50 protein-coding genes, 1 tRNA gene and 2 pseudogenes (2 of these 53 cut by a window edge) are annotated in these 56,582 nt (G+C 70.2%); 13 read left to right on the top strand and 40 right to left on the bottom strand.

The features are described from left to right. The 3 genes from ABGB12_RS16680 to ABGB12_RS16670 all read right to left on the bottom strand — a co-directional run. Nucleotides 1–346: the start of an ABC transporter ATP-binding protein gene (locus ABGB12_RS16680; RefSeq protein ID WP_347678796.1), read on the bottom strand. Its footprint begins 401 nt before the window's first position; only the first 346 of its 747 coding nucleotides appear in the window; its start codon is at nt 344–346; its stop codon lies beyond the left edge, outside the window. Continuing rightward, nucleotides 343–1,464, bottom strand: coding sequence for an HlyD family efflux transporter periplasmic adaptor subunit (locus ABGB12_RS16675; protein WP_347678794.1), 1,122 nt, complete (start codon nt 1,462–1,464; stop codon nt 343–345). Before ABGB12_RS16675 ends, ABGB12_RS16680 begins: the two co-directional genes overlap by 4 nt. A gap of 112 nt (nt 1,465–1,576) precedes the next feature. Next, nucleotides 1,577–1,966, bottom strand: a complete 390-nt coding sequence (locus ABGB12_RS16670; RefSeq protein ID WP_347679191.1) for a hotdog fold thioesterase — start codon at nt 1,964–1,966, stop codon at nt 1,577–1,579. 104 nt (nt 1,967–2,070) lie between these two features. Here ABGB12_RS16670 and polA point away from each other — a divergent pair, with 104 nt between their 5' ends. Next, nucleotides 2,071–4,770 (top strand): DNA polymerase I, encoded by a 2,700-nt coding sequence (gene polA / locus ABGB12_RS16665; RefSeq protein ID WP_347678792.1) that lies wholly within the window; start codon nt 2,071–2,073, stop codon nt 4,768–4,770. A gap of 266 nt (nt 4,771–5,036) precedes the next feature. Further along, nucleotides 5,037–5,624 (top strand): DUF4352 domain-containing protein, encoded by a 588-nt coding sequence (locus ABGB12_RS16660; protein ID WP_347678790.1) that lies wholly within the window; start codon nt 5,037–5,039, stop codon nt 5,622–5,624. 46 nt (nt 5,625–5,670) lie between these two features. Here the strand turns inward: ABGB12_RS16660 and ABGB12_RS16655 are convergent, their stop codons facing one another. The 9 genes from ABGB12_RS16655 to ABGB12_RS16615 form a co-directional block, all read right to left on the bottom strand. After that, on the bottom strand, nt 5,671–6,471 hold the full coding sequence (locus ABGB12_RS16655; protein ID WP_347678788.1) for an amino acid ABC transporter ATP-binding protein: 801 nt from the start codon (nt 6,469–6,471) through the stop codon (nt 5,671–5,673). After that, complete coding sequence (locus ABGB12_RS16650; RefSeq protein ID WP_347678786.1) at nt 6,471–7,418, bottom strand: amino acid ABC transporter permease; 948 nt, start codon at nt 7,416–7,418, stop codon at nt 6,471–6,473. Before ABGB12_RS16650 ends, ABGB12_RS16655 begins: the two co-directional genes overlap by 1 nt. Continuing rightward, a complete protein-coding gene (locus ABGB12_RS16645) occupies nt 7,418–8,323 on the bottom strand; it encodes an ABC transporter substrate-binding protein (protein ID WP_347678784.1) in 906 nt (301 codons plus the stop codon). The genes ABGB12_RS16650 and ABGB12_RS16645 overlap by 1 nt, the downstream gene beginning before the upstream one ends. Before the next feature lie 88 nt (nt 8,324–8,411). Further along, nucleotides 8,412–9,173 (bottom strand): ABC transporter ATP-binding protein, encoded by a 762-nt coding sequence (locus ABGB12_RS16640; RefSeq protein WP_347678782.1) that lies wholly within the window; start codon nt 9,171–9,173, stop codon nt 8,412–8,414. Next, nucleotides 9,163–9,903 (bottom strand): ABC transporter ATP-binding protein, encoded by a 741-nt coding sequence (locus ABGB12_RS16635; protein ID WP_347679189.1) that lies wholly within the window; start codon nt 9,901–9,903, stop codon nt 9,163–9,165. Before ABGB12_RS16635 ends, ABGB12_RS16640 begins: the two co-directional genes overlap by 11 nt. An 80-nt stretch (nt 9,904–9,983) precedes the next feature. Then, entirely contained in the window at nt 9,984–11,177 is a 1,194-nt protein-coding gene (locus ABGB12_RS16630; RefSeq protein ID WP_347678780.1) for a branched-chain amino acid ABC transporter permease, read from the bottom strand. Next, nucleotides 11,174–12,139 carry a branched-chain amino acid ABC transporter permease gene (locus ABGB12_RS16625; RefSeq protein WP_347678778.1) on the bottom strand — a complete coding sequence of 322 codons (966 nt, stop codon included), beginning with the start codon at nt 12,137–12,139 and terminating at the stop codon, nt 11,174–11,176. The genes ABGB12_RS16630 and ABGB12_RS16625 overlap by 4 nt, the downstream gene beginning before the upstream one ends. A 96-nt stretch (nt 12,140–12,235) precedes the next feature. After that, nucleotides 12,236–13,408, bottom strand: coding sequence for a branched-chain amino acid ABC transporter substrate-binding protein (locus ABGB12_RS16620; protein WP_347678776.1), 1,173 nt, complete (start codon nt 13,406–13,408; stop codon nt 12,236–12,238). Between the two features lie 192 nt (nt 13,409–13,600). Beyond that, nucleotides 13,601–14,215 (bottom strand): response regulator, encoded by a 615-nt coding sequence (locus tag ABGB12_RS16615; protein WP_347678774.1) that lies wholly within the window; start codon nt 14,213–14,215, stop codon nt 13,601–13,603. 80 nt (nt 14,216–14,295) lie between these two features. Here ABGB12_RS16615 and ABGB12_RS16610 point away from each other — a divergent pair. Then, a tRNA-Leu gene (locus tag ABGB12_RS16610) sits at nt 14,296–14,369 on the top strand. Nucleotides 14,370–14,422: 53 nt separating this feature from the next. Here ABGB12_RS16610 and pyk read toward each other — a convergent pair. Both pyk and ABGB12_RS16600 read right to left on the bottom strand, forming a co-directional pair. Next, on the bottom strand, nt 14,423–15,850 hold the full coding sequence (gene pyk, locus ABGB12_RS16605) for a pyruvate kinase (protein WP_347678772.1): 1,428 nt from the start codon (nt 15,848–15,850) through the stop codon (nt 14,423–14,425). A gap of 87 nt (nt 15,851–15,937) precedes the next feature. Further along, nucleotides 15,938–17,158 (bottom strand): MFS transporter, encoded by a 1,221-nt coding sequence (locus ABGB12_RS16600; protein WP_347678770.1) that lies wholly within the window; start codon nt 17,156–17,158, stop codon nt 15,938–15,940. 161 nt (nt 17,159–17,319) lie between these two features. Here ABGB12_RS16600 and ABGB12_RS16595 point away from each other — a divergent pair, with 161 nt between their 5' ends. Next, nucleotides 17,320–18,099: an alpha/beta fold hydrolase gene (locus tag ABGB12_RS16595; RefSeq protein WP_347678768.1), complete on the top strand. Its 780-nt coding sequence runs from the start codon at nt 17,320–17,322 to the stop codon at nt 18,097–18,099. A gap of 22 nt (nt 18,100–18,121) precedes the next feature. On the opposite strand, the gene ABGB12_RS16590 is transcribed toward ABGB12_RS16595, so the two are convergent. The 13 genes from ABGB12_RS16590 to ABGB12_RS16530 all read right to left on the bottom strand — a co-directional run bounded on the left by ABGB12_RS16590 (nt 18,122) and on the right by ABGB12_RS16530 (nt 31,610). Further along, nucleotides 18,122–18,772, bottom strand: a complete 651-nt coding sequence (locus tag ABGB12_RS16590) for an SDR family NAD(P)-dependent oxidoreductase (protein WP_347678766.1) — start codon at nt 18,770–18,772, stop codon at nt 18,122–18,124. Between the two features lie 13 nt (nt 18,773–18,785). Further along, nucleotides 18,786–19,229, bottom strand: a complete 444-nt coding sequence (locus tag ABGB12_RS16585; RefSeq protein ID WP_347678764.1) for an aromatase/cyclase — start codon at nt 19,227–19,229, stop codon at nt 18,786–18,788. Next, nucleotides 19,229–19,735: a hypothetical protein gene (locus ABGB12_RS16580; RefSeq protein WP_347678762.1), complete on the bottom strand. Its 507-nt coding sequence runs from the start codon at nt 19,733–19,735 to the stop codon at nt 19,229–19,231. Before ABGB12_RS16580 ends, ABGB12_RS16585 begins: the two co-directional genes overlap by 1 nt. Next, nucleotides 19,732–20,739 carry a hypothetical protein gene (locus ABGB12_RS16575; RefSeq protein WP_347678760.1) on the bottom strand — a complete coding sequence of 336 codons (1,008 nt, stop codon included), beginning with the start codon at nt 20,737–20,739 and terminating at the stop codon, nt 19,732–19,734. Before ABGB12_RS16575 ends, ABGB12_RS16580 begins: the two co-directional genes overlap by 4 nt. Next, a complete protein-coding gene (locus tag ABGB12_RS16570) occupies nt 20,736–23,345 on the bottom strand; it encodes a phosphoenolpyruvate synthase (RefSeq protein WP_347678758.1) in 2,610 nt (869 codons plus the stop codon). Before ABGB12_RS16570 ends, ABGB12_RS16575 begins: the two co-directional genes overlap by 4 nt. Then, nucleotides 23,342–25,171, bottom strand: coding sequence for an AfsA-related hotdog domain-containing protein (locus ABGB12_RS16565; RefSeq protein WP_347678756.1), 1,830 nt, complete (start codon nt 25,169–25,171; stop codon nt 23,342–23,344). The genes ABGB12_RS16570 and ABGB12_RS16565 overlap by 4 nt, the downstream gene beginning before the upstream one ends. Further along, complete coding sequence (locus ABGB12_RS16560; protein ID WP_347678754.1) at nt 25,168–26,769, bottom strand: fatty acyl-AMP ligase; 1,602 nt, start codon at nt 26,767–26,769, stop codon at nt 25,168–25,170. The genes ABGB12_RS16565 and ABGB12_RS16560 overlap by 4 nt, the downstream gene beginning before the upstream one ends. After that, on the bottom strand, nt 26,766–27,011 hold the full coding sequence (locus ABGB12_RS16555) for an acyl carrier protein (protein ID WP_347678752.1): 246 nt from the start codon (nt 27,009–27,011) through the stop codon (nt 26,766–26,768). The genes ABGB12_RS16560 and ABGB12_RS16555 overlap by 4 nt, the downstream gene beginning before the upstream one ends. 11 nt (nt 27,012–27,022) lie before the next feature. Further along, nucleotides 27,023–28,021 (bottom strand): SDR family oxidoreductase, encoded by a 999-nt coding sequence (locus ABGB12_RS16550; protein WP_347678750.1) that lies wholly within the window; start codon nt 28,019–28,021, stop codon nt 27,023–27,025. Beyond that, the gene (locus ABGB12_RS16545) at nt 28,018–28,704 is read right to left on the bottom strand and encodes a hypothetical protein (RefSeq protein ID WP_347678748.1); all 687 of its coding nucleotides are present in this window, start codon (nt 28,702–28,704) and stop codon (nt 28,018–28,020) included. The genes ABGB12_RS16550 and ABGB12_RS16545 overlap by 4 nt, the downstream gene beginning before the upstream one ends. Beyond that, entirely contained in the window at nt 28,701–29,942 is a 1,242-nt protein-coding gene (locus ABGB12_RS16540; RefSeq protein ID WP_347678746.1) for an aspartate aminotransferase family protein, read from the bottom strand. The genes ABGB12_RS16545 and ABGB12_RS16540 overlap by 4 nt, the downstream gene beginning before the upstream one ends. Before the next feature lie 350 nt (nt 29,943–30,292). Further along, nucleotides 30,293–31,189: a helix-turn-helix transcriptional regulator gene (locus ABGB12_RS16535; RefSeq protein WP_347678744.1), complete on the bottom strand. Its 897-nt coding sequence runs from the start codon at nt 31,187–31,189 to the stop codon at nt 30,293–30,295. A 187-nt stretch (nt 31,190–31,376) separates the two neighbouring features. After that, nucleotides 31,377–31,610: a DUF397 domain-containing protein gene (locus ABGB12_RS16530; protein ID WP_347678742.1), complete on the bottom strand. Its 234-nt coding sequence runs from the start codon at nt 31,608–31,610 to the stop codon at nt 31,377–31,379. Nucleotides 31,611–31,748: 138 nt separating this feature from the next. Here ABGB12_RS16530 and ABGB12_RS16525 point away from each other — a divergent pair, with 138 nt between their 5' ends. The 4 genes from ABGB12_RS16525 (at nt 31,749) to ABGB12_RS16510 (ending at nt 36,810) form a co-directional block, all read left to right on the top strand. Then, the gene (locus ABGB12_RS16525) at nt 31,749–32,273 is read left to right on the top strand and encodes an ATP-binding protein (RefSeq protein WP_347678740.1); all 525 of its coding nucleotides are present in this window, start codon (nt 31,749–31,751) and stop codon (nt 32,271–32,273) included. Between the two features lie 399 nt (nt 32,274–32,672). Next, nucleotides 32,673–33,545: a hypothetical protein gene (locus ABGB12_RS16520; protein ID WP_347678738.1), complete on the top strand. Its 873-nt coding sequence runs from the start codon at nt 32,673–32,675 to the stop codon at nt 33,543–33,545. Nucleotides 33,546–33,649: 104 nt separating this feature from the next. Next, the gene (gene pta, locus ABGB12_RS16515; protein WP_347678736.1) at nt 33,650–35,692 is read left to right on the top strand and encodes a phosphate acetyltransferase; all 2,043 of its coding nucleotides are present in this window, start codon (nt 33,650–33,652) and stop codon (nt 35,690–35,692) included. Then, nucleotides 35,692–36,810 (top strand): acetate kinase, encoded by a 1,119-nt coding sequence (locus ABGB12_RS16510; protein ID WP_347678734.1) that lies wholly within the window; start codon nt 35,692–35,694, stop codon nt 36,808–36,810. The genes pta and ABGB12_RS16510 overlap by 1 nt, the downstream gene beginning before the upstream one ends. A 56-nt stretch (nt 36,811–36,866) precedes the next feature. Here ABGB12_RS16510 and ABGB12_RS16505 read toward each other — a convergent pair whose 3' ends face one another. From ABGB12_RS16505 to ABGB12_RS16475, 7 genes are all read right to left on the bottom strand, one after another. Continuing rightward, a complete protein-coding gene (locus ABGB12_RS16505) occupies nt 36,867–37,541 on the bottom strand; it encodes a hypothetical protein (protein WP_347678733.1) in 675 nt (224 codons plus the stop codon). Between the two features lie 230 nt (nt 37,542–37,771). Beyond that, nucleotides 37,772–39,406 carry a cation acetate symporter gene (locus ABGB12_RS16500; protein WP_347678732.1) on the bottom strand — a complete coding sequence of 545 codons (1,635 nt, stop codon included), beginning with the start codon at nt 39,404–39,406 and terminating at the stop codon, nt 37,772–37,774. Further along, nucleotides 39,403–39,732 carry a DUF485 domain-containing protein gene (locus tag ABGB12_RS16495; RefSeq protein WP_347678731.1) on the bottom strand — a complete coding sequence of 110 codons (330 nt, stop codon included), beginning with the start codon at nt 39,730–39,732 and terminating at the stop codon, nt 39,403–39,405. The genes ABGB12_RS16500 and ABGB12_RS16495 overlap by 4 nt, the downstream gene beginning before the upstream one ends. Nucleotides 39,733–39,928: 196 nt before the next feature. Beyond that, nucleotides 39,929–41,410, bottom strand: coding sequence for a cation acetate symporter (locus tag ABGB12_RS16490; RefSeq protein WP_347678729.1), 1,482 nt, complete (start codon nt 41,408–41,410; stop codon nt 39,929–39,931). 22 nt (nt 41,411–41,432) lie between these two features. Beyond that, nucleotides 41,433–41,798, bottom strand: a complete 366-nt coding sequence (locus ABGB12_RS16485) for a hypothetical protein (RefSeq protein WP_347678727.1) — start codon at nt 41,796–41,798, stop codon at nt 41,433–41,435. Between the two features lie 97 nt (nt 41,799–41,895). Continuing rightward, nucleotides 41,896–42,618: a LytTR family DNA-binding domain-containing protein gene (locus ABGB12_RS16480; RefSeq protein ID WP_347678725.1), complete on the bottom strand. Its 723-nt coding sequence runs from the start codon at nt 42,616–42,618 to the stop codon at nt 41,896–41,898. 31 nt (nt 42,619–42,649) lie between these two features. Next, complete coding sequence (locus tag ABGB12_RS16475) at nt 42,650–43,783, bottom strand: histidine kinase (protein ID WP_347678723.1); 1,134 nt, start codon at nt 43,781–43,783, stop codon at nt 42,650–42,652. A gap of 53 nt (nt 43,784–43,836) precedes the next feature. Here ABGB12_RS16475 and ABGB12_RS16470 point away from each other — a divergent pair, with 53 nt between their 5' ends. Next, nucleotides 43,837–44,745 carry a formylglycine-generating enzyme family protein gene (locus ABGB12_RS16470; protein WP_347678721.1) on the top strand — a complete coding sequence of 303 codons (909 nt, stop codon included), beginning with the start codon at nt 43,837–43,839 and terminating at the stop codon, nt 44,743–44,745. Nucleotides 44,746–44,876: 131 nt separating this feature from the next. Here the strand turns inward: ABGB12_RS16470 and ABGB12_RS16465 are convergent, their stop codons facing one another. Further along, nucleotides 44,877–46,148: a cytochrome P450 gene (locus tag ABGB12_RS16465; protein ID WP_347678719.1), complete on the bottom strand. Its 1,272-nt coding sequence runs from the start codon at nt 46,146–46,148 to the stop codon at nt 44,877–44,879. Nucleotides 46,149–46,358: 210 nt separating this feature from the next. Next, nucleotides 46,359–46,559, bottom strand: coding sequence for a hypothetical protein (locus ABGB12_RS16460; RefSeq protein WP_347678717.1), 201 nt, complete (start codon nt 46,557–46,559; stop codon nt 46,359–46,361). Here ABGB12_RS16460 and ABGB12_RS16455 point away from each other — a divergent pair. Together ABGB12_RS16455 and ABGB12_RS16450 are read left to right on the top strand one after the other, a co-directional pair. After that, a pseudogene (locus ABGB12_RS16455) lies at nt 46,548–47,102 on the top strand (response regulator transcription factor); the annotation flags it as partial. The gene ABGB12_RS16460 and the pseudogene ABGB12_RS16455 overlap by 12 nt on opposite strands. Before the next feature lie 42 nt (nt 47,103–47,144). Continuing rightward, entirely contained in the window at nt 47,145–48,662 is a 1,518-nt protein-coding gene (locus ABGB12_RS16450; RefSeq protein ID WP_347678715.1) for an ATP-binding protein, read from the top strand. Nucleotides 48,663–49,063: 401 nt separating this feature from the next. Here the strand turns inward: ABGB12_RS16450 and ABGB12_RS16445 are convergent, their stop codons facing one another. Next, nucleotides 49,064–49,897: an IS5 family transposase gene (locus ABGB12_RS16445; RefSeq protein WP_347678713.1), complete on the bottom strand. Its 834-nt coding sequence runs from the start codon at nt 49,895–49,897 to the stop codon at nt 49,064–49,066. 244 nt (nt 49,898–50,141) lie between these two features. On the opposite strand from ABGB12_RS16445, the gene ABGB12_RS16440 reads away from it, so the two are divergent. Continuing rightward, entirely contained in the window at nt 50,142–50,975 is an 834-nt protein-coding gene (locus tag ABGB12_RS16440; RefSeq protein ID WP_347678711.1) for a transposase family protein, read from the top strand. 188 nt (nt 50,976–51,163) lie between these two features. Further along, nucleotides 51,164–51,493: pseudogene (locus tag ABGB12_RS16435) on the top strand (transposase); the annotation flags it as partial. Nucleotides 51,494–51,540: 47 nt separating this feature from the next. On the opposite strand, the gene ABGB12_RS16430 reads toward ABGB12_RS16435, so the two are convergent. The 3 genes from ABGB12_RS16430 to ABGB12_RS16420 all read right to left on the bottom strand — a co-directional run. After that, a complete protein-coding gene (locus ABGB12_RS16430; protein ID WP_347678709.1) occupies nt 51,541–51,852 on the bottom strand; it encodes a hypothetical protein in 312 nt (103 codons plus the stop codon). A 221-nt stretch (nt 51,853–52,073) separates the two neighbouring features. Further along, nucleotides 52,074–53,018 carry a hypothetical protein gene (locus ABGB12_RS16425; RefSeq protein ID WP_347678707.1) on the bottom strand — a complete coding sequence of 315 codons (945 nt, stop codon included), beginning with the start codon at nt 53,016–53,018 and terminating at the stop codon, nt 52,074–52,076. 511 nt (nt 53,019–53,529) lie between these two features. After that, nucleotides 53,530–56,582: the final stretch of a LamG-like jellyroll fold domain-containing protein gene (locus tag ABGB12_RS16420; protein ID WP_347678705.1), read on the bottom strand. Its footprint extends 3,331 nt past the window's final position; only the last 3,053 of its 6,384 coding nucleotides appear in the window; its start codon lies off the right edge, out of view — the gene reads right to left on this strand; the stop codon is at nt 53,530–53,532.

The raw sequence follows: 56,582 nt of genomic DNA, 5'->3' as shown, positions 1-56,582 counted from the left end.
CCAGCGGGAGCTCGACGTTGGCCAGGGCGCTCATCCTGGGGATGAGGTTGAAGGACTGGAAGATGAAACCGATCTTGCGGTTGCGCAGGATCGACAGTTGATGCTCCTGGAGGGAGCCCACGTCGGTGCCGTCGAGCAGGTAGCGGCCGGCGGTGGGCACGTCCAGGCAGCCGAGGATGTTCATCAGGGTCGACTTGCCGGAACCGGACCGGCCCATGATCGCCACGTAGTCCCCGCGCTCGACCCTCAGGGTGATGCCGCGCAGGGCGTGGACGGTCGTCTCTCCCTGGCCGTAGATCTTCGTGACGCCGCGGATGTCCAGGACGGCGGGCGCGCTCGGGGTCATCGGCCGCCTCCGGGGGGGCCGCCCATGTTGCCGCCGCCACCGCCGAGCCCGCCGCCCAGTCCTCCGCCGGGCATGTTCCCGCCGGTGCCGAAGGTGGAGGTCGAGGTGGTCAGCTGGACCTGGTCGCCCTCCTCGAGCCCGGACTTGATCTCGATCCCGGTGGTGCCGGTGACCCCGGTGGTGACGGTCTTGACGACCGGCTTGCCGTTCTCCAGGACGGTCACGGTGCTCTGCCCGCCCGCGGTGCTGACCGCCGCCGCCGGCACGTAGAGGACGTCGGAGGCCTCTGAGACCGTCACGGTGGCCGTCGCGGTCTGGCCGATCCTCACCTTGGCGGGCTTGGTGGTCAGCGTGATGGTCACGCCGAAGGAGACCACGTTGTTGGTCGTGGTCGGCTGGGTGTCGATCTGCGTGACCTTGCCGGCGGCGGTGACCCCGCTGAGCGCGCTGAAGCTGATCGTGGCGCTCTGGCCGACCTCCAGCTTGGTGGTGTCGGCCTCGGTGAAGGTCCCCTCGATCTTCATCTTGGAGGGGTTGGCGATCTCGATGAACCCGCTGGAGGAGCTGGAGGACGACGTGTTCGCGCCGTTGCCCCCGCCCGAGGAGCCGGAGGCCGAGCCGCCCACCGTCCCGTTGACCGCGGTGATCGTGCCGGCGAAGGGCGCGTGGATGACGGTCCCGTCCAGTGCCCGCTGTGCGCTCTTGACGGCATTCTGCGCCTGCACGTAACTGGCATAGCCCTGCGTGGTGCCGGTGTCCCCCTCTTCGGCCACCGCCAGCTTCGCCTTCGCGGCGTTCAGATTCTCCAGTGCCTCGGTCCGGTCGAGGACCGCCAGTTCGGCCCCCTTCTCGACCTTGTCCCCGACCTCGACGTAGATCTTCTTCACGGTGCCGGAGCCGCTGAAGCCCAGCGAACTGGTCTTGGCGCTCTCCACCGAGCCGGAGGCCGAGACGGACTCCGTGAGGTTCCCCTTGGAGACGGTGACGGTCCGGGAGGAGGAGGCGGGTTCGCCCCCGTCGGCCCCAAGGGAGGAGTAGGCGACGCCGATGCCTCCGACCAGCAACACGCCCAGCGTGCCGTTGACCACGACGGCCCGGCGTTCGAGGAGGGATTTCATGAGCCCTGAGGCTGGACCGGGCGTCTGGGGAGAGGGTGATGCGAGTCTGAGAGCCGGATGAGATTAAGGGGCCCGGCGGAGGTCCGCCGGGCCCCTTTTGGCACGTTCCCTGTTACTGCGGGGCGTCGCGCAGCATGCAGGTCAGCCGGGCGGTGCAGACCCGACGGTCCTGGTCGTCGGAGATGACGATCTCGTAGGTCGCCAGCGTGCGCCCTCCGTGGACGCGGGTGGCCACTCCGGTCACGAAGCCCTCGGTCGCCGACCGGTGGTGGGTGGCGTTGATCTCCACGCCGACGGCGATCCGCCCCTCCCCCGCGTGCAGCGCCGACCCGACGGATCCGAGGGTCTCGGCCAGCACGCAGGAGGCCCCTCCGTGCAGCAGCCCGTACGGCTGGGTGTTGCCCTTCACCGGCATCCGCCCCACGACCCGCTCGGGCGCGGCCTCCAGGAACTCGATCCCCATGGTCGACCCGAGATCCCCCATGGGGTCCCCCGCCGCCATCTGCTCCAAGGCCGCCTTCTGTTCGCTCTCCACGCCACCCAACTCCTGGCAATCGGTCCGGCCACACGCCGGAAACTGTCCGGGCTCGAGACTAGGCTCTGAGGGTGGCTACTTCGGAACCGACCCCTCAGACCCTGCTTCTGCTCGACGGGCACTCGCTGGCCTACCGGGCGTTCTATGCCCTGCCGGTGGAGAACTTCTCCACCACCACGGGGCAGCACACCAACGCCGTGTTCGGCTTCACCTCGATGCTGGTGAACGTGCTGCGGGACGAGAAGCCCAGCCATGTGGCCGTCTGCTTCGACAGGTCCGAGCCCACCTTCCGGCACACCGCCTACAGCGAGTACAAGGCGGGGCGGGTCAAGACGCCCGACGAGTTCCGCAGCCAGGTCCAGTTGATCTGCGAGATGCTCGACGCGTTGAAGATCACGCACCTGTCGGTGTCGGGGTTCGAGGCCGACGACCTCATCGCCACCCTGGCCACGCGGGCCTCGGCGCAGGACATGCGCACCCTGATCGTCACCGGGGACCGCGACGCCTTCCAGCTCGTCGACGAGAACGTCACCGTGCTCTACCCGGTCAAGGGCGTCTCGGTGCTGGCCAGGATGGACCCCGAGGCCGTCACCGCCAAGTACGGGGTGCCGCCCGCGCGCTACCGCGAACTGGCGGCGCTGGTGGGCGAGACCAGCGACAACCTGCCCGGGGTCCCGGGGGTGGGCCCCAAGACCGCCGCCAAATGGCTGCTGGCCCACGACGGCCTGGACAACCTCGTCGCCCAGGTCGACAAGATCAAGGGCAAGGCCGGGGACAACCTGCGCGAGCACCTCGGCCAGGTGCTGCGCAACCAGCAGATCAACAAGCTGGACTGCGACGTGCCGCTGGAGGCCGACCCGGCCGCGCTGAACATCGGCGAGTGGGACCGGCAGGAGATCCAGTCCCTGCTCGACACCCTGGAGTTCCGGGGCGAGCTGCGCGAGCGCCTGTTCAACACGCTCTCCGAGCACGCCGGGGACGAAGCCGCCGAGTCCGGTGAGGGCTTCACCGTCGAGCTGACCCGGATCACCGAGGGCGGGCTCTCCGCCTGGCTGGACGCCCACGGCCGCGAGGGCCGCACCGGCGTCGCGGTCTCCGGACGCTGGGGCCGGGGCACCGGCGAGCTGACGGCGGTGGCGCTGGCCTCCCCCGCAGGCGCCGCCGTGCACTTCGACCCGGCGCTGCTGTCGCCCGAGGACGAGCGGGCCTTCACCGGCTGGCTGGCCGACCCCTCGGCCCCCAAGGCGATGCACGACGCCAAGGGCCCGACGCTGGCGCTGGCCGCGCGGGGCCTGACCCTGGCCGGGCTCACCAGCGACACCGCCCTGGCCTGCTATCTGGTCGCGCCCGACCAGCGCTCCTACGAGCTGGGCGAGCAGGTGCTGCGCTTCCTGCACAAGGAGCTGCGCGAGGAGGCCGAGCAGACCGGCCAGCTCACCCTGGACGGCGCCGACGAGGACACCGCCGCCCAGGACCTGGCGGTCCGCGCCCGGGCCGTGGTGGACCTTGCCGCGGAGCTCGACGCCGAGCTGGAGCGGCGCGGCGCCGACCGGCTGCTGCACGAGCTGGAGCTGCCGCTGATCGACATCCTGTCCCGGATGGAGCGGGCCGGCATCGCCATCGACCACGACCACCTGGCGGGCCTTTCGGCGTCCCTGGGCGGCCAGGCCAAGGAGGTCGAGCAGGGCGCCTTCGACGCCGTCGGCCACGAGTTCAACCTGGGCTCGCCCAAGCAGGTGCAGCAGGTGCTCTTCGACGAGCTGGGCCTGCCCAAGACCAAGCGCACCAAGACCGGCTACACCACCGACTCCGAGGCGCTCACCGGCCTGCTGGAGAAGAGCGCCCACCCGGTGCTGGAGCGCATCCTGCGCTGGCGGGAGGTCGCCAAGCTCAAGTCGATGGTGGACTCGCTGATCCCGCTGGCCGACGAGACCGGCCGGATCCACACCACCTTCAACCAGACAGTCGCGGCCACCGGGCGGCTGTCGTCCACCGACCCGAACGTGCAGAACATCCCGGCCCGCACCGAGGAGGGCCGCCAGATCCGTGCCGCGTTCACCGTCGGGGAGGGCTACGACTGCCTCCTCACCGCCGACTACAGCCAGATCGAGCTGCGGATCATGGCGCACCTGTCCGGCGACGAGGCGCTGATCGAGGCGTTCGTGTCCGGCGCGGACTTCCACACGATCACCGCGGCCAAGGTCTTCGGCCTGGAGCCCGAGCAGATCACGCACGAGCTGCGCAGCAAGATCAAGGCGATGAACTACGGCCTGGCCTACGGCCTGTCGGAGTACGGCCTGTCCCAGCAGCTGCGCATCACCCCGGCCGAGGCCCGCGCCCTGAAGGAGGGCTACTTCGAGGTGTTCGGCGGGGTGCGCGACTACCTGGCCTCGGTGGTGGCCGAGGCCCGCGGCGACGGCTACACCTCCACCATCCTGGGCCGCCGCCGCTACCTGCCGGACCTCAACTCCGACAACCGGCAGCGCCGCGAGATGGCCGAGCGCATGGCGCTCAACGCCCCCATCCAGGGGTCGGCGGCCGACATCATCAAGGTCGCCATGATCAGGATCGACTCCGCCCTCCGCGAGGCCGGCCTGAAGTCCCGCATGCTGCTCCAGGTGCACGACGAGCTGATCTTCGAGGTCTGCTCGGAGGAGCTCGAGGTCCTCAAGGAGCTGGTCCGCACCGAGATGGACGGCGCCTACCGGCTCCGCGCCCCCCTGGCCGTCGCCATGGGAACCGGCCGCACCTGGTACGACGCGGCCCACTGACCCGCTGCGCGGGCGAGTGCGAGCACATCGGAGCCGATTCGTCGACCCGCTGTTTCAGGTCTCCCCCTCATGGAAAGATCTTGATTCAGCGTGAAGTACCAAGGGTTCCCGCCGATCGGGTCTCGGCTGTTCCCCTGGCTTTGCGCGAGGCGGTCGCGGGTCGCTAACGTGGCCGTATCGGGGTCTGGAAGCGCTGAGTAGATAACGCGCACCTTCGGGGAAGAGGTGTGCGGCCCCAAAGGCGCTTCCAGGCCCTTGTCCGGTTCATGGCCCCCACCGACCAGATCGGCCCCCGCATGCGCCGTCCTCCCGGGTCCCCGCCGCTTCGTCTGCTCGCCGCCGTCGCGCTGTGCGCCGGTGTGCTGTCCGGCTGCGCCGAAGAGGGGAAGAGCCCCCCGGGGCCCGCGGTCTACGAGCAGACCGCACGGCCCGTCCGTGACGGGGAGCGGGCGGTGCGCGCCCCTGCGGAGAACAGCGGCGAGCTGCTCTTCCGGGTGCTGGGGGTGACCGACGGGCTGGCGCGGACGACCGGCAGCCACGCCGAGGTGGACGCCAGGCACGGCCAGTACGTGCGGGTCCGGCTGCTGGTGGAGAACCTGGGCCGCACCAGCAGCGAGCTGGACCTCGGCGAGCAGCGGCTGGTGACCGCCGGCGGCGGGTCCTTCTCCCCCGATGGGCCGACCATGACGCTCAAACGCCAGCCGCTCCGCCCGGAGCTGGGCGCGGGCGTCCGGCTGGAGTTCGACCTGTGGTACGACGTCCCGGCCGGTCTCCGGCCGGGCGGGATGGTGCTGCTGGGCAGCACGCCCTACACGACGAGCCCGCCCCCCGCCGCCGAGATCCCCCTGGACTGAAGGAGGTCTCGGCGGCGGGGGGCGGAGACCGCTCCTCGCGTGGCGCTCACAGGACCTTGGAGAAGAACTCCCGGGTCCGGGGGTGCTGCGGGTCGGCCAGGACCTCGGCCGGAGCCCCCTCCTCCACGACGACGCCGCCGTCCATGAAGACCAGGGAGTCGCCGACCTCGCGGGCGAAGCCCATCTCGTGGGTGACGACCACCATGGTCATGCCGTCGGCCGCCAGCTGCTGCATGACGCCCAGGACCTCGCCGACCAGCTCCGGGTCGAGGGCCGAGGTCGGCTCGTCGAAGAGCATCAGGGCCGGCTCCATCGCCAGGGCGCGGGCGATGGCCACCCGCTGCTGCTGGCCGCCCGACAGCTGGGACGGGTAGTTGCCGGTCTTGCCGCCCAGGCCGACCTGCTCCAGCAGGCTCTCGGCCTGCGCGCGGGCCTCCGCCCTGGAGCGCCGCTTCACCCGCAGCGGCGCCTCCATGACGTTCTCCAGCGCGGTCATGTGGGGGAACAGGTTGAACCGCTGGAACACCATGCCGATCTCGCGGCGCTGCGCGGCGACCTCGCGGTCCTTCAGCTCGTACAGCCTGCCGTTCTTCTCCCGGTAGCCGATGAGCTTGCCGTTCACCCACAGCCGACCGCCGTTGATCTTCTCCAGGTGGTTGATGCAGCGCAGGAAGGTGGACTTGCCCGAGCCGGACGGCCCGACGATGCACATCACCTCGCCGGGCCTGACCTGGAGGTCGATGCCCTTGAGCACCTCGACCCTGCCGAAGCTCTTGTGGACGTTCTCCGCCTTCACCATGAACTCGGCGGGGACCTCAGGCGCGAGCTTTCCCGCGGGCTCGGTCATCAGTGATCGCCTTTCATGATCCGCAACCGGAGCTTCGCCTGCCCCGAGGGGCCCGCGCCGCGGGAGAAGCGCCGTTCCAGGAAGTACTGCCCGACGAGCAGCACGCTGGTGAGCGCCAGGTACCACAGGCAGGCCGCGACCAGCATGGGGAACGTCTGGAACTCGCGGTTGCCGATCGCCTGGAGCTGGAAGAACAGCTCGTTGGTGACCGGGACGTAGGCCACCAGCGAGGTGTCCTTGAGCATCGCGATCGTCTCGTTGCCGGTGGGCGGCAGGATGACCCGCATCGCCTGGGGCAGCACGATCCGCCGGGTGATCTGGAGCTTGGACATGCCCAGCGCGGCGGCGGCCTCGGTCTGGCCCGGGTCGACCGACAGGATCCCCGCCCGGACGATCTCCGCCATGTAGGCGGCCTCCGACAGGGCCAGCGCCAGCAGGCCGGCCATGAACCCGGTGAGCAGGGTCCGCGCGTCCACCGAGAACAGGGTGCCGTTGAGGTCGACGCCCAGGAGGTCGGCGAACTGCTCGGTGAAGGGCAGCCCGAAGCTGAACCTCGCGTACAGGATGCCCATGTTGCCGAACAGGATGGCCAGCACCAGCCGGGGCACGGCCCGGAAGAACCAGGTGTACAGCCAGGCCACGCCGCGCAGGATCGGGTTGTCCGACAGCCGCATGACCGCCAGGACGACGCCCAGCACGACGCCGATGACCATGGCCAGGACCGTCAGCAGGAGCGAGGTCCGGACGCCTTCGATGACCGGGGGCCGGAAGGCGTTGTCCACGATGTAGGACCATTGGAAGGCCGGGTTCGTGACGAGCATGTGCACGAACTGGGCGGCCAGCACGAGCAGCACCGCGGCCAGGACCCAGCGGCCGGGGTGCCGAACGGGCACGGCCTTGATGGTCTCAGGCCGTGCCCGCTCCGCGGGTTCTTGCTGCGAGGTCATCAGGAGGCCGGGTCGGCCGTCGGGTCGGCGATCCCGCCTGCCTCGACGCCCCACTTCTCCAGGACCTTCTTGTAGGTGCCGTCGGCGATGAGGGCCTTGAGGGCGTCGGCGTACACCTGGCCCAGGGGCGAGTCCTTCTTCACCACGTAGCCGTAGGGCGCGGCGTCGTAGATCTCACCGATGAGCTGCAGGCCGGTCGCCTTCTTGACCGCGTAGGCGGCGATCGGCGAGTCGGCCAGGCTGGCGTCCTCCTTGCCGGAGACCACCGCGGAGGTGGCCTGGTCCTGGCCCTGGTACTGGCTGATCTGGATCGCCGGCTTGCCGGCGTCCGTGCAGGCCTTGGAGCGCTTCTCGATGTCCTCGACCTGGACGGTCGCTTTCTGCACGGCGACCTTCTTGCCGCAGGCGTCGTCCGGGTCGATCGTCGCGCCGGCCTTGGCGAACCACTGGGTGCCGGCGTTGAAGTAGCTCACCATCGTCGCCTGCTTGAGGCGCTCGGGGTTGATGGTGAAGGAGGAGACACCCGTCTCGTACTTGCCGGAGGTGGTGACGCCGGGGACGATGTCGTCGAAGTTGCTGGTCACCCACTCGGTCTTCAGGCCGAGCTTGGCGGCCACCGCGTCGAACAGCTCCACGTCCCAGCCGACCACGGTCTTGCCGTCGGTGTCGAGGTACTCGTTGGGGGCGTAGCTGGAGTCGACGCCGATCTTGATGACGCCGTCGGCCTTGATGTCGGCGGGGACCTTGGCGGCCAGCGCGTCGTCGACGGCGACCTTCGAGGTGTCACCGGCCGGGGGGGTCGTGCTGTCCTTCTCCTTCTCACCGCAGGCGGTGAGACCGAGGGCGCTCACCAGCAGCGCGGCACCCACGGTGAGGGTGCGGCGGCGGGCACTAGCGGAAATCACGGTGTTTTCCTCCATACTTATCGGATCTCCGGGGATCCGAGGCTCGAACACAATATCCGGGGGTTTTGGACCGGTCGAACCACAGGTATTACGCCTGTGTTTCTTCTTCGTCCGCTGTCGTTTCCCCGGTGGTCTCCTCGACCAGATCTCCCCCCAGATAGGCGGCTCGCACCTGGGGGTCGTCCAGCAGGTCTCCGGCCGGAGCGCTCTTCACCACCTCGCCGGTCTCCAGGACATAGGCACGGTGGGCGAGTTGCAGGGCCTGCTGCGCGTTCTGCTCGACCAGCAGCACCGTCGTGCCCCGCCGGTTGATCTCCTCGATGATCGAGAAGATCTGCTGCACCAGCTTGGGGGCCAGGCCCATGGACGGCTCGTCCAGCAGCAGCACCTTCGGCTGGGACATCAGCGCCCTGCCGATCGCCACCATCTGCTGCTCGCCGCCGGACATGGTGCCGCCCATCTGGTGCCTGCGCTCGGCGAGCCGTTCGAACAGGCCGTACACCTCGGCCAGGTCCTTGGCGACTCCGCCGCCCCTGCGGGTGTAGGCGCCCATGAGCAGGTTGTCCTCGACGGTCATGCCGGGGAAGACCCCGCGGCCTTCGGGCGACTGCCCGATCCCCGCCATCACGCGCTTGTGGCCCGGCATCTTGGAGATGTCCCTGCCGTCGAAGCGGATGCGGCCGGAGGTCAGCCTGCGCAGACCGGAGATCGTCTTGAGCGTGGTCGTCTTGCCCGCGCCGTTGCCGCCGATGAGCGTGACGATCTCGCCCTCGTCGACGGTCAGGGAGATCCCCTTGAGCGCCTCGACCTTGCCGTAGTGGACGCGGATGTCCTCGATCTCAAGAAGCATCGGCCGGAGCCCCCAAATACGCCTCGATGACCCGCGGGTTGTTCTGCACCTCGCGGGGCTGCCCTTCAGCGATCTTCTGGCCGAAGTCCAGGACCGCCAACCGGTCGCTGATGCCCATGACCAGGCGCATGTCGTGCTCGATGAGCAGCACGGTCACCCCCGAGTCGCGGATCTTGCGGATGAGTCCCTGCAGGGACTCCTTCTCCGCCGGGTTCATGCCCGCGGCGGGTTCGTCGAGCAGCAGCAGCTTCGGCCTGGTCGCCAGTGCCCGCGCGATCTCCAGCCTGCGCTGGTCGCCGTACGGGAGGTTCTTGGCGGCCTCGTCCCCGCGGTGGGAGACGCCGACGAACTCCAGGAGCTGCCGGGCGAGTTCCCGCCCGTGCTTCTCCTCCTGGCGGTGCCGGGAAAGCCCGAGGCCGGCGCTGACGAACCCGGTCTTGTGGTGGGCGTCGGCGCCGACCATGACGTTCTCGACCGCTGACATGTTGTGGAACAGGCGGATGTTCTGGAACGTCCGCGCGATCCCGGCCTTGGTGACCTGGTAGCGCTTGGTGCCGTCCAGCCTCTTGCCGTCGAACAGGACGCCCCCGCTCGTCGGCTGGTAGACGCCGGTGACCACGTTGAACACCGTGGTCTTCCCCGCGCCGTTCGGGCCGATGACGGCGAAGATCTCACCTGGGTTGACGGTCAGGTCGAGCCCGTTGATCGCGGTGACGCCGCCGAAACGCATGACGACCTGGTGCAGTTCCAGCAGGCCGCCGCGGGCGGTCAGGGACTCGCCCTTGGCCTTGCCGGGCTTGTTCAGACCCTTCACTTGGACACCTCGACTTCCACCTCGGCCCCGCCGGGGCCGCCGACCTCGGCGCCCAGCGAGCCCATGCCGCCGGTGCCCTCCTTGAGTTCGGCCTTGCGCTGCCGGGACGGCAGCAGGCCCTCCGGCCGCAGCGCCATCATGATCACCAGGGCCGCGCCGAACACCAGGATGCGGTACTCCCCGACGCCGCGGACCCGCTCGGGGATCCAGGCGATGAGGAACGCGCCGATCATCACGCCCGGGATGTTGCCGGACCCTCCGAGCACCACCGCGGCCAGGATGGTGGCCGAGAGGATGAACGGGAAGTCCTCGGGGATGATCGAGGTCGCCTGGGAGCCGTAGACGACACCGGACAGACCGCCGAACGCCGCCCCGATCGCGAACGCCGCGAGCTTGAACTTGAAGGTCGGGACGCCCATCAGTTCGGCGGCGTCCTCGTCCTCGCGGATCGCGGCCCAGGCCCGGCCGACCCGGCTGTGCTCCAGCCGCTTGGCGAAGATGATCGTGCCGATGATGGCCACGAGCATCAGGTAGTAGTAGGGCCGGGTGTCGAGCGCGCCGTAGGTGAACGGCTTCAGGCCCTCCAGGTCCAGAGCCTGGAAGAAGGCGTTGTCGGGGAACTCCCACTCGGTCAGGTTCGGCGGGTGCGGGATGCCCGCGATGCCGTTCGGGCCGCCGATGGAGTCGGTGTTCCTGGCGGCGAGACGGATGATCTCACCGAAGCCCAGGGTCACGATCGCCAGGTAGTCGCCGCGCAGCCGCAGGGTCGGGGCGCCCAGCAGGATGCCCGACAGCGCGGCCAGCAGCACGCCGACGGCGATGATCTCCCAGAAGCCCCAGCCGAACTGCTTGCCCAGGATCGCCATGGTGTAGCCGCCGACGGCGAAGAACGCGACGTAGCCCAGGTCGAGCAGTCCGGCCTGGCCGACCACCACGTTCAGGCCGATGGCCAGCAGGATGTAGCCGCCGATGGGGTAGAAGAGGATGCCCTGCCAGTCGGAGTAGGGCGACATGAAGGAACCGATGCCCTCGTGCGGCAGCAGGAACGCTCCCACGATGAGGGCCAGGTAGACGGTCCAGCGGACGGGTCCGGCCTGGATCGCCCACCAGTCCCGGAGCGCGTCCATGCCGGAGCCGACGGGTGAGGTGATCTTTCGTACGGGCTTCTTGGCCCACTCGATGCTGCTCATACTCGCGCCTGCTGAAGGGATTCACCGAGGATGCCGGTGGGTCGGAACATGAGGACCAGGACCAGGACCGTGAAGGCCACCACGTGCTGCCACTCGGTGCCGAACAGCACCGAGCCGTACATCTCGATCAGGCCGAGCACCAGGCCGCCGACCAGCGCGCCGCGCAGGTTGCCGATGCCGCCCAGCACCGCGGCGGTGAAGGCCTTGATGCCCAGCAGGAAGCCCACGAAGTAGTCGGTCTCCTCGAACCGCATCATGTAGAGCGCCGCGGCCACGCCGGCCATGGCGCCGCCGATCGCGAAGGTCGCGGTGACGATCCGGTCGATGTTGACGCCCATGAGGACCGAGGTCTCGGGGTCCTGGGCCGTGGCCCTGATGCCGCGGCCCAGCTTGGTGCGGCTCACGAACTGGTCCAGGGCGATCATCATGATGATGGCGCCGAGGAAGACGATGAGCTTGTCGTTGCGGACGACGAAGTCGCCGATGGCGAAGAGGTCCTGGCGTTCGACGAAGTGCCCCTGCAGCGGAAGCGCGCCCTTCTCCTTGGGCACGTCGAACCACCAGGGGATGAGGATGCGCGCGAAGAGCTGCTGCAGGAACAGCGAGGCGCCGATCGCGGAGATCAGCGCGGCCAGCCGGGAGGCCCCCTTACGGCGCAGCGGCCGGTAGGCCAGGAACTCCAGCGCGACGGCGCTGGCCCCCGAGGCCAGCCCGCCGACCACCGCCAGCAGGAGCACCACTCCCACCAGCGCGAAGCCGCCGACCGAGGAGAAGCCGAGGGTGTTCACCACGGCGAGCGCGGCGAAGGTGCCGATCATGAAGATCTCGGAGTGCGCGAAGTTGATCAGACGCAGCACGCCGTAGACCATCGTGTATCCGAGCGCGATCAGCGCGTAGATCGCTCCGAGTGAGAGCCCGTCCACCGTCGCGGGCCAGAACTGGTTCAAGAGGTCGTTGAACAAGGCGTGTCACTTTCACGAAGAAGGGCGGGAACCCGGGTGATACGTGCCATCACGTGGTTCCCGTGTTCCCGCCCTGACCCTGAGTGCGGCTGGACGTTACGGCTTGGCCGTCTTGGCGTTGCCCAGCAGCGGGAGGGACTCGCCCGTGACCTTGTAGATGTAGACGTCGCCGCCCGACACCTCACCGTTGGCCTCGAACTTGATCTGCTTGCTCACACCCGCGAAGTCGGCCGTGCCGATGAACTTCTGGATGTCCTCCGGCGTGGTGGCTCCGGACTGGACCGCCTTGATGAAGACGGTGGCCGCGTCGTAGGCCTCGGCGGCGTAGATCGCGGTCGGTGCGTTGAACTTGGCCTTGTAGGCCTCGGCGAACTTCTTGCTCGCGTCGCCGGCCGAGCCCTCGGGGTCGATCAGGCAGGGGCAGCCGATGAGCGAGCCCTCGGCGTTGTCGCCGCCGGCGCCCTTGGCCAGGCCCGGGTCGAGCGAACCGTCGGCGGACAGGAAGGTCGCCTTGACGCCGCCCTCACGCAGCTGCTTGATCAGCTTGCCGCCCTCGGCGTAGTAGCCGCCGAAGAAGATGGCGTCGGGAGCGAAGGCCTTGGCCTTGTTGACGGTCGAGGAGAAGTCCGAGCCGCTCGGGTCGATCGAGTCGGTCTGGGTGGTGGCCCCGCCCTTCTCGGCGGCGGCCTTCACCGTGGCGGCCAGCGGCTGGCCGTAGGTGGACTTGTCGTCGATGACGAAGACCTTCTTGGCCGCGACGCCCTTGGCGATGAACTCGCCGATGCCCGCGCCCTGCACGTCGTCGTCGGAGATGACGCGGTGCCAGTACTTCCAGCCGCTCTCGGCCAGGGTGGCGTTGGTGGCCGAGGCCGAGACGCTGGGGATCTTGGCCTCTTCGAGCACCGGGCCGACCTGGGCGGACTCGCCGGAGAAGGCCGGGCCGATCAGGCCGACGATCTTGTCCTGCTTGATCGCGTTCTTCGCCAGCGAGACCGCCTGCTCCGGCTTGGCCTGGCTGTCGTAGGGGATCAGCTTGATCTTGACCTTGGGGCTGGTGGCGTTGTACTCGTCGACCGCGAGCTGCGCCGCGTTCTTGATGGGGAGCACGATGCCCGCGTTCTCACCGGTCAGGTCACCCATGAGGCCGATGCTGACCTCGGAGACGTCACCTCCGGAGCCAGAGTCCGAGCCGTCACCGCAAGCGGCCAACGCCAGGCTGGCCGCTCCGAGCACTGCGAGCAGCCGCATCCTGGGGGGTACACGTTTCATGCCGGGTCTCCTTCTCGAACCGCAGCTTCAACACTGGCGGTCACATGGGAACGATTGGCCGAAACGTACTCAACGGTGCACTGGAACACCAGGCCAGAGTGGTTCCCCTGACATCGTGATGCAGACTCGTGACCTTGCCGCAATCAAAGAAAAATCTCCGAAATGAGCATTTAACACCAGAAAAAGCACACCCTATTCGGGCTTGATGTCCGGATTGATGTTGGATGCTGCGGTTTCCAGAACCGCTTCGGCGACCTTCCGCATTGTCAGGCGCCGATCCATCGACGTCTTCTGGATCCAGCGGAACGCCTCCGGCTCGCTCCAGCCGTGCCGCTCCTGCAGATGGCCCTTGGCGCGGTCCACCACCTTGCGGGTCTCCAGCCGGTCCTTCAGCGAGGTGACCTCCGACTCCAGCTGCCGGATCTCCTCATAGCGCGAGACGGCCATCTCGATGGCCGGCACCAGATCGGCCTTGGTGAACGGCTTGACCAGATAGGACATGGCGCCCGCGGCCCGGGCCCGCTCCACCAGCTCCCGCTGGGAGAAGGCGGTGAGCATGATCACAGGGGCGATGCGCTCCCCCGCGATGCGCTCGGCCGCCGAGATGCCGTCCAGGATCGGCATCTTCACGTCCAGGATCACCAGATCGGGGCGCAGCTCCGTGGCGAGCTTGACCGCGGTCTCCCCGTCCCCGGCCTCTCCGACGACCAGATAACCGTCCTCCTCCAGCATCTCCTTGAGATCGAGTCGAATCAAGGCTTCGTCTTCCGCGATGACAACTCGCTTGGCGCTCTCACTCACGCACATGAGACTACAAGGAACCGGTACCCTGGTGCCTGCCCGTGGCCCCTCCGCGGATCGCGGGCGGTCGCGGCGCCCGCCGCGGCGCCCCAATACTCCAACCGGCAGAGAGGGCGGTCTCAAACACCGCACAGTGTGGGTTCGAATCCCACTTGGGGCACCGAACGACAGAGCCGCTCACCCCGGGGTGAGCGGCTCTTGGAGTCGCGGGGCTCAGGAGACGCTGATCGCGTCCCCCAGCCGGTGCACGCGAAGCGAGTTGGTGGAGCCGACCGTCCCGGGCGGCATGCCCGCCACGATCACGATGAGGTCGCCCTTCTGGCAGCGGCCGATCTCCAGCAGGGACTGCTCGACCTGGGCGACCATCTCGTCGGTGTGGTCGACGTGCGGCACCAGGAAGGACTCCACGCCCCAGGTCAGGGAGAGCTGGCTGCGGGTGCGCTCGACCTCGGTGAAGGCCAGCAGCGGGATGGGGCTGCGGTAGCGGGCCAGCCGGCGGGCGGTCTCCCCCGACATGGTGAAGGCGATGAGCGCCTTGGCCTCCACGATCGCGCCGACCTCGGCGGCGGCCCGGGCGATCGCGCCGCCCACCGTCTCGGGCACCCGGTCCAGGGTGGCGTCGGCGTGGAGGGTGGCCTCCTCGGCGGCGGCGGCGATCCGCGACATCGTCTGGACCGCCTCGATCGGGTACTGGCCGACCGCGGTCTCGCCCGAGAGCATCACCGCGTCCGCGCCGTCGAAGATCGCGTTGGCCACGTCGCTGGCCTCGGCCCTCGTCGGCCGGGCGGCACTGATCATCGACTCCAGCATCTGGGTGGCCACGATCACCGGGTGCGCCTTCTCCCGGCACAGCTCGATGGCGCGCTTCTGCACGATCGGGACCTGCTCCAGCGGCAGCTCCACGCCCAGGTCGCCGCGGGCGACCATGACGCTGTCGAAGGCGTCGACGACCTCGGGGAGGGACTGGACCGCCTGCGGCTTCTCGATCTTGGCGATCAGCGGGACGCGGACGCCCTCCTCCTCCATGATGCGGTAGCACTCCTGGGCGTCGGCGGCGTCGCGCACGAACGACAGGGCCACCATGTCGACGCCGATGCGCAGCGCCCAGCGCAGGTCCGCCTCGTCCTTCTCGGTGAGGGCCGGGACGCTGACCGCCACGCCGGGCAGGTTCAGCCCCTTGTTGTCGGAGACCATGCCGCCGACGACCACCCGGGTGAGCACCCGCGGCCCGTCGACCGCGGCGACCTCCAGGGAGACCTTGCCGTCGTCGATGAGGACGGTGTCACCGGGGGCGACGTCGCCGGGCAGGCCCTTGTAGGTCGTGGAGACCTCCCTGCGGCTGCCGGGGACGTCCTCGGTGGTGATGGTGAACTCGTCGCCCACGTTGAGCCGTACCGGGCCGTCGGGGAAGCGGCCCAGCCGGATCTTGGGGCCCTGCAGGTCGGCCAGCACGCCGATGGCCCTGCCGGTGTCCTCCCCCGCCTCGCGCAGGTAGCGGTAGACCTGCTCGTGCTGCTCGTGCGACCCATGGCTCATGTTCAGCCTCGCCACGTCGATCCCGGCCTCCACGAGGGCCTTGATCTGCTCGCGGCTGGAACACGCCGGTCCGATGGTGCTGACTATCTTCGCTCGACGACTCACGGTCCCACCCTAGGTAGTTACCCGTCGGTACGTGCGTCTTCCCAGCCAGGCATCACCGTCTGTTCACCGGAAACTTCCCTCAGTGGTCTAGACCAGGGCTTTCGACCTGCCCGGATCCCGCACCCCGTCGCCGGCCTCCGGGAGGAGGCTCGCGCCGCGCAGCCCCACCGCCAGCGCGGCCAGGGCGACGGCGACCGGCGGGACGAGGAAGGCCGGGGCGGCGCCCAGCCGGTCCACCAGCTGGCCCGACAGCGCGGCGCCCAGCGCGATGCCCAGGGCGATGGCGCCGTTCAGCCAGGTGTAGGCCTCGGTCTTCACCTCGGCGGGCACCAGCGCGTCCAGCAGGGTGTAACCGGTGATGACGCAAGGGGCGATGACCAGCCCCGCCACGGCGCCGGCGCCGTACATCAGGCCCAGGGAGCCCACCAGCGCCGGCCCGGTCAGGGCCGCGGCCAGCAGAGCCAGCAGCAGTGCCAGCCGGGACGGCCGGCCCGCCGCCGAGCGGAGCCCGCCGTAGACCAGCCCGCCGACGAGGCTGCCCGCGGAGAAGGTGCCGAAGACCGCCCCGGCCGCGGACGGGTCGCCGAGTTCGGCGGAGAGAGCGGTGATGCCGACCTGGAGGCTGCCGAAGACCGTCCCGACCCCCAGCATCGCGCCCGTCAGCAGGGACACCCCCCGGCGACCCCGCACACCCGCGGACGTCCGGTCGGAAGACGGCGCGGGGGCGGGCGCGCCGTGCCGTACGGAGGCGAAGAGCAGGGTTCCCGCCAGCACCATCACCAGGGCCAGGGCCAGCCCCCAGACGGGGCTGTAGGCGGTGGCGATCGGCAGGAGCAGGAGGGGCGCGAGGGTGAAGGTCAGCTCGTCGGTGACCGACTCCAGGGCGAAGGCGGTGCCGACCCGGCGCGGCGGCAGGACGTTGGCCCAGCGGGCCCGGACCATCGAGCCGACCTGCGGCACCGTCGCGCCCGCCAGGCAGCCCACGGCCACCAGGACGAACGGTTCCGCCCGGTTCTGCGCCAGCGCCAGCAGCCCGCCCAGCAGAGCGGCGTGCGTCAGCGTCTGGGGCACCAGCACCCTGGCCTGGCCCCACCGGTCGACCAGCCGCCCGGTCCAGGGGCCCAGGAGCGCCTGGGCCACCGCGGCGGCGGCCGAGGCCACGCCGCCCCAGCCGTAGGAGCCGGTCGCCCACTGCACCAGCAGCAGGATGCCGATCTGCAGCATCGCGAAGGGGAGGCGGGCGCACAGGGCGGGCAGCAGGAAGCGCCAGGCGCCGGGGGTCGTCAGCACCGCGAGGTAAGACTTCAAGATCCGGGTTCTCCGTCGTCGATTACGTGACGGATCCCGGTTCCCCCGGTCCGCCATGGCTCAGCGTCGGACCGGGGTAGATACCGCCCCTCTCCGGAGGCGGCCGCCATGCGGTCGAAGTGCGATTTTATACCGTTTGGCAGGGTGCCGATAATGGGAGGGTGACCGTCACTCCCGTCACCCTCACCGCTTCCGACGGCGTCCGCATCGCCGCCCGGCACCACGACGCCGCCTCCCCAGGCGCGGATCCGGAGGTGTGCCTGGTGGTCGGCCACGGCTTCACCTGCCACCAGGAGATGCGGGAACTCCGATCCATCGCCGGGACCCTGAACCGCACCGCCGCGGTCTGCACCCTCGACTACCGGGGGCACGGCCGCTCCGGCGGGCTCTCGACCGTCGGCGACCGCGAGGTCCACGACCTCGAGGCCGCGGTCCGCTACGCCCGGGAGCGCCACGCCAAGGTGGTCACCGTCGGCTTCTCCATGGGCGCCTCGATCGCGTTGCGACACGCCGCGCTGATGGGCGGCGTCGACGCCGTGGTGTCGGTCAGCTCGCCCGCCCGCTGGTTCTACCGGGACACCGTGCCGATGCGCCGGGTGCACTGGGCCGTCGAACGCCGGCTGGGCCGCGCCGCCCTCCGGGTGGCCAAACGCACCCGGATCGCCGCCAAAGGCTGGAACCCGGTCCCCGAGGCCCCGTTCGAGGTGGTCGGCGGCATCGCCTGCCCCCTGCTGATCGTCCACGGCGGGCGTGACGCGTTCTTCCCGCCCGACCACGGCGAACTGCTCTACGAGCGGGCCGCCGATCCCAAGGAGCTGTGGTTCGAGCCCGAGATGGGCCACGCCGAGATCGCCACCACCGAGGCGCTGAGCCTCCGCATCGGCGCATGGGCGGCTCAGGCGATCTCCGGACCCTGCGCCCCGGCTCCGGAGGCCGCCTGAGCCGGATGACGGCGCCGCGGGCTCAGCGGAGGTGGACCTCGGGGAGGGAACGGTGCGAGCGGGGCTCGGCCAGATGGGCGACCGTGGCGGCGATCTCCTCCCGCTCCCCCGGGCTCTCGACCGCCCCGTGGACCACCAGGAGGCAAGGGTGCACGGGCTCGTCGCGCAACTCCTCGTGAGCGGCCAGGACCAGCGCCCTGGCCGCCGCGCAGCCCGCCGACCAGGCGCCGCGCCCGGCGGCCGGGCTGACGGCCGAGCCGCCCGTCAGCTGGACGAGGGTGCCGCCGCCGGCCGCGCGCAGAGCCCGGATGCCGGTGTTCAGGAAGACGTAGGCCTGCTCGGCGACGGCCGTGCCCCAGCCCTGGAAGTCGGCCGGGTCCATGGTCTCCAGGGGCCCGCCCCACTGCGGGGAGCCCTGCGGCGGGCGCTGGGGGTGGACGGCGTTCACGATGAGGTCGAGGCCTCCGTGCTCCTCCACCGCGATCTCCAGCGCCGCCGACAACGTCCGGGGCTTGGCCGCGTCGGCCTTCAGGGCCAGCGCGCCCTGCTCGGCGACGGCCGTGAGCGTCTCGTCCGACCGGGCCACGGCCGCCACCCGCCAGCCGTCCTTCAGCAGACGGGCGGCGACGGCTCCGCCGATGTTGCGGGCTCCCAGGATCACTGCACTGCGCATGGGAGGACCCTACTCACCTCGCGGCGAGGGCATCGCGCTCGATGCCCTCCAGCATCTCGGTGCAGTTGTCCTTCAGGGAGCGCTGGGCCACCGGGTTGAGCATCTGCGCCAGCAGCGGGATGCCGATCTCGAAGTCGATGGTGAGGGTGACGTGCGTGCGCCCTCCGGGCTCCTCGGCGACCCTCCAGGCGCCCTCGAACAGTTCCATGTCCCCGCTGAGCTGCTGGAAGGACATGACCCGCCGCTCGTGGTCGAGGGTCTCGCGCTCCTCCCACTCCAGGATCGAGCCCTTGAGCGTGATGGACCACTTGCTGCGCCGGGTCTCCTCGCCCGGCTCCAGCAGCCTGACCCACCGGACGCTGGACATCGACTCGGGGTACCGCTCGATGTCCACGACGGTCCGCCAGACCCGGTCGGCCGGGGCCTGGATGTGCATGTCCACGGTGATCTGCGGCATCAGTGGGCCTCCTCGCTGGTCCATTCCCGGGGCAGGAAGCCCTCCACGCCGACGGAGTCGGCGAGTTTCAGCCAGTCCCGGGCGGTGGCCAGCGCCGGGAAGTAGCCGTCGGGCGACATGGGGTCGGGCACGTCCCCGACCAGTTCCCGCACGCCCGAGATGAGCCGCTCGGCGATCCCGGCGAGTTCCGCGGCGTCCAGCTCCCGGGGCGAGCGGACCAGGGTCAGGCAGTCGCCGCCCAGCGGGTGGCCGGCGACCCCCTCCAGCGCCCAGGCCGCGCGCATGCGGGCCGGCGGCAGCGGCTTGCGGTGGCGCACCACGAGGTTGAGGACGACGGCGCAGTTCGTCCCGATGTTGCGGGCGGTGTGCCGGACCAGTCCCTCCTGGCCGTCGGCGAGAGCCCCGCGCAGGTCCTCCAGCAGAGCGGTGAGCGGCATGCTGGTGCGCCAGATCGCCTGGCCCTTGCACCAGATGTAGCGCCTGGCGTCGACGTCGATCGTCCTCACTTGACCCCCTTGTCCCAGGCGAGCCCTGCCAGGCCCAGCTCGTACAGGCCGACCAGCAGCCCGGTCTCGGCCTTCGAGCAGTCCCGCCACTCGTCCCGTTCGGACAGTCCGCGCCAGGTCTGCGCCTCCTCGGCGGACAGTTCCCACATGCCGCCGGGCCCGGGGGCCACCAGGAAGTGCTCGCGGCCTCCGGGCGAGTGCAGGACCAGATCGGGAGCGCTCCAGGCCGCCCCGTCGGCGCCGGAGTCCCTGCCGCCCAGCTCGGCCACCAGGGCCAGCGCGTCCTCGACGAACGCGGCCTCTCCGCCGGGCTCGGGCAGGGCCGAGAACCGGTCGTGGTGGACGCGCAGGTCGGGCGCGGTGCCGATGAGCCGCTCCTGGAGCCACTTGTCGCCGGTGAACGGCACGCCGCGCCGGGCCAGGACCATGTGCAGCGTCTCCTCGACGGCCAGGCGCGCGTTGGTGGTGGCGGCCAGCGGACGTCCCGCGTCCAGCGCCAGGCGGGCGATCAGCACCGACTCCCGGGCGCGCTCGGCGTATTCGCGGGCCAGCAGCCCCCGCGCCACGGCCAGGTCGACGCCCTCCAGCGGCGGGCCGTCGACCCGCAGCCCGAAGGCGAGGCGGTGCAGCAGCTTGAGCTGCTGCTCCTCCTCCTGGGTGCCGAAGGAGCCCTGCAGCGGCGCGTCGGACTCCAGCGCCTCGGCGGCGTGCGCGAACAGCCTGGCGACGCCCTCGTGCGAGCGGGTCCAGGCGTCGACGCGCAGGGTCTTCACCCAGTGCTCCAGCGGCACCCGCGAGGGGCTGGTGCCGGCGCCGACGATGACGACGTCGAAGTCGCTCAGCCGGTTGCCCAGCCCCCAGGCCAGCGAGCCGCCCGCGATGACGGTGTCGCCCTCCTCGCGCAGGTAGCCGACGCAGTCCAGCACGTCGGCCAGCCCCACCCCGTGGTAGCCGTGAAGCCGGTCGTCGACCCGCTTCCAGCGCGCCTCTTCTTCCCCGCTCAACCGTCCTCCTTCTCGATCCTGACGACCCCGGTGCCCCCGTCGACGGTGAGGGTCATGCCGTCCTCGATCCGGCCGGTCAGCCCGGGGATCTGCACGACGGTCGGCACTCCCAGCTCCCGCGCGACGATCGCGACGTGCGTGAGCGGGCTGCCCCGTTCGATGAGCAGCGCGGCGGCCGAGGACAGCGCCCCCACCCAGCCCGGGTCGGTGCGGTAGGCCACCAGCACGCCGCCGCCGACGTCGCGCGGGCTGTCGACGACCCGCGCCCGGGCGGTGACGACGCCGGGGCTGCACGGGGTGCCGCGCAGCACGTCGGCGCCCTCCTCCCCGGCGGGGGCGGGGTCGGGGGCCTGCGCGCCCCAGTAGACGCTGCCGCGGGTGAGGAACCTCGGCGGCGGCGCGGGCATGAGCCGCTGCTTGGCCTGCTGGGTCCTGCGCAGCCCGGCCAGCGGGCGCAGCTCCCGGTGGTTCATGGTCCCGGCGTAGGCGGCGCGGATCTCCTCGAGTTTGAGGAAGAAGACGTCGCGCCGGTCGCCGAGCGCGCCGACCGACTCCAGGTCGCGGCCGATCGCCTTGAACATGCGGCGGGCCATGCCGAACGCCCTGGTCCGGGCGAAGCGGACACGCTCGCGTTCGCGCAGCGCCTCGCGCACCTTGCCGCGCACCTTGTCGTAGACGAACAGCTTCGGCCCGCTCAGGTGCTCGCGCAGGTAGGCGTCGGCGTCGTGCTCCTCCCGGAGCGCCTGGACGGAGCCGGTGAGCAGCAGCGCGTCCTTGAGCATGGACATCAGCAGCGACGGGTCGTCGTGCAGGTCCGGCTCCTCCAGCTTGAGCTCGTTGGCGCTGCGGTAGCCGAACGCCGCCAGGAAGCCGTCGAGCTCGGCGCGCAGCCACCGCGCGTCCTCGCCCTCGGCGGTGCGCAGCCACTCCCACAGCTCGCCCGCCGGGCGCTCGCGCACCTCTTCGGCCAGGCCGGCGCGTTCGGCGAGGTGTCCGGCCAGCTCCCCCAGCCGCCGCGCGGGCGCGGTGGACTCGACGTCGTCGCCGACCTTCACCGCCTCCCACAGGAACCAGTCGGGGGCGTCGGGCAGCCACCTGGAGTTCAGACCGTGGAGCACGCCGTACGAGAGCATGATCACGTTGTCGAGCACGGCGGTGCCGCCCCATTTCGACAGGAGTCGCTCCTCCAGCCGGTACAGGGCGCGGTTGACCTCGGGGCCGGGGAGCGTCTCGTAGTCGATCGCGTCGAACTCCTCGTACACCCGGTGGAAGTGGTCGGTGAAGGAGGCGACCGACCGGCGGATGGTGAAGAACATGCGCAGGAAGCGCAGGGCGACGCGCAGCCGCACGAGCCGCTCCCGCAGCGGGGAGCCGATCGGGTGCTGGGCCAGCGCGAGCTCCTCGGAGGTCTCGCGGACGCCCATCGCCGCGGCGAGGATCCTCCGGTTGAGCGCGTACCCCGGCAGCAGGCGGATGATCTTGTACCAGTTGAGGACGTTGTAGTAGACCCGGCCGTCGAAGTAGCCCAGCATCTCGCCGAACACCCCGTCCATCCGCGCCAGGTCCCGGCGCGGCACCCCCAGCAGCCGCACGTAGTCGCGGTAGACCCGCTGGTAGGCGTGGCGCGCGAAGCTGAAGGTCAGCGGGGCGGTGACCTCGCCGAACGACTCGATGATGTTGGAGTTGTCCCACACCCGCACCTCCCCCTCGGCCTCGCGCAGGGCGGTGATCGGGCGGCTCTGCAGCACGTGGAAGACGCCGTCGCGCAGCGCCCACTCGACGTCCTGCGGCACGCCGAAGAGCTCCTCGACCGTGTCGGCCAGGTCGCCGAGCTCGCCGACCTGGTCGTTGGTCAGCGCGAACCGCTCGCGGGCGAACGACGAGACCGGGGTGAGCGCGGTGCCGCCGGGCCCCGCGTCGAGCCGCTCGGCCTTCTCCCCGATCACGGCGTCGCCGACGACCCTGGACGTCCGGTCCAGGGTGAGGGTGTCGGCGTCGACCTGGCCGGACACCAGGGTCTCCCCCAGTCCGTAGACGCAGCTGATGAGCGCCTTGGAGCGGTCTCCGGAGACCGGGTCGGCGGTGAACATCACTCCGCTGACCTCGGACGGGACCAGCTCCTGCAGGAGGACGGCCAGGTCGATCCGGTCGGTGGGCAGGTCGTGCAGCCACCGGTAGACCAGGGACCGCGCCGAGTAGGCCGAGGCCCAGCACTCTCTGACCTTCTCGGCCACCGCGTCGAATCCGGTGACGCCCAGGAACGAGGAGTACTGGCCGGCGAAGGAGAAGTTCGGCAGGTCCTCGTCGGCGCCGGAGGAGCGCACCGCGACGGTGCCCTGCCCGATCTCGTCGTAGGCCCGCCAGATCGCCGACAGGGCGGGCCCGTCCAGCGGCGTCACCGAGAAGGCCTTGGCGATGCGGGCCGAGACCTCCCAGGCGTTGTCGGGGTCGAGCCCGGCCAGCAGCCCGGCCAGCTCCTGGTCCAGGCCGGAGCGCTCCCGGAAGCCGCGCAGCACGTCCAGCCCGACCGCCGACCAGGCGGGGACCCGCAGGCCCGCCCCGGTCAGCCGCCGGAGGTTCTCTCCCTTGCCGCCGAGCGCGCTCATGTCCGCACCACCTCCACCATCACCTCCGCCGGTTCCACCCCATCCTGGACGAACCGCACGATCACCGCGCCCTTTCCGCCACGATCGGCGGAGACGGTCGCGGTGCAGGCGAGTCTCACGTCCAGCTCGGCCATCGCCGAGAAGCCGGCGTCGAGGCCGGCCACCGCCAATCGTCCCGCGGGCAGCCCGAAGTGGCGGGACATCGTCCACAGCGCGGCCTGGCGGGCCGCCTCCAGCAGCGCCATGCCCGGGACGTGGTCCTGCGGGTGCTCGAACATCGCCGGGTTGGCCGGGTCGACCGCGACCCGGGCCGTGGTCTCGCCGCGCCGCCACTCCAGGTCCGCCAGCACGACGTTGCCGTCGTGGGTGCGGCCGACGTTGCGGGCGGAGGGGAACAGGCCGGTCCGCTCAGAGGCTCCGACCTCCTCGCCGAGCCCGTGCCGGGCGCGGCCCGCGGCGCGCAGCCCGCGCCAGGCGTCCTCGTCCGTCCAGGAGAAGGACGAGGAGGCCGTGGCCAGCTCCTCGCCGTCCGGGGTGGTGACCCGGTAGTCCAGGGCGAGCCCGGAGCCGAAGCGCCGGGCGACGTCCACCTCGATCCGCACCCGCCGGTGCCGCGCGGCCTCGGGCGGGGCGGTGAGCCTGCCCTTCAGCTCCCGCAGCAGGAAGCGGGTGTCCAGGGGCACGCCGTGGTGGCCGTGGGCGAGGACGTAGCAGCCCTGGCGGCACAGCTCCAGGACGGACAGGAGATCGAGCCTCGCCGTCGGCAGGTCGTTGTAGAAGCGGTGGGCCACGGGAAGCTCTCCGGCCAACAGGACGCCTCCGGAACCGGTGGCCACATGATCGGTGAGGAACACCTCCCCGAGGCCGTCCTTGTGGACCAGGGAGCCGGGGAGGGCGCGTCCGTAACGCAGAGGGCGCGGCTCGCGGGCGAGCGCGCCGGAATGGGAGTGCTCCCACTGGGCGGTGGTGACGCCGGTGAGCAGCGCGGTCTTGCCGGGCACCGACGGGGTCATGGCGGCCGTGCCCAGCACCACCGAGTCCCAGGGCTCGTCCGGCTCGCCGCGCTCCCTTCGCTTGCGCGCCAGCTCGCAGGACAGGTCGTGCCCGGGGCTGCGGCGGTACAGCTCCTCGACCAGCGCGCGCGCCTCGGCCTCCTTGTCCGCCCCCGCGACCAGGTCGGCGTAGACGCGGCGCCGGTCCGGCCCGTCCAGCAGGATGCCGAACTCGCGGACCAGGTCGGCCGGCTCGTCGGCGGTGTGCACGAAGTTGACCAGGAAGTCGTCGTTGGCGAGCCGGTGCCGCAGCTGCCACGGTTCGCGGCGGGCCGGGTCCGCGGGGCCCTTGAGGTTGCTCAGCCGCAGCGTCGCCGGGATCGGAGCCTCGGGCAGCCGCGCCACCAGCAGCAGGCCGGCGCCCGCGCCGACCAGCGCGTCGGCCAGGTCCCGGCGCTCCTTGGTGGCGACGTTCCACTGGTACCACCACATCGCGCGGGTGCTGTGCCGGTCCAGGGTGACCGCCTCGGCCGCCACGATCACCGCGTCCTGCTCCAGCAGCCACTCCAGGGCCGCCTCCAGCCGCCGTCCCGCCACCGCGTCGGGCTTGAGCAGGAGCGAGGCGTGCCGCTCCAGCAGCGCCCAGGGATCGGGGACGACCTCCAGCAGGTCGTCCCAGCCGTCACGGAAGTAGCTGTCGACCGAGAACAGCGCCCGCTTGCGCGGCAGCGCCGAGAGCACGGCCGGAACCGGTTCGGCGTGCTCCCCGCCGATCGTCACCTGGGGGATCTCCTCCGGTGCCCCGTCGAGCCGGGTAACGCCAGCCGTGGTCATGCCACCTCTCCCTGCCGTGCGATGGTCTCCAGTGCTCCGGTCAGCAGCCGCTCCCCGGTGAGCAGCCGTTGGATCTTTCCGCTGGTGGTCTTGGGCACCGAGCGGGCCGGCACCAGCACCACGGCGTCCAGTCGCACGTCGGCCCCGGCCGACACCCGGTCCCGGACGCCCCTCAGGACGAACGACAGGTCGTCCTCCTCATGGCCGCGCGCCACCTCGGCGACCAGCACCACCGCGCCGCTCGCCGTCTGGAAGGCCGCGCTGCAGTGCGGGCGCAGCAGGTCCTCGTCCGCCTCGGCGAGCGCCTCCAGGTCGTGCGGGTGGTGGTTGACCCCGTTGACGATGAGGACCTCCTTGCGCCGGCCGGTCAGGTACAGGCCGCCTTCGTGGACGAAGCCGAGGTCGCCGGTCGGGATCCACTCGCCGAACCGCTCGCCGCGCCAGTAGCCGGCGGCGACGCTGGGCCCCGACGCCCACACCTCGCCGCACACCCCGTCCGTGCACGGCCGGCCGGTCTCCGGGTCGACGATCTCGATCCGGTGGTCGGCGTCCGGCCCGCCGCAGCCCACCAGCTCGGCGCCGGTCCCCGGCACGGCCTTGCCCTCGGCCAGCGCGGCCCGGTCGAAGGAGGTGAGGACCAGGCCGTCGCTCGCGGTCAGCAGCAGGGTCGTCTCGGCCATGCCGTAGGCGGCGGTGAGCGCCTCCTCGCGCAGGCCCCGGGGGCCGAACGTCTCCAGGAAGGCCCGCCAGGTCGCGGCCCGCACCGGTTCGGCGCCGTTGACCGCCTTCTCCCAGCACGACAGGTCCAGGCCGCCGACGTCCCCGGCCCGCCGGACGCACAGGTCGTACATGAAGTTCGGGCCGCCGCTGAAGGTGACGCGGTAGCGGGAGATCGCCTCCAGCCACCGCGCCGGCCGCCGCAGGATCGTGATCGGGGAGGTGGTGTAGCAGGGGACCCCCGCCAGCATCGGGTGCAGGAGCCCGCCGATGAGCCCCATGTCGTGGTAGGGCGGCAGCCAGCTGTAGACCGAGGAGTGCGGGCCGGTGCCGAACGCCGAGATGAGCGACCGGCAGTTCGCCAGCAGGTTCTCGTGGCTGAGCATCACCCCGCGCGGCGCGGCGGTGGAGCCCGAGGTGTACTGCAGGAAGGCCACGCCGTCCGGGCCGGGCGTGCCGACGGGGGCGTCCGGAAGGGAGTCCAGAACGATCCACTCGGCCTCGCCCTTGAAGTGCGGTTCGGCGAACGCGCGGACGGCGTCGTCGGTGACGATGACGCTCACCTCGGCGTCCGCGGCGATCGCCTCCAGTCTGGGCAGGGCGCGGTCCAGCCGGGTCGCGGCGGGCGGGGCGGCGGACACCGCGACGGCGCCCGCGGCGAAGCAGCCGAAGATCGCGGCGATGTAGTCGAGGCCGGGCGGCAGGAGCAGCAGCACCCGCGCGCCGGGCTCCAGCGCCGAGCCGATCCGCAGGGCCCGCTCGTGCAGCTGCCGGTAGGTGAGCCGGTCGCTCTCGTTCAGGCCGTCGCCGAGGAAGATGTAGGCCGGGTCGTCGGGCCGCTCGGCGGAGCGGGCCGCCAGCACCTCGGCGAACGTCCTCATCGCAGCCCGTCCAGGACCAGCGACTCCACCTCGGCGACCGTCTCGGCCTCGAACGCCTCGTCCGGCACGCTCAGCCCGGGGAACTCCTGCTCCAGCAGGGCGACGAGCTCCTCCTTGCCCAGGGAGTCGTAGCCCAGGTCGCCGCCGAGCGTGGTGGACGGCTCCGGCGGCGGCCCGTTCTTGATCGGCGCGGCGTCCAGCACCAGCGTGCGGACGGTCCGGCGGATCTCGGCTTCGGTCATCACGTCTTCCATCACGTCTTCCAGGGCCGGGGGGCCAGCGACGCCAGGCGCGGGTTGCGGCCGGCCCAGTAGCGGGCGGACGCCTCGACGCAGCCCAGGACGTCGTCGACCTCGTGGGAGGGCAGGAGCGGGGAGGTGAGCGCGAAGTACGGCTCGAAGTGGGCCAGCAGGTCCAGCAGGCGGTTCTGCCGGACGGTCAGGTGCTGCCGCGCGAAGGGCAGGAAGAAGCGGTTCCAGCTGTCGGGGGTGATGATGCGGGGGGTGTCCAGCGGCTCCCCGCCGTGCTCGGCGCGCCAGCCGTTGAGTCCTTGGAGCATCGCCCGCACGACCGCCTCGACGGACGGGGCGTGCCCGCCTCCGGCCAGGACGTGGACCTCGCCGGTCCCGGGACGGGCCGCGCAGTCCGCGACGAGCCGGGCCAGGTCGTCCACGGGGATCACGTCGGCGGGCGCGTCCGGTTCCGCGGCGATGACGGGCACCGAGCTCATCGCGATGCCCCGCAGGATCGTGTACATGCCGGCGAAGCGCGCGGCCCTGCCGTCGGAGCGGCGGCCGACGATGAGCGGCGGGCGCACGATGGTCAGCCGGGGGAACAGCTCCCGCGCCAGCCGTTCGGCGTGCGCCTTGGACCACTCGTAGGTGTTGCGGTAGTGCGCCGGGTCGGCCGAGGAGGTGTCGGCGCGCAGCCCGGTGGCGTAGGCGGTGGAGATGTGGACGACGTGGGTGCGCGGCCCGGCGAGCGGGGCGAGCGCCGCGACGGTCGCGACGTTGGCGGCATGCGCCTCCCGCTCGGTCATGGTCCAGCGGACGTCGGCGGCGCTGTGCACGATGACGTCCCAGGAGCGCTCCAGCGGGGCGGGCACCGGCTCGCCCAGCGTCCACGGGACGATCTTCGCCTCGGGGTCTCCGCGCCTGCTGGTCCCCACGGCCTCGTGCCCGGCGGCGCGCAGCGCGTCGAGCACCTCGAAGCCGACCAGTCCCGTCGCCCCGGTCACCAGGATCGTGCTCATGCCAGCGCCTTCCACACTCCGGGCTGGACGACCGCCGCCCCCGCTCCCGCCAGGGCGGAGAGGACCACGGCCAGCAGCGCCCGGGCGCGGAACGCCCCGAGGACGCGCGTGTAGGAACGGTCCCCGCCGGAGCCGAGCTTGCGGGCCAGGTCGACGGCGAGCGCCAGCAGCGTCCCGAACGCGAACACCCGCCACGCCCGGAACCCGACGGGGCTTTCGCCCGCGCCCAGCTGCGCGACCCAGACGCAGGCCAGGCCGGACAGCGGGACGTGCGCCAGCGGGTAGAGCAGCGGCCGTCCCTCGAGCCGCCCGCCGGTGAAGAAGTCCTGCGCGGCCCAGCACAGCCAGCCGAGCAGGATCAGCCACCAGCCGGACGCCGCCTTCCCGGCCGGGAGCGTGACCGCGGCCTGGACGGCCAGCGCCCCCACCGCCACCAGCCGGAGCCGCCCGAGGGTGACCCGTCCACTCTGCAGGACGCGTTCGGGATGGGCGGCCAGGTCGGCCTCGTAGTCCTTGTGCTCGTCCACGATCCGGACCAGCAGGTAGAAGCACCACAGCCCGGCGAAGGCGGACAGGGCCGAGGGTGCGAGGCCGCCGTGCCCGAAGGCGTGCGCCACCACCGCGACGGCCAGCAGGAGGACGGCGTTGGCCGGCGGGTAACGTTCCAGGAACCAGGCGGTCACCGCGGCTCCAGGTAGTCGCGGGCCGCTGTGCACGCCTTGGCCAGCGCCTCGAGGGCACGGTCCAGTTCGGCGCCGGTGGTGACCAGCGGAGGCAGCAGCCGGATGGTGTGCGGGGAGCCGAGGCAGGGCGAGACGAGCAGCCCGTGGTCGGCCAGTTCGGTGAAGACGCCTCCGGCGACCGCGGGGCTCGCGAAGTCCATTCCCCACAGCAGGCCGTGCCCCCGGACCTCGGTGATGAGGTCGGGGTGTTCGGCCGCGAGCGCGGCCAGGCCCTCCCGGACCCGGGAGGACAGCTCCTCCCCCCGCGGGGCGAGCCGGTCGAGGGCCGCCAGGGCCGCGGTGCCGGCGGCGCACGACAGCGGGTGGCCGCCGAAGGTCGCCGTGTGCCAGGTGGGGTCCTTCAGCAGCGGCGCGTACAGCTCGTCGGTGGCGGTCAGCGCCGACAGCGGCAGCACTCCCCCGCCGAGCGCCTTGCCGAACAGCACGGCGTCGGGCCGCCACCCCTCGGCGAGTGCGACGGAGAACGGGCCGCAGCGGTGCAGTCCGGCCTGGATCTCGTCGCTGATCACGAAGGCTCCGGCGGAGCGGGCGTCGGCGGCCCAGCGGGCCGCGTGCGGCAGCCGCCTGACCCCGCCCTCGCCCTGCACCGGCTCCATGATCAGCGCGGCCACGTCACCGGCGGCGCAGTGGCGGGCGACGGCCTCGGCGTCCTCGCGCCCCACCCGGGTGACCCCGGCGAGCAGCGGTTCGAGCCCGGCCCGGTAGACCGGCGCGGAGGTCAGCGCCAGCGCGCCGAGCGTCTTGCCGTGGAAGGCTCCCTCCACGGCCAGGACTCGGGTGCGGCCGGACGCGCGGCGGGCCAGTTTCACCGCGGCCTCGACCGCGTCGGCGCCGTCGCTGCCGAGCCAGATCCGGTTCAGCGGCGCGGTCCGCGCGGCCAGGGCGGCGGCGAAGCGGGCCACCGCCGGGTTGGCCAGCGCGCGGGTGGCGGTGGGCATGAGGTCGAGTTGCGCGTGGACGGCGGCGACGACGTCCGGGGGCCTGTGGCCCAGGAGCGTCACCGCGTAGGAGCCGAAGTCGACCAGCTCGCGCCCGTCGGAGAGCCGGACCGTGGCGCCGGACGCCCCGGTCTCGACGGCGCCCTTGGCCAGGAGGTTGTAGCCCAGCGCGAGCCCCGGGGACAGGTGGCGCCGGACGGAGTCCAGCACCAGGGTCGCGGAGGGCTCGGTTTCTCGCACGGACCGTCCTTCAGGGCTTTGTCGTTAAGTTCGCGGAAAAACCATCGAAGACGAATGGATCTTTGGTTGTCAAATCAGAACAGGATCGGCACCTGATGTTCACATGCCTTTAACAAGGGTCCTGGAATAGAGGTGCCCCAGGTCACACCCCCTGCTGGAGCCCTTGCCACACAGGGCCTGCAGGGGGCGCAATACGGCCCGCCTTTGTCAGATGAGTCACAATCACGGCCGTCGGCAAGGAATTGCCACAGCCAATTCAACCTTCAACCACCGGTGCGGAACCGGGAAAACAAAAACGTCCGGTCCCCGGGCCTGAGCCTGGGAACCGGACGTTCCGGCGGGATTCCGCCTCACATGGCGTCGTGGATGCGCTTCAGGAGGGCCGGGGTGTCGGTGACCGACTCGGCCTCCACGCAGAGCTGCTCCATGACCGTCAGATAGCGTTCGATGTCCTCGCGCTTGTCGAGGTAGAGCGCGCTGGTGAGCTGTTCCAGGTAGACGATGTCCGGCAGGTCGGGCTCGGCGAAGCGCAGGATGCTGAAAGGGCCTCCGGCCGCCGCGTGGCCGCCCCGCGCGAACGGCACGATCTGCAGGGTGACGTTGGGCAGCTCGCACAGCTCGATGAGGTGCCGCAGCTGCTCGCGCATCACCTCCGCGCCGCCCAGGGGACGCCGCACGACCGCCTCGTCGACCACCGCCCACAGATGGGGGGCGTGTTCGGAGTGCAGCAGCTCCTGGCGCTTCATGCGCATCTCGACCCGGCGTTCGATCTCCTCCGGGGCCGCTCCGCCGTGCCCCAGGAGCGTGACCGCCCTGGCGTACCCCTCGGTCTGCAGGAGGCCGGGGACGAACTGCACCTCGTAGGCGCGGATGCGGCTGGCCGCCTCCTCCAGGCCGATGTAGTTCTCGAACCACCGGGGAAGGACGTCGTTGTAGTTGTGCCACCATCCGTTGGCGCTGGCCCGGCGGGCCAGGCCGAGGGCCTTCTCCCGTTCCGCGGCGTCGTGCACTCCGTAGAGGGTCAGGAGGTCGGCCACGTCGCGCTCGCGGAAGGAGACCCTGCCGAGCTCCAGGCGGCTGATCTTCGAGTCCGACGCGCGGATCGCGTAACCCGCCTGCTCACGGGTGATTCCCATGGCCTCCCGCAGGCGCCGAAGCTGCGCACCCAGCAGGATGCGCAGCACGGTGGGACCGCCGCCGGCCGCAGCGGAGATGTTCAACACGGTCGTGTCTGCCGCTTGAACCATTCGGGGCTCCCTGTAGGCCCGCCTCTTCGGCCGGGCCTTATGAGAATTCCATCAACGGGCGGATCAGTATCCCACGGGATGCCCCCCTTGGCCATGCGTCATCCGGCGGGCACCGCCCGTAACACCAGGTGACGGGGGGTCAGCCCCCGGGTCAGGGCGCGGGCCGGGCGGTCACGGCCGCCGGCGATCAGGCGACAAGATGATCGAATTCACCGTCCTTGGCGCCGCCGAGGAAGGCCTCGATCTCCGCGCGGGTGTAGATGAGCACCGGACCGTCGGGGTGCCGGGAGTTGCGCATCGCGATCTCCCCGCTCGGCAGCGCACTGAGCTCGACGCAGTTACCGCTGGGGTTGCTGCGACGGCTCTTGAACCAGAGCGGCTCTGCTGCGTGCGCGAACGCTCCCTGTGCGTGATCCCCCATGGATTGCTCCGTTCCAAGCATGATTTTTTCCGCTGCAAGGACCGATGCACGTGCAGAAGCCCTTGCACCTGCACGGCTCGGAAGGGAAAGATAGCGGACACCCACGCAGCGCATCACCGGACCGCGTCAGGACATCTCATGACCGTTAAGCGGGCTCCTCGCATGATCCACAGTCGGCGGCTCTCCTGCGTCGAAGAAGGCCGATGGCCTGAGATGCTGCCGACCCTGGACGCGAGCCACTGGCCTACTCCCCCTGCCTCCGGCACCAGCCGACTCGCCCGGCACCCGTTGAACAGCAACCTGGACTCACCCAGGATCGCCCGGGACTTCGCCCGCAGGACTCTGGCCGAGTGGGAGCTGGAGGAGATCCTGTGCGAGACGGGGGTCGTGATCTCCGAACTGGTCACCAACGCCCTGCGCTACGGCCTGCCTGGCCGGCACCGGATCGCCCGCGCCCCGATCCAGCTCATCCTCATGCGCCAGGAGCGCCGCGTCCTGGTGATCGTCACCGACCCCAGCGGGGAGCCCCCGGTCCTCGGTGAGCCCGACGAGTTCGCCGAGAGCGGCCGGGGCCTGCAGGTGGTCGCGGCGATCTCCGAGGCCTGGGGCTGGGCCCCGCTGTCGACCGGCGGGAAGGCCGTCTGGTCCTCGTTCGCCATCTGAGCCCGCCCTCCCTCCATAGTGACGTTCCTACCGGTCCTCCAGAACATGGCCGGCCCGCCCTGGGCGCCGCGATCGTGGACGCGGCGCCGCCGGCGGACCGGCAACCGGCCTTCGACCTGTGGTTCTGCGCACCGCCCGGCACGGCCGTCGCCTCCCTGTCGGCGGCCGAGTCCAATGCCGAGGTCATGACCGAGTCGGCTCCGGCACGGTTACTCGGCCTCTGCCGGGGTGTGTTCTATCTTGTGTTCCCGCCGGGGAGCCACGGCCGGTCTCCTGGCCTATGCCGAAAACGACAGCCCCGGAGTGGTCCGGAGTTGAGCGGGTAGACAGGGGAGGAAAGGTCATCGTTTCAAGACTGTGGGGCGACATGACCGTTTCGTCTCTCTATAGTTTCGCGGCATGAACGTCGGGGGACCGGTCCGCGCGGCGGAGACCAGGACCGTCAAGGGCGCGGCGGCACGGCGCGACGTCCGGGACTTCCAGCGCACCTCACTGCCGGACCCGGGCGGGGACTTCCTGCTGCGGGCCGTCTGCGCCCCCTACGCTGTCGGAGCCACCGGGACCGGCCCGCTCGTCCTGGTTTGGAACGGGACACTCTGGGAGAACGATCCCCTGCCCGCCCTGGACGCCGCGCTCGACGGCGCGATGCTCACCGCGGTGGCGGGACGGGTCGCCGTCGGAGGGGCGTTCGACCGGCTCCGCGGCCGGGAGGTCCCGCTGCTGCTGCGCCGGGCCGCCGAGGGCTGGACCGAGGAGAAGCCCCCGAACACGGGTTCTCCCTACGTCCTGACCGGAGTGCACGGCCGCTGGGCGGTGGGGCACGGCTTCCCCGGCACCGTCGTCCTGCACCGCGGACCCAGAGGATGGGCGCCCGCCACTCCGCCCGGCCCCGCCGTCCGGCTCCTGTCCGTCGCGGCGCTCGACCGGTACCTCTGGGCGGGCGGGGAACGGGACCGCGAAGGAGTACTGCTCTCCTTCGACGGGCGCTCCTGGAACGAGCGCCGGACGAAGACCGGGCCCGTCACCACGCTGGCGCTCTGGCGCGGACGCCCCTGGGCCGCGGCGGGCCGGACGCTGCTGGAGTGGACGGGACGCCGCTGGGCCCGGCACCGGGCACCGCTGTCCGTCAACGCGCTGACCGCGACCCCCGCCGCCCTGTACGCGGCGGGCGCGGGGGAACTGGGCGTCTACGACGGGCGGTACTGGAACGTGCGGCCCCTGCCGGGGACCTGGCTGGGCGCCGACCCCTCCTGGCTGGTGGGGTCCGCCTGAGCCCGGCGTGATCCCCGTCTCCCGGGTTTTCCCCCACCTCGTACGGGCGGGTAGCACGGCGGAACTACGATCGGTTCTCGAAGATCCCTCCGGACAGGAGACCCATGACCCGCGCCGTCTACATAGCCGCCACCGGAGCCGCCACCCGCAAGGCGACCGTCACCCTTGGGGTGGCCGAACTGCTCTCCGCCAAGGTCCGCAGGCTCGGTGTGTACCGGCCGGTGGTCGAGGGCGGGCGGGTCGACTCGATCATCGAGACCGTGGTGAGCCGGTTCAACGCGCGCGGCTCCACCGGGGTCACCTACGACGAGGTGCACCGCGACCCCGCCAGGGCGACCGCCGACATCGTCGCCGGATACCGTGCGCTGGCCGCCGTCTGCGACGCGGTGATCGTCGTCGGCACCGACTTCACCGACGTGGGCGCGCCGACGGAGTTCGAGTTCAACGCGGTGATCGCCTCCCACCTGGGCACGCCGGTGCTGCTGCTGGCCACCGGGCACGGACGGCGGCCCGAGGAGGTCGCGGCCGGAGTGACGGTCGCCGCCAAGGAGCTGGCCGCCGAGCACGCCGCGCTGCTGGGGGTGGTGGTCACCCGGGTCGACCCCGCCGAGGCGGAGGCGGTGCGGGCCGCGGTGGGCGTCGAACGCACGTTCGTGATCCCCGAGGAGCCCCGGCTGTACGCGCCGACCGTCGGGGACCTCATGGCCGCCTGCTCCGGCACGATCTTCCGCGGCGACCCCCGGCAGCTCGGACGCGAGGTGTCGGGGCTGGCGGTCGGCGCCATGTCCCTCCCCCACATCCTGGAGCGCCTGACCGAGGGCCAGACGGTGATCATCCCGTCCGACCGGGCCGCCGCGCTGCTGCCGGGGCTGCTGGCCGCGCACTCGGCCGCCACGTTCCCCGCGCTGTCGGGGATCGTCATGACCGGCGGGCTCGACCTGCCCGAACCGGTGCTCAGGCTCGTCGACGGCATGGCGCCGAAGCTCCCGGTGATCGCCACCGACCTGGACACCTTCGAATGCGCCACCCGGCTGGGCCGGGCCGAGGGCCGGTTCAGCCCCACCAGCGCCGGCAAGATCGACCTGGCGCTGCGATTGTTCGCCGAGCACGTCGACGGCGAGCGGCTGCTGGAGCGGCTGCACGTCACGCGGTCCTCCGCCGTCACCCCGCTGATGTTCGAGTACGACCTGCTGGAACGGGCGCGCAACGACAGGCGCACCATCGTCCTGCCCGAAGGCAAGGAGGAACGCATCCTGCGCGCCTCGGACATCCTGCTGCGGCGCGGGGTCGCCGACCTCGTCCTGCTCGGCGAGCAGGACGAGATCCGGGTACGGGCCTCCGAGCTCGGCCTCGACCTGGAGGCCGCGCGGGTGATCAGCCCCTACGACCGGGAGCTGCGGGAGCGGTTCGCGGCGGAGTACGCGCGGATCCGGGCGCACAAGGGCGTCTCGCTGGAGCTCGCGCGCGACACCGTGACGGACGTGTCGTACTTCGGCACGCTGATGGTGCAGCTGGGCCTGGCCGACGGGATGGTCTCGGGCGCGGCGCACACCACCGCGCACACCATCCGGCCCGCGTTCGAGATCATCCGCACCGCGCCGGGCGCCGCCATCGTCTCCAGCGTGTTCTTCATGTGCTTGGAGGACCGGGTCCTCGTCTACGGCGACTGCGCGGTCAACCCCGACCCGACGGCCGAGCAGCTCGCCGACATCGCCGTCCAGTCGGCGACGACCGCCGCGGTGTTCGGGGTCGAGCCGCGGGTGGCGATGTTGTCGTACTCCACCGGGACCTCCGGCAGCGGGGCCGAGGTGGAGAAGGTGCGGCGGGCCACCGCGCTGGTGCGCGAGCTGCGGCCCGACCTGCCCGTCGAGGGGCCCATCCAGTACGACGCGGCGGCCGACGAGACCGTCGCGCGGGCCAAGATGCCCGACAGCGCCGTCGCGGGCCGCGCCACGGTGTTCGTGGTGCCCAACCTCGACACCGGCAACAACCTCTACAAGGCGGTGCAGCGCAGCGCGGGCGCCGTGGCCGTGGGGCCTGTCCTGCAGGGCCTGCGCAAACCCGTCAACGACCTGTCCCGAGGGGCCACCGTGCAGGACATCGTCAACACCGTCGCGATCACCGCGATCCAGGCGCAGGGAGCATGATGCGGTACGTCCTGGTGCTCAACTGCGGCTCCTCCTCCATCAAGTACCGGCTCGTGGAGGTCCCGTCCCTGGAGACGGCGGCGGGCGGCATCGTCGAGCGGGTCACCGACCACACCGAGGGCATGCGGCAGGTCCTGGCCGAGCTCGAGGCGGCGGGCCCGGACCTGGAGCGGGTGGCCGCCGTCGGCCACCGGGTGGTGCACGGCGGCACCCGGTACGCCGACCCCGTGATCATCGACGGCGCGGTGGAGCGGGAGATCGAGAGGCTGTGCCCGATGGCGCCGCTGCACAACCCGGTGAACCTCATCGGCATCCGCGCCGCCCGCTCCGTCTTCCCCTCGGTGCCGCACGTCGCGGTCTTCGACACCGCCTTCCACCAGACGATGCCGCCCGAGGCCTACACCTACGCGATCCCCCGCGACTGGACGGACGGCGGCGTCCGGCGCTACGGCTTCCACGGCACCTCGCACGCCTACGTCTCCCGCCGGGCCGCCGAGTTCCTGGGCCGCCCCTACTGCGAGGTCGACTCGATCGTCCTGCACCTGGGCAACGGCGCCAGCGCCAGCGCCGTGGAGGGCGGGCGCTGCGTCGACACCTCCATGGGCCTCACCCCCCTGGAGGGGCTGGTCATGGGCACCCGCTCCGGCGACATCGACCCCGCCCTGCCGGCCTTCCTCGCCCGGACCCGCGGCCTGTCCGTCGAGGAGGTCGATCACGCCCTCAACCACGAGAGCGGCCTCCGCGCCCTGTGCGGCCACAACGACCTCCGCGAGATCTGGCCCCTGGTGGACTCCGGCGACCCCGCCGCCGCCCTGGCCATGGAGGTCTACACCCGGCGCGTCCGCAAGTGCGTCGGCGCCTACTACGCCGTCCTGGGCCGCCTCGACGTCCTCGTCTTCACCGCCGGCGTGGGCGAGAACGATCCCCGCACCCGGGCCATGATCCTCGCCGGCCTGGAGAACCTCGGCATCCTCCTGGACCCGGAGGCCAACGAGTCCCCCTCCCGTTCCTCCCGCGTCATCTCAGCCCCCGGCTCCCTCGTCACCGTCCTCGTCGTCCCCACTGACGAAGAACGCGAGATAGCCGTCCAGACCCTCTCCGTCACCGGCCTGTCCTGACGCTCCGGGCCCACGGCCCCGGCAGAACGATGTCCCCGCGGTGGACCGCGGGGACATCAGATCGGGACCGCCGCGTTGACCTTGATGCCGGCCTCGGCGAAGGTGCTCAGGATCTCCGGTGGTGGCTGCTCCACCCCGAGGAAGTCCACTCGCGTCAGCTGCCCGGCGTAACGGGCCAGGCGGGACGCGAGTCTGAGCGTCGGCACGGTGCCCGCGAACGTCAGCGTGCTCAGGTACGGCAGTTGGGACAGCACGTCCAGGGTCTCCGGGGCCAGCCGAGGCAACCGCAGATAGAGCACCCGCAACCCCGGCGGCAGCCAGCCCAGACCCGTCCCGGTGGCCTCCCCCGCCGACAACCTGGCGACCTTCAGTTCCGGATGCAGCCCCAGCGTCCGGAACGATTTGTCGGTCAGCCCCTCGCCCATCAGCGAGACCACCCGCAGATCCGACTCCGGCAGCGCGAACTCGCCTCGCAGGCAGGGCGAGTCCAGTGCCAGATCGGTCAGCCCCCGCAACCCTCGAAGCGCCTCCGCCCCCGCGTCGCTGAACTCTCCTTGCACCTTCAACACCGTGAGCCAGGACAGCTCTCCCACCTCACGCAAGATCTCATCACTCACCCCGGTGAGGTCCAGCTCCCTGAAGAAGGACTGGCTCCGCAACGACGGCACCCAGTTCCCCGTATAAGCGAGTTCGACGTCCCCGGGGAGATCCGCACTCCACATTTCCCCCATGAATCCAGCGTAGTCACCGAAGGTGCACTGCCTTCGATGCCCGCGTTACGCCAAGGCATCCTTTCCGTTGCCGATTCCATAGCCAGGTATCAGCATTCCCGGCCTTTCGGCCGAAGAGGCCCGTGACAGCGGAGAGCGCGGCCCCGGCCAGGGCGCGAGAGGATGGAGGCCGGGACCGCGCTTCCCCCGATTCCCCGGCGAGGGCCGGAGGGGTCAGCGGGCGACGCGGGTCAGTGGGAGGTGGCCTCCTCCGCGCCGACGCCGGTCAGGGAGCGGACCTCCATCTCGGTGTACTTGTCGGCGCGGTACTCCTTGCTGAGGACCGTGCCGAGGTAGCCGAAGAGGAAGCCGAGGGGGATGGAGACGAGGCCGGGGTTCTCCAGCGGGAACCACTGGAAGTCGACGCTCGCGGGGAACAGGGACAGGCTCTTGCCGTCGGGGCCGACTCCCTTGCCGGAGACCACCGGAGAGAAGATCACCAGCAGGACCGCCGAGCCGAGGCCGCCGTAGATCGAGGCGACGGCGCCCGCGGTGTTGAACCTCTTCCAGAACAGGCTGTAGAGGATCGCGGGGAGGTTGCCGGACGCCGCGACGGCGAAGGCCAGGGCGACCAGGAAGGCCACGTTGAGCTTCTGGGCGAAGATGCCCAGGACGATCGCGACGGCGCCGATGACGAACGCCGAGATCTTGGCGACGCGCACCTCCTCCTGCTCGGTGACATCGCCCTTGCGGATGACGTGGGCGTACAGGTCGTGCGCGACGGACGAGGAGGACGCCAGGGTGAGCCCGGCGACGACGGCCAGGATCGTGGCGAAGGCGACGGCCGCGATGAACGCCAGCAGGACCGTGCCGCCGACGTCGCCGAAGATGAGCGAGCCCACCTTCTCGGCCAGCAGGGGCGCCGCGGTGTTGCCCGCCGCGTTGGACTCCCGGATCGTCCCGGAGCCGACCAGGGCCGCCGCGCCGAAGCCCAGCACCAGGGTGATCAGGTAGAACACCCCGATGATCCCGATGCCCCACAGCACCGACTTGCGGGCGTCCCGCGCGGTCGGCACGGTGTAGAAGCGGATGAGGATGTGCGGCAGGCCCGCGGTGCCCAGGACGAGCGCGAGGCCGAGGCTGATCAGGTCGAGCTTGCCGGCCAGGCCCTGGGCCTCGGTGCCGTACTTCAGGCCGGGCTCCAGGAAGGCGTCGCCCTTGCCGCTCTGGTTCGCGGCCTCGCTCAGCAGGGAGGAGAGGTTGAAGCCGTACTTGCCGAGCACCAGCAGCGTGATCAGCGTGGCGCCGCCCATGAGCAGCACCGCCTTGACGATCTGCACCCAGGTGGTGCCCTTCATGCCGCCCACGACCACATAGACGATCATGAGGATGCCGACGCCGACGATGGTGAACGCCTTGGCCGCCTCGCTGGTCAGGCCGAACAGCAGCGCGACCAGCGCGCCCGCGCCGACCATCTGGGCCAGCAGGTAGAAGATCGACACCGTGATGGTGGAGATGCCGGCCGCGGTGCGGACGGGCCGGGGGCTCATCCGGAAGGCCAGCACGTCGGCCATGGTGAACTTGCCGGAGTTGCGCATCAGCTCGGCGACCAGCAGCAGCGCCACCAGCCAGGCGACCAGGAAGCCGATCGAGTACAGGAAGCCGTCGTAGCCGCTGAGCGCGATGATCCCGGCGATGCCCAGGAACGACGCCGCGGACATGTAGTCGCCGCCGATCGCCAGGCCGTTCTGGACCGCGGAGAAGGAGCGGCCTCCCGCGTAGAAGTCGGTGGCGTCCTTGGTCTGCCGGGACGCTCTGACCGTCAGGAACAGGGTCAGTCCGACGAAGAGCAGGAACAGGGCGATCGCCAGGCTCTCGTGGCTCATCGGCGGGCCTCCTCACGCAGGTTCTGGGCCAGCGGGTCGAGCTTGGCCCCGGCGTACCGCGAGTACCAGTAGGCGATCGCGAAGGTCGAGACGAACTGCAGCAGGCCGAAGATCAGTGCGACGTTGATCGAGCCGATGACCTGCTGTCCCATGAAGTCGCGCGCCCATCCAGAAAGCACGACGTAGAGCAGGTACCAGACGAGGAACGCGGCGGTGACGGGGAAGACGAAGGCTCGGAAGCGGCGCCGCAGTTCGGAGAACTCGGGTCTGGCCCGGATCTCCTCATAGACGGCGATCCCTTCCTGCTCTTCTTGGGAGGTGCTCACGAGGGGCCTCCTTGGAGTGACGGGGGTCACGGTGGATGGGGTGCGCCCACAACGTAAAGCCCCGCCCATGACCAGAGGAGACATGTATCGCCGAGCCGCCGCCGAACTGCGTTCATCCCGTTCGGCGTGCGATGAACGGTCAATCGGACGCGCCGAACGGTTGCCACCGGGATGCCCAGCTCGTCGAGGACCCGCCTCAGATCCGCCGGGGCCGCCAGTCACCCCGGTCCAGCCGCAGCCGCTCCGGCGTGTGCAGCCGCACCATCGTCCGCGCCACCCCCGCCGGACGCTCGGTGCGCCGGGAGACCGCGACCATGACGAGGAAGGTCAGCGGCACCGTCCAGGCCCCCGGCTGCGCCAGCAGCACGGCGGCCCAGCCGTCCCCCGGCCCTGCGGCGACCGTCCACACCACCGCCGCGCCGGTCAGCGCCCCGCCGGTCAGCAGGCCGACCAGCGCCCCGGCCGCGGTCAGCCCCCGCCACCAGATCCCCAGCACCAGCAGCGGGCAGAACGTCGAGGCCGACAACGCGAACGCCATCCCCACCATGGTCGCCACCGGCAGCGGCGTGGGCATCAGCAGGGCGAGCAGCAGCGGCACGCCCAGCGCGGGGACGGTCGCCGCGCGGAACGAGCGCACCCCGCCGCGCAGCAGATCCTGGCCGATCACCCCGGCCACCGACACCGTCAGCCCCGAGGAGGTCGACAGGAACGCCGCGAACGCCCCGGCCGTCAGGAGGGCGGTCAGCACCTCGCCGAGCACGCCCCCCACGAGCCTGCGCGGCAGTTCCAGCACCACCCCGTCGGCGCCGGTCGAGCTGCCCACCAGGTCGGAGGCGTACAGCTTGCCGAGCGCTCCGTAGACGGCCGGGAGCAGGTAGAACACCCCGAGCAGCACCAGCACGACGGCCGTGGTCCGGCGGGCGGTCCGCCCGTCGGGATTGGTGTAGAACCGCACCAGGACGTGCGGCAGCCCCATGGTCCCCAGGAACGTCACGAGGATCAGCGAGTAGGTCGAGTAGAGCTGCCGGTCCCCCGTCAGCGGAAGCAGCCAGGTCTGATCGTCGATGCCGGGGGCTCCGTCGCGCCGCCAGGCCGCCAGCAGGAACACCAGCGGGACGGACAGCGCGGTCAGCTTCAGCCAGTACTGGAACGCCTGGACGAGGGTGATGCTGCGCATGCCGCCGCCGAGCACCCCGATGATCACGACCGCGGCGACCAGCGGCCCGCCCAGCCAGCCCGGCGCGCCGATCATCCCGGTCAGCACCCGGCCCGCGGCCTGCAGCTGCGACAGCAGGTAGAGCCAGCCGATGAGCACCACCAGCAGGCTCGCCGTCCGGCGGACGGCCATCGACTCCAGTCTCGCCTCGGCGAAGTCCGGCAGCGTGTAGGCGCCGGACCTGCGCAGGGGCGCCGAGACCAGGACGAGCAGCACCAGATAGCCGCCGGTCCAGCCGACCGGCAGCCACAAAAGGTCGGCCCCGCCCGCCAGCACCAGCCCCGCGATCCCCAGGAACGAGGCCGCCGACAGGTACTCGCCCCCGATCGCCGAGGCGTTGACCAGCGGCGAGACCGTCCGGGAGGCCACGTAGAAGTCCGACGTCGTCCGCGAGAGCCGCAGCCCGTAGAACCCCACGAGCAGCGTCGCCAACGACACCAGCGCCACGGCCGCCAGGTTCACCGGCGCCCCGCCGGTTCCGTGATCACTTCCGCTCCACCAGTTCCGCGAAGTCCCGCTCGTTCCGCTCGGCCTGCCGCACGTACCACCAGCCGATCCCGGCGAACACCGGATACACCGCGCCCGCCAGTAGCAGCCACGGCAGCGGCAGGCCCAGGAACCGAGCCTCCCGCACCGGGGGGACCAGCAGCAACAGCAGCGGCAGCCCCCCGACCAGCAGGGCCAGCAGCGTGCACACGAACAGCGACAGCCGCAGCTGCGAGCGCACCAGCGCGCTCATGTACACCTCGCCCAGCCGCGTCTGCTCGTCGATCTCCCGCGTCCCCGGGCTGGGCCTGCGCCGTGCCGCCCCCGTCCGCGGGCTCGTCACCGTCACCCGCCGCTCGCTCATCCTCTCCTCCATCCCTCCAGCATGCAGGTGAGCGGCCGGTGACACACCGCGACCGGCCGTTTCCGCGCGGGTTCCGGCCGGCCCGGGCGCGCCGGGATCACGGGCGGTCCCGCCGCAGGAGCCGGTCCCGCAGCTCGCGGGTGTGGCGGCGGCTCACCGGGATCTCGGTCCCCGCGACCACGACGGTGCAGCGTCCGCTGTCGAGGCGCAGTTCGGTGATGTGCTGGACGGCGACCAGGTGGCTGCGGTGGACGCGCAGCAGGCCCGCGTCCCGCCAGCGTTCCTCCAGCGCGGTGAGGGGGATGCGGACGAGGTGGCTGCCGGAGCCGGTGTGGAGGCGGGCGTAGTCGCCCTGGGCCTCGATGTAGTGGACCTCTCCCGGCTGGACGAAACGGGTGACCCCGGAGAGCTCTACGGGCAGCGGCTCGGGGTCGGGCCGGGCGGGGGCCGTGTCGTCGGAGATGCGGCGGACGGTCTCGGCCAGCCGTTCGGGGCGGACGGGTTTGAGCAGGTAGTCGGCGGCCTGGATCTCGAAGGCCTGGACGGCGTGCTCCTCGTGCGCGGTCACGTAGACCAGGCGGGGCGGGGTGGCGAACTGGGCGAGGAGCCGCCCCAGCACGATGCCGTCCAGGCCGGGCATCCGCACGTCCAGGAAGACCGCGTCGAAGGGGCGGTCCGCGGCCAGGGCCCGGTCCAGGGCGCGCAGTGCCGCCGCACCGTCTCGCGCCCCGCTGACCTCGTGGATCCTCGGATGGGAACGCAGCAGGTACATCAGATCGTCCAGGGCGGGGATCTCGTCGTCGACTGCCAGCACACGCATTCCCAAAGAGTGATGACCCTCACATCAGATGTCAAACAGCCGAAACACCCGGATGGTACTTCGGCACCCGAAGGCTGATCTTCATCCCGGCGCCCTCCGCCGTCTCGACCACCAGCCCGTAGTCGTCGCCGTAGACCTGGCGCAGCCGGGAATCCACGTTGGCCAGGCCGATCCCGCTCTCGCCCGTCCGCTCCCCCGCCAGGACCCGGCGCATCTCCTCTGGATCCATGCCGACGCCGTCGTCCTCGACGCTGATCCGGCACTCGGCTCCGGCGTCCTCGGCCAGCAGGATGATCCGCCCCGGCCCCGGCCGCCCCTCCAGCCCGTGCCGGACGGCGTTCTCCACCAGCGGCTGCAGACACAGGAACGGGACGGCCACCGGCAGCACCTCCGGCGCGATCCGCAGTGTCACCCGCAGCCGGTCCTCCCCGAACCGGGCACGGGCCAGCAGGAGGAAACGATCGACGTTGCGCAGCTCCTCGGCCAGCGTGGTGAAGTCCCCGTGCCTCCGGAAGGAGTAGCGGGTGAAGTCGGCGAACTCCAGCAGCAGCTCCCGCGCCTGCTCCGGGTCCGTCCGGACGAACGAGGCGATCGTGGTGAGGGAGTTGTAGACGAAGTGCGGCGAGATCTGCGCCCGCAGCGCCCTGACCTCGGCCTCCACCAGCAGGGTCCGGGAGCGGTCCAGCTCGGCCAGCTCCAGCTGGGTGTCCACCCACCGTGCCACCTCCTCGGTGGCCCGCACCAGCCCGGCCGAGGCGTGCTCCCCGTAGGCGATCAGCGTCCCCACCACCCCGCCGTCGGTGGTCAGCGCCACCACCACGGCCGCCCTCCCGTCCGGCAGCTCCACCATCCGGGGGCGGCCCGAGGCCAGGGTCTCGTCCGCGAGCTCCAACGCGTCCTTGGGCCCGGTGAGCACCTCGTCCCTGCTGGTGATCGCCAGCCCGTCCGCGCCCAGCAGCTCCCGCAGGTGTCGCCCGGCCTTCTCCGCCCCCTGGCGGGTGAGCCCACCGCGCAGCGCGGGCGCGGCCAGCGACGCCTTGTGCAGGGTCTCGAACGCGGCCCGCTCCACCGGACCGCCGAGATCACGCCGCCTCAGCCGCACCAGCAGGAGCACGGCCCCCACCACCAGAAGCACCGCCAGCACGGCGGGCAAGACGAACTCCACCCCGTAAAGCTAACCCCGGGCGACCCCTTCCGAACGGCGGATAACCTGAGATCATGACCGCCGAGTCCTCCGTTCCCCCCTGCTGCGCCGCCTCCCGTCCCGCCTCGGCGCCCCAGCCGGTCGCGCTCGCCACCCCTCCTGCGCGCAAGGGCGATCCCCTGAAAGGGATGATCAAGCTCGAGGGCGGCGTCTTCCGGATGGGCAACGAGGACGAGCGAGCCAACCCACTGGACGGCGAGGGCCCCGTCCGCGAGGTCGAGGTCGCGCCCTTCCTGATCGACCCCACCGCGGTGACCAACGCCCAGTTCGCCCGCTTCGTCAAGGAGACGGGCTACGTCACCGAGGCCGAGCGCTTCGGCTGGTCCTTCGTCTTCCACCTGCTCCTGCCCCCGGACGTCGCCGCGAGCACCCTCTCCCCCGAGGTCACCCCCTGGTGGCGGGCGGTCGACGGCGCCTACTGGAAGGCCCCCGAGGGCCCCGGCTCGGACGTCCAGCGCCGCCAGAAGCACCCCGTCATCCACGTCTCCTGGAACGACGCCCAGGCCTACGCCGCCTGGGCCGGCAAGCGCCTCCCCACCGAAGCCGAATGGGAGTACGCCGCCCGAGGCGGCCTCGACCAGGCGCGCTACCCCTGGGGCGACGAATTCGCCCCCCGAGGCCAGCGCCGCTGCAACGTCTGGCAGGGCCAGGGCGTCTTCCCCGACCACCACACCGGCACCCCCGGCCCCATGGCCGCCGACTCCTACCGTCCCAACGCCTACGGCCTGTACAACACCGTCGGCAACGTCTGGGAGTGGTGCGCCGACTGGTTCGACGACGCCCAGGACCGCCGCTCCATGCGAGGCGGCTCCTACCTGTGCGACGACTCCTACTGCAACCGCTACCGGGTGGCCGCCCGCACCGCCAACACCCCCGACTCCAGCACCGGCAACACCGGCTTCCGCTGCGCCGCCGACGCCTGATCCGCCTTTCGACCCGCAGGAGACGGGTCAGGAGGCTCCCGAGCAGCAGGGCTCCCACCGCGAGCCCCTCCTGCGAGAACGCCACGACGAAAGCCACGAGCGCCAGGGGCAGTGCGGTGGCAGGCGGACGTTCAGGGGACGACCCAGAGGGACTCTGGGGTTTTGAACTGGCTGAGCTCCTTGTAGCGGACCGGTTCGCCCTGGGCCCGCAGGCCCGGGTAGCGGGCGGCGAGCGCCTCCAGGGCGTACTGGAGTTCCAGTTTGGCCAGGGGCGCGCCGATGCAGTAGTGGATGCCGTGGCCGAAGCTGAGGAAGGCGGAGGCGTTGGGGCGGCCAGGGCGGAACTCCTCCGGCTCGGCGAACTTCGCCGGGTCGTGGTTGGCCGCCGCGTAGGAGAGGAAGATGCGGTCTCCGGCGCGCAGGTCGACGTCGCCCACCCGGGTGTCGCGGGTCACCGTCCGGAAGAAGCCGACGGTCGAGTTGTCGTGGCGCAGTCCCTCGGTGACGACGTCCTCGGCGCTGACGCCGCCGTTCACCAGCGCGTCCCACCGTTCGGGCCGCTCCAGCAGCACCGCCATGATGTTGGTGAGGGCGCCGCCGGTCGTGTGCCAGCCCGCGCTGATCAGGCCGGTGGCGATGTTGACGACCTCCTTGTGGGTGAGTCTGCGGCCCTGGAACTCGCCATGGACGATCATGCTGATCAGGTCGTCCTTCGGGTCCGCCCGGCGTTCGTCGACGAGGTCGGACACATAGGCGTAGCCGTCGTTGACGTACTTGCCGTACCTCTCCTGGTCGGCGACGGACAGGAGCGGGCCGCTGAAGGCCAGCAGGATCCCGTCGTGCACCCACCGGGAGAACCGGTCGTAGTCCTCGTCGGCGAAACCGACGACTTTCATCGCGGCGGCGAGGGTGATCCGGTCGGAGAACTCCTCCGCGAGGTTGAACGGCTCGTCGCGGGGGAGCCGGTCGGCGAAGCCCTCGATGATCTCCCGGACGGCCGGGGCGAAGGCGGCGATCGACCGGGGCCCGAAGCCCTCGTAGGTGATGCGCCGCTGCGGCCCGTGGTCCGGCGGGTCCTGGATCGTGAGGATCGGATCGTCGAAGAGGTGGTCCATCGCCCGCTGCGCGTCCTCCTGCAGGCCCACCGGACGCGGGAACACTCCCTTGGAGGAGAAGGTCTCCGGGTCCGCGGCGACCGCCCGGACGTCGTCGTATCTGGTCAGGCACCAAGCCTGCAGGGGCTCGGAGAAGAACACGGGCGTGGTCTCCCGCGCCTGGCGCAGCATCTCGTACATCACCCCGAGATGCGGTCCGAACGGGTTGTAGGCCGACAGGTCGTAGCGGTCATGCGGGACGGGTCCGGAGGACGGGTTCGGGGACTCGGCGGTCCGGGACGAAGTCATGAGGGCCTCTCTCGCGACGATCACTCCCTCCCCAGTGGAACATCCGACTTCGGTCCCACGCCAGACGGAATGTTTCCATCAGGAGAATTTCCCTGGGCTCTCTCAGGCCGTGGAGATGGTTCTCGGACTGTTCGCGGGCGACGGTCTCGATCGCGTCGGCCCATCCGCTGCCGATGCCGGTGGTGGATCGGTGGTCTTCGTTCCCTGGGGTCAGCTGGTCGGGGTGGCCTTGGGGTCGAAGGTGGTGAGGTGGTAGTCGTCGAAGTAGGCGACGGTGGCGGGCCAGTTGCCGTCGTCGCGCTGGACGACGAAACCGACGCGGCCTCCGGTGTAGGGGGAGGTGGTGTCGGTGTGGTCGAAGGCGAGTTCGCCGTCGACCCACAGGGCCAGGCGGGTGGTCGCGCCCTCCATCCCGACGTGATCCTCATGGACCTGCGCATGCCCGTCATGAACGGCGTCGCCGCCATCAAGGAACTCACCCGCCTCGGCGTCCCGTCCCGTGTCCTCGTCCTCACCACCTACGACACCGACCGCGACGTCCTCCCCGCCATCGAGGCCGGAGCCACCGGCTATCTCCTCAAGGACGCCCAACGCGACGAACTGGTCCGCGCCATCACCACCGCCGCCCGAGGCGAAACTGCCCTCTCTCCCTCGGTCGCCACCCGTCTCCTGGGCCGCATCCGCACCCCCGACACTTCCCTGAGCGCCCGCGAACTGAAGATCCTCCACCTCATCTCCCAGGGCAACAACAACCGCGAAACCGCCGCCCGCCTGTTCATCAGCGAAGCCACCGTGAAGACCCACATCCTGCACCTCTACGCCAAACTCGGCGTCAACGAACGCGCCGCCGCGGTCGCGGCCGCCTCCAACGCGGCCTCCTTCCCCTGGAATGACCTCTCCTGGACTCCTCAGCTGCACCGAAGCAGCTTTATAAGTCTGTTAAGGTCAGCCTGAACGAATTAGGCACCCTTCAGTATGAACGGAATCGGTTGAGGTATGGGTGAACTACTGACCAAACCGGCGCGGGTGCTGGATCGGGACCGAGAGTGGAGGTTGCTACGGGAGTTCGTGCAGGATCCGATCCCGCAGTTGCGGTTGGCGATCGTGTCGGGACGTCGCCGCCACGGAAAGTCCTTTCTGCTGGAGGCCCTCACTGAGGCCGCGGGAGGCCTGTACCTGACCGCGGTGCAGGAGGAGGGCCGCGTCCTGGCACTGCGGCGTTTCAGCGAGGCGATCGCCCGGCACGCCGGCGTGCCTGCGGGCGCGCTGCGCCTGGAAGGCTGGGAGGAGGTGCTGTCCACCGCCCTGGACGTGGTCGACCGCGCCCCCGGAGCCCCGCTCGTGATCATCGACGAGCTCCCCTACCTCCTCCAGCACTCCCCGGAGATACCCGGACTGCTGCAACTGCTCTACGACCGTTCACAGTCGGGAAAGGCTCCCGGCGGACGGATCGTTCTGTGCGGCTCCGCGATGAGCGTGATGAACGAACTGCTGTCGGGCACCAAGCCGCTGCGCGGCCGGGCCGTCCTGGACCTGCGACTGCCCGCGTTCGACCACCGCACCGCCCGCGACCACTGGCAGATCGCCGACCCGGAGACGGCCCTGCTCGTCGACGCCTGCCTGGGCGGCGCCCCCGGATACCGGCCGCTCGCGCCCGGCACCGCCCCGCAGACCATGGAGGAGTTCGACGGCTGGGTCCAACGCACGCTCCTGGATCCCGGCCGCGCCCTGTACTCGCGTGTAGAAGCGGAGTTCCTGCTGCGCGAGGACCCGCGCATCACCCACCGCACCCTCTACTACGACCTGCTCGCCGCCGTGGCCCAGGGCGCATCCACTCCGACCCGGATCGGCGCGCTGCTGGAACGCCAACGCTCAGCCGTGGCCGCCCCTCTCGAAGTCCTGGAATCCACCGGCTACCTGCGTAAAGAGCAGGACCTCCTCAAAACCCGCAACCCTGTGATCACTGTCGCCGACCCGGTGATCCGCTTCAATCAGCTGATCACCCTCCCGTTGGTGGACATGATCGAACACGACCGCGCCCGCCAGGCCTGGGAGGAGTCCCGCCCCACCTTCCATTCCAAGATCCTCGGCCCCCACTTCGAAGAACTGGCCCGCCGCTGGACCCGCGCCTTCGTCCCCGACGAAACCCCCCTCCACACCGGCGCGGTGGGCTCCACCGAGGTCCCCGACCCGTCCGCCAAGACCAAGCACGAGGTTGACGTCCTGGCCCTGGCCCCCGGCGAACGCCCCCGAACGGCTCACACCCGCATCGCCCTCATCGGCGAGGCCAAAGCCACGATCCAGCCACGCGGCCCCCACGATGTCACCCGCCTCGAACACATCCGGGACCTGCTGGCGGCCCAGGGCCACCACACCGCCGACACCACCCTGGCCCTGTACTCTCTCCACGGCTTCCATCCCGATCTCCAACGCGCCGCAGCCCACCGCCCCGACCTGCTCCTGATCGACCTGGCATCCCTCTACGGATGCGGTCCGGTCTTCGGCGGTCGATAACACGACGACCACCGCCAACCGCGCTCACCAGAATCAGTCGAAGACCACTCCCTCGCGAGAGGACGGGGTCACTGCGGGTTATGAACCGACACCCCCCCAGTCGGCGGTAACCCGCGGCGAAGAATCGGGACGACTACACCCGCGACACTCGCCGGGTTCTCCACCTACGCAGAACTCGAGACCAAGGCGCATTCGATGCGCTCCTACGAAACCCAGGCCTTCCCCGGACTCCTCCAGACGGAGGTTTACGCGAGAGGCGTCATGAACGCAGGTCAAGTCCGTGCGCCTCTTGACGAGCTGGTCGATTCACGCATGCGCAGGAAAGCGATGCTCGACGCCTCCTTCACAATCATGAGTTTCACGGACCGCTCAGTGCGTGTTTTAGAGCTGATCGTTGAGGTCTACCGGGTGTATTCCAGGGGCCTTGGTCCGGTGCGGGTGGCGGGGCGGCCGCGGGCGATGCGGCGGCTCATCTGGTCGATGGCGGCCCAGCGGATGAGGGCCTCTGAGGTGGCCGGGTCGCGCTCATAGTCGCGGGCCAGACGGCGGTGCAGCATCAGCCAGCCCAAAGTCCGCTCCACCACCCACCGGCGGGGATGCACCACAAAGCCCTTCTGGCCGGGCGGTTTGCCGATGATGTGAACCACGACGCCCAGCACGTCGCGGGCCCAGGCCACCAGCCGGCCGGCGAAGCCCTGGTCGGCGAACACCAGGCGGCACGACAGGGTCAGCACCATGCCCAGCAGCAGGGTGGTCGCCCCGTCCCGGTCCTGCACTCCGGCCGAGACCACCATCACCGCCAGCAGCAGCCCGTGGGTGTCGGTGAGCAGGAACCGCTTGCGGCCACCGGTCTTCTTGCCCGCGTCATAGCCCCGCGAGTCCTTGCCGACGGTGTCGGCGCCCTTGACCGACTGCGAATCCATCACCGCCGCCGACGGCTCGGCCTGGCGCTCCAACTCCCGGCGCAGCCGCCTGCGCAGCACAGCCACGATCTGTTCGGTGACGTGCTGGTCCTCCCACCGGCGGAAGTGCCAGTAGACGGTCTGCCAGGGCGGGAAGTCCGCCGGCAGGTACCGCCAGGGGCAGCCCGTCTGGTTCACATACAAGATCGCATCCACGACGTCCCGGCGGGGATGCACCTCTTTGCGGCCGTCCCAGTGCTCGGGAGGCAGCAGGGGCTCGATCAACGCCCACTGCTCATCGGTCAGATCCGACGGATAGGTGGGAGTACGCACCAACCACCCATAACCACCCCAACTGCTCCATCACGATCACCTGTCAAACACGCACTCAGAGGTTGCCTGCCACGAGGTCCGGGCAGCAGCCAGATCATGGAAAACCCGGAAGAAACCGCAGACTACGCGGCATGCTCCAATGATCCATACCTGCGGAAACAGTGGGTACCCGCTCAGCGGGGTCTTCCGGAGGTGAAGACGGCGTCCGTGCCTCAGAAGCCGTAGCGGCCGACGGCCCACAGAGATGTCGTGCCCGGAACGAGATCCATGTCATAGAAGGCCTTGTCTGTATGTTGCCCGGCTTCTGGGTGCCGAACGGCGCAGGAAGCAGACCCCGAAGGGCAGCCGGGCGCTGACCCCGTTCTGGCAGGCGGTCCTGGTGCTGCGCTGGTTCCGCGGGGACAAGGACGTCCCCGGCCTCGGCCGCGACCACCGGGTCTCGCGGGCCACCGCCTACCGCCACGTTGACGAAGGCATCGATGTCCTCGCAGCTCAAGCCCCTGATCTGCACGACGTCCTTGACCGGGCGCGTGCCGACGGCCTCGCCCACCTGATCCTAGACGGCACCCTGCTGCCCGCCGACCGGTGCGCCGAGCAGACCCTCAGCGTCAAGGGCGAACCGATCGACCTGTGGTACTCCAGCAAGGCCCACCGGCACGTCGGCAACGTCCAGGCCCTGTCCAGCCCGGCCGGCCTGCCACTGTGGGTGTCCGACGTCGAGCCCGGATCCGTCCACGACCTGACCGCCGCCCGCACCCACCTGCTCGCAGCCCTCTACAAAGCCGCCGCAGACGGCCTGCCCACCCTCGCCGACAGCGGATACGAAGGCGCCGGAATCGGCGTCCTCACCCCCGTCAAAAACCCTTCCGACGGACAGGTCCTCAGCATCGGCAACCGCACCTACAACCGGCTCCTGCGCGGCCTGCGCGGCCTGGGCGAACGCGGATTCGCCCTGCTCAAAGGCCGCTGGCGCACCCTCCAGCACATCACCGCCGGCCCCGGCAGAATCGGCGCCATCACCCGCGCCGCACTCGTCCTCACCCATTTCGAACACCGCCACCTACCGGGAATTCGCTGAGATCACCTCAGTGTGAACGGAATCGGTTGAGGCGTGGGTGACCTGCTGCTGCGGAGACGATCCGGGTCAGCGGACTGGATCGTCGGCCGCTCCCAGCCGGAACTGTTCGGGCCCATCACCCCTGATCCGACGATCTCCTGACTGGCCGACGCCTTGGCGGCGGAGCCGCCAAGGCGTCGGTGTAGGCGCGGATCACCGTCCGCCGTGAGTGCCCGCGACCCGGCGCGCAACTGCGGTTCAACCATCTGGACGGGCACTGCCTCACCGTGTTCGTCACCGACACCCGCCGCGGGCAACTCGCCGACCTCGAACTACGCCACCGCCGCCGGGCGCGTCGCAAAGACCGTATCCGCTGCGCCAATGACGCGGCCTGCGTAACCCTGCGCGACTTCACGCAGAACCAGATCTGATGCGAACTCGTCGCGCTGCCCTGCGAACTCCTGACCTGGATGCAGATGCTCGCCCTGAACAGCCGCCCGGCCCTCCGCCGGGAACCCAAACGTCTGCGGCTGCGACTGCGCACCCGCCGCATACGGGCCCGGGCCGCGGACACCTACGGGTCTGCTCACTTCGGTCCGGAGGGGAGGATGAGTCCGCCTGCTCCCGACCATGAAGCGCCGACCGACCACCGGTCGTCAAGCGGGTGTCCCCCAGGCGAATCCACGCCGGAGTCGGGGCGGTGAAAGATCCAGGCGTCACTGCGATCAAGGACATAGAGGTCCGTCACACCTTCACTGCGATCGATGCAGCGGACCTCGAAGAGCCCCGCGTCTTCGGTCTTTTCCGACACGCTGCCGCGGCCCGCTCTGAACGCGATGCCCAGTATTTCTTCCGGCCGCCGTGCCTGCGGATCTCCCGCGACACGATGCTCGGGCACCGACCCACCCTCGCCGCGATGTCCTTGTTCGCCAGCCCTTCGGCGATTCCTCGGGAAATCTCCTCCCGATCCTCCAACGTCAGCATCCGACGCACATCTCCCATGGCAGGGTGCCGGTCGGGTGTCTCACCGAGCATGTACGCGATCTCCGGGCGCAGGCCGGGCGGATGGCCTGGGCCGACCACTGACCGACGGCCGGGGAAATGACACCCTCCTGTCCATCATCCGAAGTTCAAGCGGAAGCCGTCCCAGCCGTAGGCCTTTCTGACCGTGTCCTGGTCGTCGAGGTCGTCGGTCCAAGCCGCTACCACCTCGAGCGAGCGCGGGAAAGACGTGATGCGCTCGATCTTCCAATCCGGCTTCAACGCGAAGTCAGCGGGCAGCCCCTCAAGAATGGGATTTTGCTCCGGTGTGGGGAGCCGGGTCTCGGACCATGCACCGGACTCGCGGACGAGCAGGCGATCACTGTCGGTTCCGGCCCAGACGCGGCCGTCCGCGGTGACCGCGATCGCCGTGAGTCTGATGTCGTTCTTCGGGGACTGGTCGGTCCAGCGCCCGTCGGCGTAGTGCAGCACCTTGTCCTCAGTGACCGCCCAGAGACCGTGTGCGGCGTGAGCGTCGATGTCGAGCAGCTTCTCGTCGGCCGCGACCTCGCTCCATTCGCCCTCCGACCAATGGCGTACGACGGCCTTAATGTTCTTCCCTGGCACGGTCAGCGCATCCGACAGCGTCCAGATCTCGTCCGGAGAAACGGCGGCCAGGTCTCTCGGTTCATCCGGTGCCGTGATGGCGTGCCATTCCCTTCCATCCCAACGGCGCAGCCCGCTCTCGACCACCGCCCAGATGTCGTTTCCCGCCGCGGCATCCACCTCCGTCGGCCAGCCTTCTCCGGCCGGCGACAACCGTTCCTTCACCGTCACACCATTACGGCTCACCTCAGCCACCCCGTCCACCATCCGCAGCGACGTCCCATCCCCCAGATCCATCGGAATCAGGAAGAACTCATCTTCCCACTGCTTCCCGACGTGCCGCCAAGCGAATTTTTCCTCCAGCACCGTGCCAGGGGATTGACCTGTCGCTTTTTCGGGGGCGTCATCGCACCCGGCTAGACCCAAGACCACAACAACTGCAAACATGCCGGCAGTGAACGAGCGCACACAGTTCATACGAAATTTCCCTACAGCAGATTTCCTGCCAGACAGCACAGACACGGAATGCTCGACAATTCATTCCCAATCCATAGCTGTCGTCTCGGAAATTTTACGTCGTCCAAATTTCCCAACAGCTAGTTCTATACGCCAGCCGTGCAGGAGGCACAGGCCTGCGCCTCCTGCACGGCTGGCATATTCGTTCACCGGTCGTTTCCGGGAATAATTAATTTGAGAAACCGTTCTCTAACACCCCGCCTACGGAGACGACCACTCGCTTCGTTCAGAACACCCTAGGAGACCCATTTCTCCCTGCAGTTACCCAACCTCCCCTTCTTGACACACTTAAGCGTCACCGGTTGGAAGGAGCCAGGATCGCCGTATCGAATTCTCTTCAGAACCTCAGCGGCCGATCTATTCCAGTCCTTGTACCGGAAATCCTTCTTCAATTTAATCCCATACTTGATGCCTATCTCATTGTTTTCAAGGTCCATCTTCTCATGAACATCGGCATTTTTCTTGCTCGGGTTCAGATTCTCATGATTCCCGCCGATCCGTCGGGCAATTTTGGCCCGAAGTGGATTGTGATGAGCGCCATCCAGGTGGCGTGCTGCAGTCCATTCTGGAAGGTCCCATTGTCGACACACTTCCAGTCATCCTCCTGCGTTTTACATGGCCCATATGCCTTGCGAACCGCCTGTACCGTAGAAACCGCCATTTCAGCAACGGTCGCGCATATCGTAGACGCCTTCGTGGGCCCCGCTTTCTTCATGGTCTTGGCAGTTGCCATACACTGCGCGAATTCCTTACCCTGCTTAGGCATTATCGCGTTACTAGACCGCTTTCCAACCACCATCTTATTATTTGTTTTGTGTGCGTTTTTAACAACGACAGTCGCAGTCTTGGTGACGTCTCTCACCAAGCCTGGCTTGGCCAGGGTAATCCGCTTGGGCTTGGCCTTGGAGTCGGCGGGGAGGTCGAGGATGCGGCGGCCGATGGCGGCGCGGACGCGGAGCTCTTGCTGGATCCTGGCTCGGGCCGCCGCCTGGCGGATGGCTTCGCGCAAGGCTGCGGCGGCGACTACGGCGCGCTGGCGGGCCTCGCGTTCGGCTCGGGCTCGGGCCTCTTGCTCGGCTTTCGCCTTGCGCTTGGCGGCCTCGACGATCTGCTTGGCCTTGCAGGCGACGTTCCACCAGCTGCAGTGGCCGTCCTCATCAGTGCCGATCATGGGGTTGCCGGCGACGTAGGCGAAGGGATTCGCGGCCGCGGAGTTGGGGACCGCTTCGGTCTCGACGGTGTCCTTGTTCTGGAACTGGCCGGTTTCGGGGCTGTACCAGCGGGACCACATGTTGACCTGGCCCGTGGTCGGGTCGGTCCAGCCTGACTGGTAGCCCAGGCTGAGAGGGGCGCTGCCCGCGGTGACGTTGCCCAGAGGATCGTAGGTGGCCGATGCGGTCAGGGCCGTGCCGGTTCCGGTGAAGGAGGCGATCACGTCGTCGTGCTGGTCGGTGAAGGCCAGGACTCCGGCACCCGCCGTTCCGGTCGCCGCATTGGAAGCGATCAGGGAACCGTCGGGGGCCCGGGTGTAGGTGGAGGTGCCGTCAGAGGCCAGGTCGTTCTCCAGACCGCTGTAGGAGAAGACCGCTCCGCTCGGGCCGGTCGCCTTGAGGGTGCGGCCGATGGCGTCGAGCTGGTAGGTCTGCGTTCCACCGGTCGAGGACGAGGTCACCTGCTGGCCGAAGGCGTCCGAGGTGAAGTTCGCCGTTCCGGAGCCGTTCCTTGTCAGGAGGGTGCCTCGGGCCGTGTAGGTGTAGGTGGTGGTTCCGTCCGAGGTCAGCTGATCTCGGGCGTCGTAGGTGAAGGTCTTCGAACCCACCTTGGTGCGGTTGCCGGAGGCGTCGTACTCGTACGCCGTGGTGGCGGTGCCGTTGTTCCAGGAGGCGAGCCTGTTGGCCCTGTCGTAGGTGTAGGTGTTGTTCGAGGCTCCGGTGACGCCGGTGGTGTTCTTGGACGTCAGGTTGCCGTTGGCGTCGTACCCGTAGGCGACGGAGGCCAGGGTGGTGCCTCCGCTGGTCTTGAGGGTGTCGTCGGTGAGGCGGTGCAGGCGGTCGTAGGTGAACGTGCGGTCCTTCGACGTGCCGTAATCGATCGACGTTACCTGCGACCGGACATCGTAGCCGTAGGTGAGGGTGGTGCCGCTTGCCGGGTCGCTCAGGGTCGAGAGGCGGCCGGCGTTGTCATAGGTGTAGCCGACGGTGCCCGCGGCGCTGGTGGCGGAGGTCATCCGCCCGCCCGTGTCGTAGATGAAGGAGCTGTTCCCGGCCGAGCCTGTAGCGGTCAGCAACTGGCCGCGGTCATTGTAGGTGAAGTTCTCCTCCGTTGCCGGGACGGACAGGCTGAGGCCGTCGGTAGACGCCTCCACCATGCGGCCGTCGCCGTCGTAGACGAACGAGCGCTCCGCGGTGTCGGCCTCCGAACCATTTCCTGTCTGGCCGATCACCCGGTCCAGGCCGTCGTAGCTGGTGGTCGTGGACACCCCGCCGGGCAGGGTGTGCGTGACCGCGCGCTTGGCCGCGTCGTACGCGATGGTGGTGCGCCGATCCGCGGTCGAGGTGTGGGCGGTCGTTGCGGGTTCCAGCGCCGACTCCCGCAGGTTCCACACGTTGTATCCGTAGATCCAGTTGTTGCCGCGACCGTCGGTGTAGCGGGTGCGGTTGTTCTCCGCGTCGTACCCGTAGCTGATGGTGATCGAGGCGCCGGTGTCGACCGGTTCGGTCTGGGCTGTGATCAGGCCGTTGGCGTCCCGGGTCAGGGTCGTGGTGTGCCCCCTGGCGTCGGTCGTCGACAGGCTGCGGCCCGCGGCATCGTAAGTGGCGGTGACCGTGGTCAGCACCGTGCCGTCCACGTCGAACTGCCTGGTCGTCGTCGGGTTGTCGAGCACGTCGTACCCGACTGTCCTGGCGGTGCCGTCCGGATTGGTGACCTTGACGGCGCGTCCCTCTTGGTCGTAGACGGTGCTGGTCACGCCGTTGGAAGGATCGGTCACGGAGGTCCGCTCACCGAGCTTGTTGTAGGCGTAGGTGGTCGTCAGGTTGCCCGGAGCCGTCTCGGACGCCAGGAACGCGCCGCCCGGGTTCTGCGCCGAGGCCGTGTAGGAATACGTCGTGGTCACCGCGGTCGGGGACGGGTGGCGTTCCAGCACTGTCGTGGTGAGCGGCCGGTCCAGGAGGTCGTAGGTCTTCTGGGTCTGGACGCCTTCCGGAGTGGTGAGCGACAGGACCTCGCCGTCCGGTGAGTTCACCATCGTGGTGACTCCGTCCTCGGCATCAATGATCTTGGACTTGTGGCCGAGCTGGTCGTACTCGTAGGTGGTGGTGTTCCCGGCTCCGTCGGTCTCGGTGAGCACCGCGCCGCTGTCGTCGTACGTCCAGGTGGAGACCGACGTGATCGGTGTGCTGGAACCCGGCGCGGTGTAGGAGGGCAGCGTCTCGGAGACCTTCCTGCCTTCCGCGTCGTAGGCGGTGGTGATGGTGTTGCCGTTGGCGTCCTGCTGCTCGGTGGCCTCGCCGAAGGTGTTGTAGC

It is taken from the genome of Actinocorallia sp. B10E7, from assembly GCF_039871655.1.
Classification (GTDB): domain Bacteria; phylum Actinomycetota; class Actinomycetes; order Streptosporangiales; family Streptosporangiaceae; genus Actinocorallia.
This window is presented reverse-complemented; position numbering and strand designations above follow the sequence as displayed.

Coding starts and splice junctions, on each gene's coding strand:
- ABGB12_RS16675 (WP_347678794.1), bottom strand. CDS start 1,464: ATGAAATCCCTCCTCGAACGCCGGGCCGTCGTGGTCAACGGCACGCTG.
- ABGB12_RS16670 (WP_347679191.1), bottom strand. CDS start 1,966: ATGGCGGCGGGGGACCCCATGGGGGATCTCGGGTCGACCATGGGGATC.
- ABGB12_RS16660 (WP_347678790.1), top strand. CDS start 5,037: ATGGCCCCCACCGACCAGATCGGCCCCCGCATGCGCCGTCCTCCCGGG.
- ABGB12_RS16655 (WP_347678788.1), bottom strand. CDS start 6,471: ATGACCGAGCCCGCGGGAAAGCTCGCGCCTGAGGTCCCCGCCGAGTTC.
- ABGB12_RS16650 (WP_347678786.1), bottom strand. CDS start 7,418: ATGACCTCGCAGCAAGAACCCGCGGAGCGGGCACGGCCTGAGACCATC.
- ABGB12_RS16640 (WP_347678782.1), bottom strand. CDS start 9,173: ATGCTTCTTGAGATCGAGGACATCCGCGTCCACTACGGCAAGGTCGAG.
- ABGB12_RS16635 (WP_347679189.1), bottom strand. CDS start 9,903: ATGCGTTTCGGCGGCGTCACCGCGATCAACGGGCTCGACCTGACCGTC.
- ABGB12_RS16630 (WP_347678780.1), bottom strand. CDS start 11,177: ATGAGCAGCATCGAGTGGGCCAAGAAGCCCGTACGAAAGATCACCTCA.
- ABGB12_RS16620 (WP_347678776.1), bottom strand. CDS start 13,408: ATGAAACGTGTACCCCCCAGGATGCGGCTGCTCGCAGTGCTCGGAGCG.
- ABGB12_RS16615 (WP_347678774.1), bottom strand. CDS start 14,215: ATGTGCGTGAGTGAGAGCGCCAAGCGAGTTGTCATCGCGGAAGACGAA.
- ABGB12_RS16590 (WP_347678766.1), bottom strand. CDS start 18,772: ATGCGCAGTGCAGTGATCCTGGGAGCCCGCAACATCGGCGGAGCCGTC.
- ABGB12_RS16585 (WP_347678764.1), bottom strand. CDS start 19,229: ATGCCGCAGATCACCGTGGACATGCACATCCAGGCCCCGGCCGACCGG.
- ABGB12_RS16570 (WP_347678758.1), bottom strand. CDS start 23,345: ATGAGCGCGCTCGGCGGCAAGGGAGAGAACCTCCGGCGGCTGACCGGG.
- ABGB12_RS16565 (WP_347678756.1), bottom strand. CDS start 25,171: ATGACCACGGCTGGCGTTACCCGGCTCGACGGGGCACCGGAGGAGATC.
- ABGB12_RS16560 (WP_347678754.1), bottom strand. CDS start 26,769: ATGAGGACGTTCGCCGAGGTGCTGGCGGCCCGCTCCGCCGAGCGGCCC.
- ABGB12_RS16555 (WP_347678752.1), bottom strand. CDS start 27,011: ATGACCGAAGCCGAGATCCGCCGGACCGTCCGCACGCTGGTGCTGGAC.
- ABGB12_RS16550 (WP_347678750.1), bottom strand. CDS start 28,021: ATGAGCACGATCCTGGTGACCGGGGCGACGGGACTGGTCGGCTTCGAG.
- ABGB12_RS16535 (WP_347678744.1), bottom strand. CDS start 31,189: ATGGTTCAAGCGGCAGACACGACCGTGTTGAACATCTCCGCTGCGGCC.
- ABGB12_RS16530 (WP_347678742.1), bottom strand. CDS start 31,610: ATGGGGGATCACGCACAGGGAGCGTTCGCGCACGCAGCAGAGCCGCTC.
- ABGB12_RS16525 (WP_347678740.1), top strand. CDS start 31,749: ATGACCGTTAAGCGGGCTCCTCGCATGATCCACAGTCGGCGGCTCTCC.
- ABGB12_RS16520 (WP_347678738.1), top strand. CDS start 32,673: ATGAACGTCGGGGGACCGGTCCGCGCGGCGGAGACCAGGACCGTCAAG.
- pta (WP_347678736.1), top strand. CDS start 33,650: ATGACCCGCGCCGTCTACATAGCCGCCACCGGAGCCGCCACCCGCAAG.
- ABGB12_RS16510 (WP_347678734.1), top strand. CDS start 35,692: ATGCGGTACGTCCTGGTGCTCAACTGCGGCTCCTCCTCCATCAAGTAC.
- ABGB12_RS16505 (WP_347678733.1), bottom strand. CDS start 37,541: ATGGGGGAAATGTGGAGTGCGGATCTCCCCGGGGACGTCGAACTCGCT.
- ABGB12_RS16500 (WP_347678732.1), bottom strand. CDS start 39,406: ATGAGCCACGAGAGCCTGGCGATCGCCCTGTTCCTGCTCTTCGTCGGA.
- ABGB12_RS16485 (WP_347678727.1), bottom strand. CDS start 41,798: ATGAGCGAGCGGCGGGTGACGGTGACGAGCCCGCGGACGGGGGCGGCA.
- ABGB12_RS16480 (WP_347678725.1), bottom strand. CDS start 42,618: ATGCGTGTGCTGGCAGTCGACGACGAGATCCCCGCCCTGGACGATCTG.
- ABGB12_RS16470 (WP_347678721.1), top strand. CDS start 43,837: ATGACCGCCGAGTCCTCCGTTCCCCCCTGCTGCGCCGCCTCCCGTCCC.
- ABGB12_RS16465 (WP_347678719.1), bottom strand. CDS start 46,148: ATGACTTCGTCCCGGACCGCCGAGTCCCCGAACCCGTCCTCCGGACCC.
- ABGB12_RS16460 (WP_347678717.1), bottom strand. CDS start 46,559: ATGGAGGGCGCGACCACCCGCCTGGCCCTGTGGGTCGACGGCGAACTC.
- ABGB12_RS16450 (WP_347678715.1), top strand. CDS start 47,145: ATGGGTGAACTACTGACCAAACCGGCGCGGGTGCTGGATCGGGACCGA.
- ABGB12_RS16440 (WP_347678711.1), top strand. CDS start 50,142: ATGTCGTGCCCGGAACGAGATCCATGTCATAGAAGGCCTTGTCTGTAT.
- ABGB12_RS16425 (WP_347678707.1), bottom strand. CDS start 53,018: ATGAACTGTGTGCGCTCGTTCACTGCCGGCATGTTTGCAGTTGTTGTG.